Origin of the sequence: Candidatus Bandiella woodruffii, from assembly GCF_034359465.1 — a bacterium.
Lineage (GTDB): Bacteria > Pseudomonadota > Alphaproteobacteria > Rickettsiales > Midichloriaceae > NDG2.
On record NZ_CP110820.1, the window covers coordinates 339,514 to 395,088 of the forward strand.

The 55,575-nt window shown below is 36.4% G+C and carries 67 protein-coding genes, 4 tRNA genes, 1 other RNA gene and 4 pseudogenes (2 of these 76 cut by a window edge); 28 read left to right on the forward strand and 48 right to left on the reverse strand.

The genetic code is table 11. From position 1 onward, the window contains the following. The 4 genes in view from pdhA to Bandiella_RS02035 are tightly spaced (at most 7 nt apart) and all read left to right on the forward strand, a layout consistent with a single transcriptional unit that may run on beyond the window. Positions 1 to 73, forward strand: the final stretch of a protein-coding gene (pdhA, locus tag Bandiella_RS02020) for a pyruvate dehydrogenase (acetyl-transferring) E1 component subunit alpha (RefSeq protein ID WP_323733178.1). 908 nt of this gene lie to the left of the window's left edge; only the last 73 of its 981 coding nucleotides appear in the window; its start codon lies off the left edge, out of view; it ends in the stop codon at positions 71 to 73. Between the two features lie 7 nt (positions 74 to 80). Then, a complete protein-coding gene (locus Bandiella_RS02025) occupies positions 81 to 638 on the forward strand; it encodes a flavodoxin family protein (RefSeq protein ID WP_323733179.1) in 558 nt (185 codons plus the stop codon). Beyond that, on the forward strand, positions 631 to 1,608 hold the full coding sequence (locus Bandiella_RS02030) for a pyruvate dehydrogenase complex E1 component subunit beta (RefSeq protein WP_323733180.1): 978 nt from the start codon (positions 631 to 633) through the stop codon (positions 1,606 to 1,608). The genes Bandiella_RS02025 and Bandiella_RS02030 overlap by 8 nt, the downstream gene beginning before the upstream one ends. Beyond that, positions 1,605 to 1,760: a hypothetical protein gene (locus Bandiella_RS02035; protein ID WP_323733181.1), complete on the forward strand. Its 156-nt coding sequence runs from the start codon at positions 1,605 to 1,607 to the stop codon at positions 1,758 to 1,760. Before Bandiella_RS02030 ends, Bandiella_RS02035 begins: the two co-directional genes overlap by 4 nt. A 40-nt stretch (positions 1,761 to 1,800) precedes the next feature. On the opposite strand, the gene Bandiella_RS02040 is transcribed toward Bandiella_RS02035, so the two are convergent. From Bandiella_RS02040 to Bandiella_RS02060, 6 genes are all read right to left on the reverse strand, one after another. After that, entirely contained in the window at positions 1,801 to 2,250 is a 450-nt protein-coding gene (locus tag Bandiella_RS02040; RefSeq protein WP_407651269.1) for an IS6 family transposase, read from the reverse strand. Continuing rightward, a complete protein-coding gene (locus Bandiella_RS07460; RefSeq protein WP_407651267.1) occupies positions 2,243 to 2,623 on the reverse strand; it encodes an IS1 family transposase in 381 nt (126 codons plus the stop codon). Before Bandiella_RS07460 ends, Bandiella_RS02040 begins: the two co-directional genes overlap by 8 nt. Then, entirely contained in the window at positions 2,536 to 2,961 is a 426-nt protein-coding gene (locus tag Bandiella_RS02045; RefSeq protein WP_323732464.1) for an IS1/IS1595 family N-terminal zinc-binding domain-containing protein, read from the reverse strand. Before Bandiella_RS02045 ends, Bandiella_RS07460 begins: the two co-directional genes overlap by 88 nt. Positions 2,962 to 2,997: 36 nt before the next feature. Beyond that, on the reverse strand, positions 2,998 to 3,318 hold the full coding sequence (locus Bandiella_RS02050) for a hypothetical protein (protein ID WP_323733182.1): 321 nt from the start codon (positions 3,316 to 3,318) through the stop codon (positions 2,998 to 3,000). A 91-nt stretch (positions 3,319 to 3,409) separates the two neighbouring features. Beyond that, the gene (gene der, locus Bandiella_RS02055; protein ID WP_323733183.1) at positions 3,410 to 4,771 is read right to left on the reverse strand and encodes a ribosome biogenesis GTPase Der; all 1,362 of its coding nucleotides are present in this window, start codon (positions 4,769 to 4,771) and stop codon (positions 3,410 to 3,412) included. Positions 4,772 to 4,780: 9 nt separating this feature from the next. Further along, positions 4,781 to 5,347 carry a carboxymuconolactone decarboxylase family protein gene (locus Bandiella_RS02060; protein WP_323733184.1) on the reverse strand — a complete coding sequence of 189 codons (567 nt, stop codon included), beginning with the start codon at positions 5,345 to 5,347 and terminating at the stop codon, positions 4,781 to 4,783. Between the two features lie 202 nt (positions 5,348 to 5,549). On the opposite strand from Bandiella_RS02060, the gene Bandiella_RS02065 reads away from it, so the two are divergent. Both Bandiella_RS02065 and Bandiella_RS02070 read left to right on the forward strand, forming a co-directional pair. Then, entirely contained in the window at positions 5,550 to 6,254 is a 705-nt protein-coding gene (locus Bandiella_RS02065; RefSeq protein ID WP_323732571.1) for an IS6 family transposase, read from the forward strand. Positions 6,255 to 6,284: 30 nt separating this feature from the next. Beyond that, on the forward strand, positions 6,285 to 6,839 hold the full coding sequence (locus tag Bandiella_RS02070; protein ID WP_323733185.1) for a cupin domain-containing protein: 555 nt from the start codon (positions 6,285 to 6,287) through the stop codon (positions 6,837 to 6,839). Between the two features lie 27 nt (positions 6,840 to 6,866). Here Bandiella_RS02070 and Bandiella_RS02075 read toward each other — a convergent pair whose 3' ends face one another. Beyond that, entirely contained in the window at positions 6,867 to 7,214 is a 348-nt protein-coding gene (locus Bandiella_RS02075) for a phage tail protein (RefSeq protein ID WP_323733186.1), read from the reverse strand. Positions 7,215 to 7,223: 9 nt separating this feature from the next. Beyond that, a complete protein-coding gene (locus tag Bandiella_RS02080) occupies positions 7,224 to 7,439 on the reverse strand; it encodes a hypothetical protein (RefSeq protein ID WP_323733187.1) in 216 nt (71 codons plus the stop codon). A gap of 55 nt (positions 7,440 to 7,494) precedes the next feature. On the opposite strand from Bandiella_RS02080, the gene Bandiella_RS02085 reads away from it, so the two are divergent. Beyond that, entirely contained in the window at positions 7,495 to 8,199 is a 705-nt protein-coding gene (locus Bandiella_RS02085) for an IS6 family transposase (RefSeq protein WP_323732571.1), read from the forward strand. Between the two features lie 40 nt (positions 8,200 to 8,239). On the opposite strand, the gene trpS is transcribed toward Bandiella_RS02085, so the two are convergent. The 5 genes from trpS to Bandiella_RS02110 form a co-directional block, all read right to left on the reverse strand. Then, the gene (gene trpS, locus Bandiella_RS02090) at positions 8,240 to 9,241 is read right to left on the reverse strand and encodes a tryptophan--tRNA ligase (protein ID WP_323733188.1); all 1,002 of its coding nucleotides are present in this window, start codon (positions 9,239 to 9,241) and stop codon (positions 8,240 to 8,242) included. Then, complete coding sequence (gene glyA / locus Bandiella_RS02095) at positions 9,238 to 10,500, reverse strand: serine hydroxymethyltransferase (protein WP_323733380.1); 1,263 nt, start codon at positions 10,498 to 10,500, stop codon at positions 9,238 to 9,240. Before glyA ends, trpS begins: the two co-directional genes overlap by 4 nt. A 20-nt stretch (positions 10,501 to 10,520) precedes the next feature. Continuing rightward, a tRNA-Leu gene (locus Bandiella_RS02100) sits at positions 10,521 to 10,606 on the reverse strand. Positions 10,607 to 10,823: 217 nt separating this feature from the next. After that, positions 10,824 to 11,066 carry a hypothetical protein gene (locus Bandiella_RS02105; protein ID WP_323733189.1) on the reverse strand — a complete coding sequence of 81 codons (243 nt, stop codon included), beginning with the start codon at positions 11,064 to 11,066 and terminating at the stop codon, positions 10,824 to 10,826. A gap of 184 nt (positions 11,067 to 11,250) precedes the next feature. Further along, entirely contained in the window at positions 11,251 to 11,955 is a 705-nt protein-coding gene (locus Bandiella_RS02110; protein WP_323732571.1) for an IS6 family transposase, read from the reverse strand. A 295-nt stretch (positions 11,956 to 12,250) separates the two neighbouring features. On the opposite strand from Bandiella_RS02110, the pseudogene Bandiella_RS02115 reads away from it, so the two are divergent. The 3 genes and pseudogenes from Bandiella_RS02115 to Bandiella_RS02125 all read left to right on the forward strand — a co-directional run bounded on the left by Bandiella_RS02115 (position 12,251) and on the right by Bandiella_RS02125 (position 16,345). Continuing rightward, a pseudogene (locus tag Bandiella_RS02115) lies at positions 12,251 to 14,053 on the forward strand (type IV secretory system conjugative DNA transfer family protein). Further along, positions 14,040 to 15,491: a UDP-N-acetylmuramoyl-L-alanyl-D-glutamate--2,6-diaminopimelate ligase gene (locus Bandiella_RS02120; RefSeq protein WP_323733190.1), complete on the forward strand. Its 1,452-nt coding sequence runs from the start codon at positions 14,040 to 14,042 to the stop codon at positions 15,489 to 15,491. The pseudogene Bandiella_RS02115 and the gene Bandiella_RS02120 overlap by 14 nt, the downstream one beginning before the upstream one ends. 90 nt (positions 15,492 to 15,581) lie before the next feature. After that, a protein-coding gene (locus Bandiella_RS02125; protein ID WP_323732633.1) for an IS5 family transposase occupies positions 15,582 to 16,345 on the forward strand; the annotation gives its coding sequence in 2 pieces (ribosomal slippage) (positions 15,582 to 15,954 and positions 15,954 to 16,345; 765 coding nt in all). 27 nt (positions 16,346 to 16,372) lie between these two features. Here Bandiella_RS02125 and Bandiella_RS02130 read toward each other — a convergent pair. Then, on the reverse strand, positions 16,373 to 16,825 hold the full coding sequence (locus Bandiella_RS02130; protein ID WP_323733191.1) for an IS630 family transposase: 453 nt from the start codon (positions 16,823 to 16,825) through the stop codon (positions 16,373 to 16,375). A 586-nt stretch (positions 16,826 to 17,411) separates the two neighbouring features. Between Bandiella_RS02130 and Bandiella_RS02135 the strand changes: the two genes are divergently transcribed. The 3 genes from Bandiella_RS02135 (at position 17,412) to Bandiella_RS02145 (ending at position 21,666) form a co-directional block, all read left to right on the forward strand. Continuing rightward, on the forward strand, positions 17,412 to 20,207 hold the full coding sequence (locus tag Bandiella_RS02135) for an NACHT domain-containing protein (RefSeq protein WP_323733192.1): 2,796 nt from the start codon (positions 17,412 to 17,414) through the stop codon (positions 20,205 to 20,207). 30 nt (positions 20,208 to 20,237) lie between these two features. Next, positions 20,238 to 21,001 (forward strand): IS5 family transposase gene (locus Bandiella_RS02140; protein ID WP_323732990.1). Its coding sequence is split into 2 segments (ribosomal slippage): positions 20,238 to 20,610 and positions 20,610 to 21,001, totalling 765 coding nucleotides; the frame shifts between segments, so codons are not numbered across the junction. A 62-nt stretch (positions 21,002 to 21,063) separates the two neighbouring features. Beyond that, positions 21,064 to 21,666 (forward strand): hypothetical protein, encoded by a 603-nt coding sequence (locus tag Bandiella_RS02145; protein WP_323733193.1) that lies wholly within the window; start codon positions 21,064 to 21,066, stop codon positions 21,664 to 21,666. Positions 21,667 to 21,826: 160 nt separating this feature from the next. Here the strand turns inward: Bandiella_RS02145 and Bandiella_RS02150 are convergent, their stop codons facing one another. The 4 genes from Bandiella_RS02150 to Bandiella_RS02165 all read right to left on the reverse strand — a co-directional run bounded on the left by Bandiella_RS02150 (position 21,827) and on the right by Bandiella_RS02165 (position 25,740). Then, positions 21,827 to 22,177, reverse strand: coding sequence for a transposase (locus tag Bandiella_RS02150; RefSeq protein ID WP_323732514.1), 351 nt, complete (start codon positions 22,175 to 22,177; stop codon positions 21,827 to 21,829). Positions 22,178 to 22,197: 20 nt separating this feature from the next. Continuing rightward, positions 22,198 to 22,887 (reverse strand): transposase, encoded by a 690-nt coding sequence (locus Bandiella_RS02155; RefSeq protein ID WP_323733194.1) that lies wholly within the window; start codon positions 22,885 to 22,887, stop codon positions 22,198 to 22,200. A gap of 224 nt (positions 22,888 to 23,111) precedes the next feature. Beyond that, positions 23,112 to 24,257 carry an ATP-binding protein gene (locus Bandiella_RS02160; RefSeq protein WP_323733195.1) on the reverse strand — a complete coding sequence of 382 codons (1,146 nt, stop codon included), beginning with the start codon at positions 24,255 to 24,257 and terminating at the stop codon, positions 23,112 to 23,114. 169 nt (positions 24,258 to 24,426) lie between these two features. After that, positions 24,427 to 25,740 carry a hypothetical protein gene (locus Bandiella_RS02165; RefSeq protein WP_323733196.1) on the reverse strand — a complete coding sequence of 438 codons (1,314 nt, stop codon included), beginning with the start codon at positions 25,738 to 25,740 and terminating at the stop codon, positions 24,427 to 24,429. 20 nt (positions 25,741 to 25,760) lie between these two features. Here Bandiella_RS02165 and Bandiella_RS02170 point away from each other — a divergent pair, with 20 nt between their 5' ends. Then, positions 25,761 to 26,507, forward strand: a complete 747-nt coding sequence (locus Bandiella_RS02170) for an IS1 family transposase (protein WP_323733197.1) — start codon at positions 25,761 to 25,763, stop codon at positions 26,505 to 26,507. Between the two features lie 82 nt (positions 26,508 to 26,589). Next, positions 26,590 to 27,210 (forward strand): type-F conjugative transfer system protein TraW, encoded by a 621-nt coding sequence (traW, locus tag Bandiella_RS02175; protein WP_407651270.1) that lies wholly within the window; start codon positions 26,590 to 26,592, stop codon positions 27,208 to 27,210. Between the two features lie 8 nt (positions 27,211 to 27,218). On the opposite strand, the gene Bandiella_RS02180 is transcribed toward traW, so the two are convergent. Then, positions 27,219 to 27,608, reverse strand: coding sequence for a CCDC90 family protein (locus Bandiella_RS02180; RefSeq protein WP_323733199.1), 390 nt, complete (start codon positions 27,606 to 27,608; stop codon positions 27,219 to 27,221). Between Bandiella_RS02180 and Bandiella_RS02185 the strand changes: the two genes are divergently transcribed. Beyond that, complete coding sequence (locus Bandiella_RS02185; RefSeq protein ID WP_323733200.1) at positions 27,603 to 28,046, forward strand: TraU family protein; 444 nt, start codon at positions 27,603 to 27,605, stop codon at positions 28,044 to 28,046. The two genes, Bandiella_RS02180 and Bandiella_RS02185, sit on opposite strands and share 6 nt — an antisense overlap. Positions 28,047 to 28,231: 185 nt before the next feature. Here the strand turns inward: Bandiella_RS02185 and Bandiella_RS02190 are convergent, their stop codons facing one another. The 7 genes from Bandiella_RS02190 to ssrA form a co-directional block, all read right to left on the reverse strand. Continuing rightward, positions 28,232 to 28,936 carry an IS6 family transposase gene (locus Bandiella_RS02190; RefSeq protein ID WP_323732571.1) on the reverse strand — a complete coding sequence of 235 codons (705 nt, stop codon included), beginning with the start codon at positions 28,934 to 28,936 and terminating at the stop codon, positions 28,232 to 28,234. A gap of 48 nt (positions 28,937 to 28,984) precedes the next feature. Further along, complete coding sequence (locus Bandiella_RS02195) at positions 28,985 to 29,158, reverse strand: IS1 family transposase (protein WP_323733201.1); 174 nt, start codon at positions 29,156 to 29,158, stop codon at positions 28,985 to 28,987. Beyond that, the gene (locus tag Bandiella_RS02200) at positions 29,107 to 29,238 is read right to left on the reverse strand and encodes a hypothetical protein (RefSeq protein WP_323732528.1); all 132 of its coding nucleotides are present in this window, start codon (positions 29,236 to 29,238) and stop codon (positions 29,107 to 29,109) included. Before Bandiella_RS02200 ends, Bandiella_RS02195 begins: the two co-directional genes overlap by 52 nt. Continuing rightward, positions 29,187 to 29,546, reverse strand: coding sequence for a transposase-like zinc-binding domain-containing protein (locus tag Bandiella_RS02205; RefSeq protein WP_323733202.1), 360 nt, complete (start codon positions 29,544 to 29,546; stop codon positions 29,187 to 29,189). The genes Bandiella_RS02200 and Bandiella_RS02205 overlap by 52 nt, the downstream gene beginning before the upstream one ends. A gap of 112 nt (positions 29,547 to 29,658) precedes the next feature. Next, on the reverse strand, positions 29,659 to 30,516 hold the full coding sequence (locus Bandiella_RS02210) for a lysophospholipid acyltransferase family protein (protein ID WP_323733203.1): 858 nt from the start codon (positions 30,514 to 30,516) through the stop codon (positions 29,659 to 29,661). 3 nt (positions 30,517 to 30,519) lie between these two features. Beyond that, entirely contained in the window at positions 30,520 to 30,891 is a 372-nt protein-coding gene (locus Bandiella_RS02215; protein WP_323733204.1) for an HIT domain-containing protein, read from the reverse strand. Between the two features lie 26 nt (positions 30,892 to 30,917). Next, positions 30,918 to 31,242: a transfer-messenger RNA gene (ssrA, locus tag Bandiella_RS02220) on the reverse strand. Positions 31,243 to 31,434: 192 nt separating this feature from the next. On the opposite strand from ssrA, the gene radA reads away from it, so the two are divergent. From radA to Bandiella_RS02235, 3 genes and pseudogenes are all read left to right on the forward strand, one after another. Beyond that, entirely contained in the window at positions 31,435 to 32,793 is a 1,359-nt protein-coding gene (gene radA / locus Bandiella_RS02225) for a DNA repair protein RadA (protein ID WP_323733381.1), read from the forward strand. A gap of 32 nt (positions 32,794 to 32,825) precedes the next feature. Next, on the forward strand, positions 32,826 to 33,641 hold the full coding sequence (locus tag Bandiella_RS02230) for a CvpA family protein (protein WP_323733205.1): 816 nt from the start codon (positions 32,826 to 32,828) through the stop codon (positions 33,639 to 33,641). Between the two features lie 93 nt (positions 33,642 to 33,734). Beyond that, positions 33,735 to 34,076, forward strand: a pseudogene (locus Bandiella_RS02235) (IS5 family transposase); the annotation flags it as partial. A gap of 58 nt (positions 34,077 to 34,134) precedes the next feature. Here Bandiella_RS02235 and Bandiella_RS02240 read toward each other — a convergent pair. Further along, positions 34,135 to 34,839: an IS6 family transposase gene (locus Bandiella_RS02240; RefSeq protein WP_323732571.1), complete on the reverse strand. Its 705-nt coding sequence runs from the start codon at positions 34,837 to 34,839 to the stop codon at positions 34,135 to 34,137. A gap of 78 nt (positions 34,840 to 34,917) precedes the next feature. Here Bandiella_RS02240 and Bandiella_RS02245 point away from each other — a divergent pair. From Bandiella_RS02245 to Bandiella_RS02255, 3 genes and pseudogenes are all read left to right on the forward strand, one after another. Beyond that, positions 34,918 to 35,193 (forward strand): annotated as a pseudogene (locus Bandiella_RS02245) (transposase); the annotation flags it as partial. Further along, on the forward strand, positions 35,190 to 35,354 hold the full coding sequence (locus Bandiella_RS02250) for a hypothetical protein (RefSeq protein ID WP_323733206.1): 165 nt from the start codon (positions 35,190 to 35,192) through the stop codon (positions 35,352 to 35,354). The pseudogene Bandiella_RS02245 and the gene Bandiella_RS02250, both read left to right, overlap by 4 nt. Positions 35,355 to 35,426: 72 nt before the next feature. Then, positions 35,427 to 36,054, forward strand: a protein-coding gene (locus Bandiella_RS02255; RefSeq protein ID WP_407651271.1) for an IS6 family transposase whose coding sequence is annotated in 2 segments (ribosomal slippage) — positions 35,427 to 35,528 and positions 35,530 to 36,054 — 627 coding nt in all. Because the reading frame shifts where the segments join, the coding sequence is not laid out codon by codon here. 534 nt (positions 36,055 to 36,588) lie between these two features. Here the strand turns inward: Bandiella_RS02255 and Bandiella_RS02260 are convergent. Next, positions 36,589 to 36,867, reverse strand: coding sequence for a hypothetical protein (locus tag Bandiella_RS02260; RefSeq protein WP_323733207.1), 279 nt, complete (start codon positions 36,865 to 36,867; stop codon positions 36,589 to 36,591). Between the two features lie 30 nt (positions 36,868 to 36,897). Continuing rightward, positions 36,898 to 37,602, reverse strand: a complete 705-nt coding sequence (locus Bandiella_RS02265) for an IS6 family transposase (RefSeq protein ID WP_323733208.1) — start codon at positions 37,600 to 37,602, stop codon at positions 36,898 to 36,900. Positions 37,603 to 37,760: 158 nt separating this feature from the next. On the opposite strand from Bandiella_RS02265, the gene ffh reads away from it, so the two are divergent. The 3 genes from ffh to Bandiella_RS02280 are packed head-to-tail and all read left to right on the forward strand — an operon-like array spanning position 37,761 to position 40,277. After that, the gene (gene ffh / locus Bandiella_RS02270) at positions 37,761 to 39,104 is read left to right on the forward strand and encodes a signal recognition particle protein (protein WP_323733382.1); all 1,344 of its coding nucleotides are present in this window, start codon (positions 37,761 to 37,763) and stop codon (positions 39,102 to 39,104) included. A 24-nt stretch (positions 39,105 to 39,128) separates the two neighbouring features. Beyond that, positions 39,129 to 39,698: an outer membrane protein assembly factor BamE domain-containing protein gene (gene bamE, locus Bandiella_RS02275; RefSeq protein ID WP_323733209.1), complete on the forward strand. Its 570-nt coding sequence runs from the start codon at positions 39,129 to 39,131 to the stop codon at positions 39,696 to 39,698. A gap of 9 nt (positions 39,699 to 39,707) precedes the next feature. Beyond that, positions 39,708 to 40,277, forward strand: a complete 570-nt coding sequence (locus tag Bandiella_RS02280; RefSeq protein WP_323733210.1) for a helix-turn-helix domain-containing protein — start codon at positions 39,708 to 39,710, stop codon at positions 40,275 to 40,277. 42 nt (positions 40,278 to 40,319) lie between these two features. Here Bandiella_RS02280 and Bandiella_RS02285 read toward each other — a convergent pair. From Bandiella_RS02285 to Bandiella_RS02355, 15 genes and pseudogenes are all read right to left on the reverse strand, one after another. Continuing rightward, positions 40,320 to 40,409 (reverse strand) — tRNA-Ser (locus Bandiella_RS02285). 263 nt (positions 40,410 to 40,672) lie between these two features. Further along, positions 40,673 to 41,506: a bifunctional DNA-formamidopyrimidine glycosylase/DNA-(apurinic or apyrimidinic site) lyase gene (gene mutM, locus Bandiella_RS02290; protein WP_323733211.1), complete on the reverse strand. Its 834-nt coding sequence runs from the start codon at positions 41,504 to 41,506 to the stop codon at positions 40,673 to 40,675. Between the two features lie 44 nt (positions 41,507 to 41,550). After that, positions 41,551 to 42,489 carry a bifunctional riboflavin kinase/FAD synthetase gene (locus tag Bandiella_RS02295; RefSeq protein WP_323733212.1) on the reverse strand — a complete coding sequence of 313 codons (939 nt, stop codon included), beginning with the start codon at positions 42,487 to 42,489 and terminating at the stop codon, positions 41,551 to 41,553. Continuing rightward, positions 42,486 to 43,514: a Holliday junction branch migration DNA helicase RuvB gene (gene ruvB / locus Bandiella_RS02300; RefSeq protein WP_323733213.1), complete on the reverse strand. Its 1,029-nt coding sequence runs from the start codon at positions 43,512 to 43,514 to the stop codon at positions 42,486 to 42,488. The genes Bandiella_RS02295 and ruvB overlap by 4 nt, the downstream gene beginning before the upstream one ends. 4 nt (positions 43,515 to 43,518) lie before the next feature. After that, positions 43,519 to 44,196, reverse strand: a complete 678-nt coding sequence (locus Bandiella_RS02305) for an ABC transporter ATP-binding protein (RefSeq protein WP_323733214.1) — start codon at positions 44,194 to 44,196, stop codon at positions 43,519 to 43,521. Positions 44,197 to 44,213: 17 nt separating this feature from the next. Then, positions 44,214 to 44,384 carry a 50S ribosomal protein L33 gene (gene rpmG, locus Bandiella_RS02310; protein ID WP_323733215.1) on the reverse strand — a complete coding sequence of 57 codons (171 nt, stop codon included), beginning with the start codon at positions 44,382 to 44,384 and terminating at the stop codon, positions 44,214 to 44,216. A gap of 51 nt (positions 44,385 to 44,435) precedes the next feature. Further along, positions 44,436 to 45,473, reverse strand: coding sequence for an ABC transporter substrate-binding protein (locus tag Bandiella_RS02315; RefSeq protein WP_323733216.1), 1,038 nt, complete (start codon positions 45,471 to 45,473; stop codon positions 44,436 to 44,438). Then, positions 45,470 to 46,237 carry an ABC transporter permease subunit gene (locus Bandiella_RS02320; protein WP_323733217.1) on the reverse strand — a complete coding sequence of 256 codons (768 nt, stop codon included), beginning with the start codon at positions 46,235 to 46,237 and terminating at the stop codon, positions 45,470 to 45,472. Before Bandiella_RS02320 ends, Bandiella_RS02315 begins: the two co-directional genes overlap by 4 nt. After that, positions 46,234 to 47,091 carry an ABC transporter permease gene (locus Bandiella_RS02325; RefSeq protein ID WP_323733218.1) on the reverse strand — a complete coding sequence of 286 codons (858 nt, stop codon included), beginning with the start codon at positions 47,089 to 47,091 and terminating at the stop codon, positions 46,234 to 46,236. Before Bandiella_RS02325 ends, Bandiella_RS02320 begins: the two co-directional genes overlap by 4 nt. Then, positions 47,081 to 48,202 carry a spermidine/putrescine ABC transporter ATP-binding protein PotA gene (gene potA, locus Bandiella_RS02330; RefSeq protein ID WP_323733219.1) on the reverse strand — a complete coding sequence of 374 codons (1,122 nt, stop codon included), beginning with the start codon at positions 48,200 to 48,202 and terminating at the stop codon, positions 47,081 to 47,083. The genes Bandiella_RS02325 and potA overlap by 11 nt, the downstream gene beginning before the upstream one ends. A 142-nt stretch (positions 48,203 to 48,344) precedes the next feature. After that, positions 48,345 to 49,754 (reverse strand): dihydrolipoyl dehydrogenase, encoded by a 1,410-nt coding sequence (lpdA, locus tag Bandiella_RS02335; protein ID WP_323733220.1) that lies wholly within the window; start codon positions 49,752 to 49,754, stop codon positions 48,345 to 48,347. Between the two features lie 13 nt (positions 49,755 to 49,767). Continuing rightward, positions 49,768 to 50,994, reverse strand: coding sequence for a pyruvate dehydrogenase complex dihydrolipoamide acetyltransferase (locus tag Bandiella_RS02340; RefSeq protein ID WP_323733221.1), 1,227 nt, complete (start codon positions 50,992 to 50,994; stop codon positions 49,768 to 49,770). A gap of 112 nt (positions 50,995 to 51,106) precedes the next feature. Then, positions 51,107 to 51,256: a hypothetical protein gene (locus Bandiella_RS02345; protein ID WP_323733222.1), complete on the reverse strand. Its 150-nt coding sequence runs from the start codon at positions 51,254 to 51,256 to the stop codon at positions 51,107 to 51,109. Positions 51,257 to 51,270: 14 nt separating this feature from the next. Continuing rightward, a complete protein-coding gene (locus Bandiella_RS02350) occupies positions 51,271 to 51,480 on the reverse strand; it encodes a hypothetical protein (RefSeq protein ID WP_323733223.1) in 210 nt (69 codons plus the stop codon). 198 nt (positions 51,481 to 51,678) lie between these two features. Then, a pseudogene (locus Bandiella_RS02355) lies at positions 51,679 to 52,109 on the reverse strand (IS5 family transposase); the annotation flags it as partial. A gap of 68 nt (positions 52,110 to 52,177) precedes the next feature. Between Bandiella_RS02355 and Bandiella_RS02360 the strand changes: the two are divergent. Further along, positions 52,178 to 52,882 (forward strand): IS6 family transposase, encoded by a 705-nt coding sequence (locus tag Bandiella_RS02360; protein WP_323732571.1) that lies wholly within the window; start codon positions 52,178 to 52,180, stop codon positions 52,880 to 52,882. Positions 52,883 to 52,957: 75 nt separating this feature from the next. On the opposite strand, the gene Bandiella_RS02365 is transcribed toward Bandiella_RS02360, so the two are convergent. Further along, a tRNA-Arg gene (locus Bandiella_RS02365) sits at positions 52,958 to 53,034 on the reverse strand. A gap of 10 nt (positions 53,035 to 53,044) precedes the next feature. Continuing rightward, the gene (gene greA, locus Bandiella_RS02370) at positions 53,045 to 53,521 is read right to left on the reverse strand and encodes a transcription elongation factor GreA (protein ID WP_323733224.1); all 477 of its coding nucleotides are present in this window, start codon (positions 53,519 to 53,521) and stop codon (positions 53,045 to 53,047) included. A gap of 254 nt (positions 53,522 to 53,775) precedes the next feature. Between greA and Bandiella_RS02375 the strand changes: the two genes are divergently transcribed. Together Bandiella_RS02375 and Bandiella_RS02380 are read left to right on the forward strand one after the other, a co-directional pair. After that, a complete protein-coding gene (locus tag Bandiella_RS02375) occupies positions 53,776 to 54,192 on the forward strand; it encodes a helix-turn-helix domain-containing protein (RefSeq protein WP_323733225.1) in 417 nt (138 codons plus the stop codon). Between the two features lie 308 nt (positions 54,193 to 54,500). Next, positions 54,501 to 54,574, forward strand: a tRNA-Arg gene (locus Bandiella_RS02380). Positions 54,575 to 54,598: 24 nt separating this feature from the next. Here the strand turns inward: Bandiella_RS02380 and ubiG are convergent. Both ubiG and Bandiella_RS02390 read right to left on the reverse strand, forming a co-directional pair. Then, on the reverse strand, positions 54,599 to 55,357 hold the full coding sequence (gene ubiG / locus Bandiella_RS02385) for a bifunctional 2-polyprenyl-6-hydroxyphenol methylase/3-demethylubiquinol 3-O-methyltransferase UbiG (protein ID WP_323733226.1): 759 nt from the start codon (positions 55,355 to 55,357) through the stop codon (positions 54,599 to 54,601). Then, a protein-coding gene (locus Bandiella_RS02390; protein WP_323733227.1) for a YqgE/AlgH family protein crosses the window boundary here: on the reverse strand, positions 55,350 to 55,575 show its 3' portion. Its footprint extends 347 nt past the window's final position; 226 of the gene's 573 nt are visible here — the last part of the coding sequence; the start codon falls outside the window, past its right edge; the stop codon is at positions 55,350 to 55,352. Before Bandiella_RS02390 ends, ubiG begins: the two co-directional genes overlap by 8 nt.

Genomic DNA, 55,575 nt, shown 5'->3' on the forward strand with positions numbered 1-55,575 from the left:
AAGCGCGGAGTTTGCGCAAACTAGCCCTGAGCCTGATGAGGAAGAGTTGTACACAAATGTTTATAAGGACTAATTTGCGTATGACAAAGACTGTGGCTATCATATATTATAACCGCTATTGTTATAGTAGCATACTTGCTGAGCATATTGGAAAGGGTGTTGAAAAGCAAGGAGCTAACGCTGTTACATATGATATAGCACACGCCGGTAACAGTATGATTTCACTCAATGAGGCAGATGCAATAATTTTTGGGTCCCCAACATACTTTGGATCAGTCGCTGCTGAAGTGAAAGGGTTTATGGATGCAACCGTTGACATTTGGAACAACAAACAGTGGAATAATAAAGTCGCTGCTGGGTTTACACATTCTTCCGCCTTAAGTGGTGATAAACTTGCAACTCTGATGACCATGTTTGTTTTTGCTGCGCAACATGGAATGATTTGGGCCGGACTTGATTTAAGAAGTTGTGAAAAGGTTAAAGACTATGGTTTAGAGTTGAATCAACCCGGCAGTTGGATTGGTCTTATGGCACAATCGCCTAAAGATGGTGAAAAAAAACCCAGTGATCTTGAAACCGCTGAATATTTTGGAACAAGAATTGCTAAAGTAACACAAAAAGTAGGATATTATGAATAAAATTACTATCAGAGAAGCATTGCGAGATGCAATGGCTGAAGAAATGAGGAAAGACAAGGATGTATTTATCCTGGGTGAAGAAGTTGCAGAATATCAAGGTGCATACAAAGTAACGCAAGGTTTGTTGCAGGAATTTGGTCCAAAGAGGGTGATAGATACTCCAATAACAGAGCATGGGTTTGCTGGGATTGCTGTTGGTGCATCATTCACCGGGCTGAAGCCGATAGTTGAGTTTATGACTTTTAACTTTGCAATGCAGGCAATTGATCAAATCATTAACTCTGCTGCAAAGACACATTACATGTCCGGTGGTCTTATTGGCTGCCCAATTGTGTTTAGGGGGCCAAACGGAGCAGCTGCAAGAGTGGGAGCCCAGCACTCCCAGTGCTATGCAAGTTGGTATGGTCACATCCCTGGGCTTAAAGTGATTGCGCCATATTCTGCTGCTGATCATAAGGGGTTGTTAAAAGCAGCAATTAGAGACCCAAACCCAGTTGTGTTTCTTGAAAACGAGATGTTATATGGGCATACTCATGAGGTGCCAGAAGAAGAATTTGTGGAAGAGATAGGTAAAGCAAAGGTTTTAAAGACGGGCTCAGATGTGACCATAGTTGCGTTTTCTATACAGGTTGGGGTTGCGCTAAATGCTGCGACTGAGCTTGAGAAGCTTGGGATTAGTGCTGAAGTGATAGATTTAAGAACAATCCGCCCACTTGATATAGACACTATTATTGGCTCTGTTAAGAAAACCAACAGGTTGGTTAGCGTTGAAGAAGGATGGCATTTTGCAGGCATTGGTGCGGAGATTTCAGCGGTAGTTTCTGAGCGTGCTTTTGATTATTTAGATGCACCTGTGATGAGGATTGCTGCAAAGGATGTGCCTTTGCCATATGCAGCAAACTTAGAGAAGTTAGCGCTTCCTAATGTTGATGATGTTGTTGCGAAAGTAAAAACAATCTGCTACAGATGAATAGGATTTTGGAAAGAGAATTAGCTGTTACATTGAATAAAATGAAATATTCTGGACTTTTACAAAGAATAGTAGCTTGGATTATCGATGGCATTACTTGTATTGCAATTAGCTACCTTGCTTTTGTATTGATGGCTCTGTCGCATCTGTAATATGATGCAAAAACTTTCAAATTATTTGTATATTTTTCCATTAAGCAGTTAGTGAAAGAAATTTATCAAAGTCAGAATTATAATTGTCATTGTCAGCAAGTTGTCCTTTTTTAATCATGTGCAAGAGCTCTATTCCTGCAATAGTCCTGGCGGCACTTCTAAAGGATTTGAAACCAAGCATCGGTCTAGTTCGTTTCTTTACAAATCTGTGATCGCCTTCTATCCTATTGTTTAGATATTTGTTATGCCTAATTTCTATTTGGTCTTCTTTAGATAATGGCTTATTGATCGAATTCAAAGCAGAAGTATTAGAGCCACTTTTATCTATATTAACCTTTATAGGCTGGCCACTAGATTTAATTGCTTTCCTGAAAAACGCTTTAGCTGCCCTTTTATCTCTTTTTGCTCTTAGCATAAAATCTATGGTATCCCCGTATTTATCAACTGCTCTATACAAATAGACCCATTTACCTTGGGAGTGTTCATAAATAGATAGAAAGAGCTAAAGCTTTGTTAAAAAATAAAACAAGGGATAATCTTAGCATTTCAGAACACTTGCTAAAGCGTTTAGTCTTGCGATTTAATCTAGCAAGCATATCCCTTAAGGAGGAATTGAAGCTCTCAACCAAACAAGTTTCAGACTTTGTCTGCAGATGTATTTGAGCAATTTTATAATGACAATAGACCTCATACCCATCTGTACACATATAACGAATTTGGTATTTTTCTCCTAGCTCACGAGCTAAATCTACGTAATTTTCTTTATCACCTGAACCTACTTTAAACGCAACAGTTTTGAATCTGTCCCTATCGACAGCAGTCCATATTCTTGTTTTATTCTCTTTTTTTTGACGTATGTATATAGCTCATCCATCTCTAATATCTCTATACGCTTCTTATCTCCCTCTATCTTTTGATTCGTCACCATCTCATCTACTACTTTCCCTGCTTGTTTGATCCAATAAAATACTGTACTTAACGGGATATTTAATATGTGAGCTATCCTCCTAATTCCGCAGTTATTTAGATACATCTTTATCACCATGCTCCTCTCTTTATTACCATATTTCCAATTCTTCCTACCATCTCCTTCTGTAAAGTTTTTATTACAACTCTTACATTTGTATCTCTGCTTTTTCCTTGCATATCCATTTTTTGATACCCCTTTCCCTTTGCAATATTTACATTCTATTTTCTCCATTTTTCCCTTTCTTTTTTTTCCTTCCCTCTCCTTATATCACATTCTTTTCTTCTTTCCTATCCCTTTTAAAACACTCCCTTTACCTTTAACCTTGATATATGTCTCGTCCATTCTCCAGCTGCCGTTGACTGGCTTTTTTCTTTTTCTGAATCTTCCTTCAAGTATTGGCATAAACTTTACTACCCATCTTTGTAGAGTGGCGTGATCTATGTTGAGTCCTCTCAACCCGCCTATCTCTTCTATCTCTCTGTAACTTAAAGAATATCTTCCTTTCATATACAGCGATACCATAATGATTTCTGCGCCATATTCATGGTTCTTAAAATACTTCATTAATTTTGGGTCTACTTTAAACATTATTACCAGCAACTATTTCTTTCAGAATATCAAAAATTCTTATGTGTTTCAACAGATGCGACAGAACCAACAGAGTATATCAAATAATACTTTACGCAAATGGATTTTTATTCAATATAAAATTAATTTGTATTGGAATCCCATATAATCCAAATTCCTTGCGTAAGGAATTTGTTAAAAAAATTTCAAAATTTTTATTCACAGTTAATTGGGTGGCTATGTTTATAAAAAAAAGAAAAGTGGGTGGTGCTATACTACTTTGTTTTACATATTTTACTTTAAGCTTTGTATTGTTTTTCACAATTGGCATGCTATACGTTGCAAGTGTTTTGCTCAACCAATCATTTAATTTTGATGTTGGAATTTTTGTTTGATATAACTGCCATAGTTTAATAATCCACTCAAATAAAAGCTTTGGATTAAAGTTTTTTTGGGCACTAGTATAAAGTACTTTTACATCTTTTATCTGTGGCAGCTTTTTTTTGATTAAGTAACTTATTTCGTCTTTGAATTCGGCGAAGTTATTAATTAAGTCTTGTTTATTAATTATGGGAATTAGAAGCTTATTTTGTTTCAGCGCCAAATTGGCCAATATTAAATCTTGTTTTTCTAAAGCAGCTTGAGAATCCATGACCAACAAAACAACATCCGAGATTCTAATGGCCGACATAGCCTTTTTAACCGATAATTCTTCAATCTCTTCATAAACTTTCCCTTTTCTCCTCACACCTGCAGTATCGATTAAGTTAATCTTATTATCCAGCATTTCAATCTCATAAATTACATGGTCTCTTGTTGTGCCAGCCATGTCGGAAACCAAACTTCTTTCAAACCCCAATATCTCATTAAACAAAGTAGATTTACCAACATTCGGTCTGCCAATAATTGAAATAGATATTTGCCTTTCGTTTGGCCTATCTTCAAGATTATCATCGTCCTTCGCTTCTTGGATTTGAAGTTTTTGCTCCATCATCGGTGATATCACTTGGTATATGTCATTAAATCCCATCTTATGCTCAGCAGCAATGAAAATTGCTTCGCCAAACCCAAGTCGTAATAACTCATCTTGGGTCAGCACTCTTTTAGATTCAGCTTTGTTTGCCAGCAATATGGTTTTTTTATTCAACTTTCTGATTTTCTTTGCAAAGAAAACGTCTTCGTCAGATAAATATGTTCTAACATCAACAACAAAAAATATCAGGTCAACTTCATTAATAGCTGCCATGGTATTATTCTTGATCTGCACGTTCAGATTGTTTTTATCTTTACCCAAGTACCACCCGGCTGTGTCAACCAGTTCAAATTCCAAATCAAATAACTTTCCCACATGTGTGATGTAATCACGCGTTACCCCAGGGCTGTCGTTTACAATTGAAACATCTTTTTGGCATAATTTGTTGAAAATGGTAGATTTACCAACATTTTCTCTACCAATAATCGCTATCTTAAACACAATTCTTAATTATAAATTTTCCTCTCTCACCATAAACTCGTAACTTCTCATCCTTTCAATCTCAAGAACATCACCAGCTGCTTTAATCACAGAAACAATGCGTCCTATATCACGTATTGTCTCTGGTGAACAACCTTGTTCCCTCAATTTTTTGATGTGGATGTTTATGCAATACTCGCACCCATTTATAATGGAAGCTGCAAGACAATACATTGAAAAATCTTTTTCGTCTATGTTATGGCTATTTAAATTTTCCAACGAAAGCAACGATGACATTTTCCGTATTTCTTCATCATTTATTTTTTTGCTAAAGTTATAATAGGTGTTTGTCATAGACATCGTGCTGGCGGCGATTTTACAAGCATTTGCCTCGTTACTGTCTAGGTATCTTTTTGCTTCTGGGCGAATGTAATTTAACAACCATTCATGTTTTAAGGCATATCCCACCGTTAATGTTATGCCAAAAGTTTGATATTTTGCCAGTGTGTTTGAATCTTGAAGAAAAATTTCCTTAATGCTTTTGCTGATGTCAGATGCGTAGGGAGGAAGTTGTTCTAGTATGGTTTTTATACTCATATTCTTAATGTAATCCTCAAAGGAATATATAAATTTGGTTAATGCTCAGCATTGTATCACTTTTATTTAAATTTACAAAAAAAATACTTTACAAATTCAATTTATGTGTCAGATATATGTGCAGAAGAAAATTAGGTTCTGTCGCATCTGTTGAAACACATAAGAATTTTTGATATTCTGAAAGAAATAGTTGCTGGTAATAATGTTTAAAGTAGACCCAAAATTAATGAAGTATTTTAAGAACCATGAATATGGCGCAGAAATCATTATGGTATCGCTGTATATGAAAGGAAGATATTCTTTAAGTTACAGAGAGATAGAAGAGATAGGCGGGTTGAGAGGACTCAACATAGATCACGCCACTCTACAAAGATGGGTAGTAAAGTTTATGCCAATACTTGAAGGAAGATTCAGAAAAAGAAAAAAGCCAGTCAACGGCAGCTGGAGAATGGACGAGACATATATCAAGGTTAAAGGTAAATGGGTCTATTTGTATAGAGCAGTTGATAAATACGGGGATACCATAGATTTTATGCTAAGAGCAAAAAGAGATAAAAGGGCAGCTAAAGCGTTTTTCAGGAAAGCAATTAAATCTAGTGGCCAGCCTATAAAGGTTAATATAGATAAAAGTGGCTCTAATACTTCTGCTTTGAATTCGATCAATAAGCCATTATCTAAAGAAGACCAAATAGAAATTAGGCATAACAAATATCTAAACAATAGGATAGAAGGCGATCACAGATTTGTAAAGAAACGAACTAGACCGATGCTTGGTTTCAAATCCTTTAGAAGTGCCGCCAGGACTATTGCAGGAATAGAGCTCTTGCACATGATTAAAAAAGGACAACTTGCTGACAATGACAATTATAATTCTGACTTTGATAAATTTCTTTCACTAACTGCTTAATGGAAAAATATACAAATAATTTGAAAGTTTTTGCATCATATTACAGATGCGACAGAGCCGCTTTTAGAAAGCAAAGGTTGCTATATATACTCCAAAGACATGTTCACAGCTGCAATAGGATTAAAAGATGTTATAATAATATCAACAAAAAATGCGATACTAGCCGTTCATAAAGATAAAGTTGAGGAAGTGAAAAAAGTTGTTCAGCATCTGGAAAAAAACAATATGCTTAGTTTATTGAATAGTGAAGTTGAGTATCGTCCCTGGGGTTATTATGAGAATTTGACTGAAAATGTTGGATATAAAATCAAAAAAATCACCGTAAACCCAATGAGTAAATTATCCTTACAAAGCCACCAATACAGAGCAGAACAATGGACGGTAATAAATGGCATAGCACAAGTGACAATTGACGACAAAACATTTGAACTAACCTCAGGACAGTCAACCTATATCCCTATTGGAGCAAAGCACAGACTGGGAAATATGCAAGAGATTCCACTGGAAATCATCGAGATACAACTTGGAAACCACCTTAAAGAAAGTGATATAACAAGATTTGATGATATTTATGGCAGAGCCTGAGCTTGGTAACACCTAGCCCTTTTTAACTTATTTAGAGTCTGTGTTATCATGGCTTGCCATAACACCAAAAATCTCAATAGTATGTCGTATGGTTATTGCGATATTCAGAATTCTGATTAAATGCTTTTGATTATTGTGTTCGATTTCAACTATATCTCCAAGCTCTAACAACATGTATGATACGGGTAAAATAAAGTAATACATAACTCTCTCAAAAATTACATTTTCCATAATTTTATTAACCATATCTTTGGCTTGCGCCTCTTGAAGAACGATCGGGATGTTTAGATTTTTGTGATTCTTGTTATGTGTGTTGTTGTCTTGTGCATAAACATTGGTGATAACAAACGCATGTTCTTGCTTTATGTAATGCAAACAAGCTCTTTAAATCATTTGACTTTTGCTCACGGTTTGAAGATACATGCTACTTTTACCATTGTCCAATAGTACTACATCTTCACAGTTGATTTTATGGACACTTTTATTTTCTCTAGGAATGAATCTGATCACACCATCTGAATCTGCCACATCAAAAAATATAAACTCCTCAGGTCTTCGATTATACTTTTTGCGGTTGTATGTGCTAGGGTTCTGTCGCATCTGTTGAAACACATAAGAATTTTTGATATTCTGAAAGAAATAGTTGCTGGTAATAATGTTTAAAGTAGACCCAAAATTAATGAAGTATTTTAAGAACCATGAATATGGCGCAGAAATCATTATGGTATCGCTGTATATGAAAGGAAGATATTCTTTAAGTTACAGAGAGATAGAAGAGATAGGCGGGTTGAGAGGACTCAACATAGATCACGCCACTCTACAAAGATGGGTAGTAAAGTTTATGCCAATACTTGAAGGAAGATTCAGAAAAAGAAAAAAGCCAGTCAACGGCAGCTGGAGAATGGACGAGACATATATCAAGGTTAAAGGTAAATGGGTCTATTTGTATAGAGCAGTTGATAAATACGGGGATACCATAGATTTTATGCTAAGAGCAAAAAGAGATAAAAGGGCAGCTAAAGCGTTTTTCAGGAAAGCAATTAAATCTAGTGGCCAGCCTATAAAGGTTAATATAGATAAAAGTGGCTCTAATACTTCTGCTTTGAATTCGATCAATAAGCCATTATCTAAAGAAGACCAAATAGAAATTAGGCATAACAAATATCTAAACAATAGGATAGAAGGCGATCACAGATTTGTAAAGAAACGAACTAGACCGATGCTTGGTTTCAAATCCTTTAGAAGTGCCGCCAGGACTATTGCAGGAATAGAGCTCTTGCACATGATTAAAAAAGGACAACTTGCTGACAATGACAATTATAATTCTGACTTTGATAAATTTCTTTCACTAACTGCTTAATGGAAAAATATACAAATAATTTGAAAGTTTTTGCATCATATTACAGATGCGACAGAGCCCCTATAATTTGTTTCACTTTTATAATATTTTTTTCGGCGACGCTTTGAGCTTTTATCTTTCCCTCTTCTATTATTCTTTTTAGATACTCTTCGTCAGATAATATTGTTAGTGCAGTTCTGTTTATAGGGCATATTTTTTCCATTATAGCATGTGACAGTATATCCTTAAACTCTGCACTCTTCATATCCTTAAATTGCGCAGTTGCAGTTTTGGTTTCAATGTTTTTAATACCACAGTATATATCGATAAGATTAGATATCTCAGGCCTGTTAATAGGGTCATAAGTAATGCCCTCGATATCATCTGTTTTGGCTTTTCGAATTTTTTTTACAATTAAATTCTCATCATCAGACATATTAATTCTGGAAAAATCAGAGACATCTGATTTACTCATTTTTTTGCTTGCATCCCTTAAACTCATGATCCTTTTGACTTTATCATCAATCACAGGCGCTGGCATTGTAAAAAAATCTACACCCATTTTTCTGTTGAAGGAGATTGCAATATCCCTAGCAAGTTCTATATGCTGCTTTTGGTCTTCACCAACTGGCACTAAATCTGCATTGTAAAGCAAAATATCAGCGGCCATCAATACCGGGTATGCATACAAACCCAAATTTGCTGTTTCCTTATCTTTGCCAGCCTTATCCTTGAATTGAGTCATTCTGTTCAACCAACCCATTTGAGTAAAGCAACTCAATATCCACGCAAGCTCAGCATGTCCAGATACCATAGACTGTTGAAATATCGCAACTTTGGCTGGATCTAAACCAGCGGCTATGTAAAGAGCAATATTATATCTGATGCTTTTTCTTAACTGTATGGGGTCAAACTTTGTAGTAAGTGAGTGCAAATCCACGATGCAAAATAAGCAATCGTAAACATTCTGCATCTCAACCCAACTTTTAATCGCTCCAAGGTAGTTACCAATGGTAATATTACCAGTAGGTTGTATACCAGAAAACACCCTTTTTTTATTCATATGTATATCGGGAACTTATTGCATAATACATGCACTTTTTGTAACACCGCATTTTCTATGTAACTGTTATCATTAGGATTGGTAACAAGGTAGTCTAATACATCTGCGATTAAATTGCCAACCAACATAAACTCATTCTCCTTGAACCCTCTGGTGGTTGCGGATGGCGTTCCCAACCTAATGCCTGAAGTGACAAATGGTTTCTCGGTGTCAAATGGAATGGTATTTTTATTGCATGTAAGCCCAGCTTTTTCCAAACTTTCATCTGCTGCTTTTCCACTAAGCCCCTTATTTCTTAGATCAACAAGTAGTAAATGAGTATCTGTGCCCCCCGTCAGTATGTTATAGCCTCTTGACATCAGTGTGTCTGCCAAACACTTAGCGTTTAAAAGCACTTGTCTTATATACTCTTTATATGAAGGCTGGAGTGCTTCTTTGAAAGCAACTGCTTTAGCAGCAATAATATGCATAAGTGGGCCGCCTTGTAACCCGGGGAAAACCGCAGAATCTATCTTTTTTGCAATATCAGCATCATTGGTGAGTATAATCCCTCCCCTTGGGCCACGCAGTGTTTTATGAGTTGTTGAGGTGACAGCATGTGCATATTTTAGCGGATTTTGATGAAACCCAGCAGCTATAATTCCTGCGATGTGGGCCATATCCACAAGTAAATAAGCACCCACTTCATCAGCGATTTCTCTGAACTTTTGGAAGTCAATTTTTCTTGGATATGCTGAACCTCCAGCGATAATAAGTTTGGGTTTTACGTTCTTTACAATTTTGGCAACTTCTTCGTAATTTAGTTCATATGTATTGCGGTCTACGGAGTAATGGTTGATTTCGAACCATTTGCCAGCAATATTAACTTTTGAGCCATGAGTCAGGTGCCCACCACAATCTAAAGATAGACTGACAACTTTGTCACCAGGATTCAATAACGCCAAAAAAACAGCTTGATTCGCCTGAGAGCCAGAATGCGGCTGTACGTTAGCAAAATTCGCACTGAATAATTCCTTAAGCCTATCCCTTGCAACATCCTCAACTGCATCAACAAATTCACACCCACCATAATATCTTTTGCCTGGGTATCCTTCCGCATATTTATTAGTTAATATGGAACCTTGAGCCTCCAGCACTGCTTTGCTTACAATGTTTTCAGATGCAATCAGCTCTATAGTTTTTTGCTCTCTGTCTAACTCTGCATTGATGTAAGAATGAATGGCTTCGTCAGACGCTTTTAAATTTATATTAAAGAAAATATCCTCCGATTAAAACCCAATGGTACCCGCGGCCGGACTTGAACCGGCAAGGGATTGCTCCCCACGGATTTTAAGTCCGTTATGTCTACCATTCCATCACGCGGGCATGACCTAAAAGCATTATCCCTATTAAGAATATTTTTTCAACTACTTTTTTCATTCTGTACAAGTTCACAACATATTCGAGTATTAACGAGGGCATAAGGAGCGTATAAAAGTACGCAACTGAATACGAAGTCCGAAATATGACAACGCTAATTCTTAAAGTTAGCGGAGTATATATCTCGTACTTTTAAAAATTAGCGTAGCTTATATTCCAATTTTTATTTCCCCTTGTTGGGTCCATCTTGACCTTTTTGCGCATATTTCCCAACAAATGTATCGTTACTCTTTGTGTCAGATGGCTCGCTTAAGGTGTCATAAAACAAATCACCATCTTTGTCCAACACACCCTCTTCCATTACAGTGCCATCATTGTTTTTTTCATCCTCAAAATACATGTCATCCGTAGGATCATAACCTGTCGATTCACTGGATGTTACTACCTTTTGGTTTTTTGGAATCACTTTGCCATAGGTTGGACTTTTGGGATTATCGTCAATGTCTTGATAATCCTTATTATTTAGATAATGTCGTCATGAGATTTTAAGCCAAAGAGATAAACATCTAATCTGAATTGCGGCAAGGAAAGGGCTCTGTCGCATCTGTAATATGATGCAAAAACTTTCAAATTATTTGTATATTTTTCCATTAAGCAGTTAGTGAAAGAAATTTATCAAAGTCAGAATTATAATTGTCATTGTCAGCAAGTTGTCCTTTTTTAATCATGTGCAAGAGCTCTATTCCTGCAATAGTCCTGGCGGCACTTCTAAAGGATTTGAAACCAAGCATCGGTCTAGTTCGTTTCTTTACAAATCTGTGATCGCCTTCTATCCTATTGTTTAGATATTTGTTATGCCTAATTTCTATTTGGTCTTCTTTAGATAATGGCTTATTGATCGAATTCAAAGCAGAAGTATTAGAGCCACTTTTATCTATATTAACCTTTATAGGCTGGCCACTAGATTTAATTGCTTTCCTGAAAAACGCTTTAGCTGCCCTTTTATCTCTTTTTGCTCTTAGCATAAAATCTATGGTATCCCCGTATTTATCAACTGCTCTATACAAATAGACCCATTTACCTTTAACCTTGATATATGTCTCGTCCATTCTCCAGCTGCCGTTGACTGGCTTTTTTCTTTTTCTGAATCTTCCTTCAAGTATTGGCATAAACTTTACTACCCATCTTTGTAGAGTGGCGTGATCTATGTTGAGTCCTCTCAACCCGCCTATCTCTTCTATCTCTCTGTAACTTAAAGAATATCTTCCTTTCATATACAGCGATACCATAATGATTTCTGCGCCATATTCATGGTTCTTAAAATACTTCATTAATTTTGGGTCTACTTTAAACATTATTACCAGCAACTATTTCTTTCAGAATATCAAAAATTCTTATGTGTTTCAACAGATGCGACAGAACCATTATAGGGGCATTCACTCAATAAACACCGCATACTAATCAGTCATATCCCTGGCTTTTTTGAGGGTATCTGTCGTCCATATATTTTCCAATTCTCAATTTTACTTGAGGTACACTCCCCCTTTTTTTACTTAGTTGGCAATCTATAATTGAGGTTTTTAGCATTTGTGTTGCTGAAATTTTGTTATATACTGTCAATTAACAAATAATTATTATAACCTATATCCTATGGATGATTTTGGGAATAGCTTCAGAAATTTTGTTTTGGCAGTATTTCTAGGAGCTGTGCTGCTTTTGCTTAGTTTGTATATATCAGGGATTATTTTGACATTTTTGGAATACAAACAATTGACCGAAGATTTTGCTTTATCCATAAAACCAATTGAGACATTAATAGAATTGGTTGAATTTTGGATTATTAATTACAGTACGATTGATTTGCAGTATGATAACTATTTTGTAGCTAGAGTTATAGGTTCTATATTGGGACCGTTAGTTATTATAGGATGGTGCACTTTTCATTATAAATCAGCCATTTATGCACTTAGACCATATAAAAAGAAAGAAGCTGTGCATGGAGATGCAAGATGGGCAACAGAAGAAGACATAAAAAAAGCAAGATTAAGAGTGAAAAAAGGAATGCTATTGGGGCGGGATAGCAAAGGCTTTCTTGTGGCAGACGGATATCAACACACATTGCTTTTCGCTCCAACCGGTTCTGGTAAAGGGGTTGGGTTTGTAATTCCTAATCTACTTTATTGGGAAGATTCTGTGGTGGTGCATGACATCAAGTTAGAGAACTATGAATTAACTTCTGGTTGGCGTAAGAAAATGGGGTAGCAAGTGTTCGTATGGAGCCCTGCAAACCCAGATGGAAATACTCATTGTTATAACCCTATTGACTGGATAAGCAATAAACCTGGTCAAATGGTGGACGATGTTCAAAAAATAGCAAGTCTTATCATGCCAGAAAAGGAGTTTTGGAATAATGAAGCTCGATCACTCTTTGTGGGGGTGGTGCTGTATCTGCTAGCTGATAAAAACAAGGTTAAGTCATTTGGAGAAGTTGTAAGAACTATGCGTAGCGATGACGTTGTGTATAATTTAGCGGTTGTGCTTGACACCATGGGAAATGAAATACACCCTGTGGCGTATATGAATATAGCTGCGTTTTTGCAAAAAGCAGATAAAGAAAGGTCTGGCGTAATCTCAACGATGAACTCAAACTTAGAACTTTGGTCTAATCCGCTGATTGACACAGCAACCGCATCAAGCGACTTTAGTGTATTGGATTTTAAGAAAAAACTAACAACAGTGTACGTAGGGCTGACTCCAGATAACCTCAAGAGGTTACAGCCTTTAATGCAGGTGTTTTATCAGCAGGCAACGGAATTTTTCTCCAGAAAACTCCCAAGCGATGATGAACCATATGGTGTGATGTTTATGATGGATGAGTTTCCAACGCTTGGAAAAATGGAGCAGTTCATGACAGGTATCGCTTACTTTCGTGGGTACCATGTAAGGTTGTTTTTGATTATACAAGATACGCAGCAGCTAAAAGGAATATATGAAGAGCATGGAATGAACTCATTTTTATCAAACTCAACATATAGGATTACTTTCGCTGCTAATAACTATGAAACCGCGAATTTAATTTCACAACTATGTGGTAACAAAACAGTTGAGCAAATTTCACAAAACAAACCAAAGTTTTTGGATTTCAACCCAGCTTCCAGGTCTCTTAGTGTTTCAAATACACAAAGGGCTTTGCTTCTTCCGCAAGAAGTAATAAACTTGCCTAGAGATGAGCAGATACTTTTAATTGAATCCAGCCCTCCTATAAAATCGCAAAAAATCAAATACTACGAGGACTCCATGTTTAAGAAAAGGTTATTAAAACCAACTACAATTCCTCAACAAGAACCTTTTGATATAAATAAATTCAGGCAGAGTATGACGTCCAATAAAAACAAAGCGCAATCTACGGAAAAAGAGCAGGAGACTTTAAGTATTGAGAGTGAAAACAGCTAAGAGAGAAATGGAGATAGAACAACTTTTAAAAAGGGTTACTGGCATTGCGGATAACTCAGAAAACGTTAGAGAAGGGTTTGCTTTTTTTGCGCTTTCTGGTTCTCAGAATGATGGACTGGATTACATTGAGCATGCCATTAAAAATGGAGCTAAATTTGTGATTTTGGATCAAAACGCAACATTACCAAAAAAATATGATGGTGCTGTTGAGTTTATTAAAGTTGATAACCCAAGAAGCTATATTAGTTTGGCTTCCTCAATATTTTATAAGGAAAAACCTCAATATATTGTTGCTGTTACTGGGACAAATGGCAAAACCTCTGTAGCAAATTTTTTTCAGCAAATCTGCGATTTAACAGGATATAAAAGCGCATCTATTGGAACTCTTGGTGTCATCACTTCAGAACAACAATATGAGGCCAAAGATCAACCGTCATTAACGTCGCCCTGTGCCATAGAGTTGCATGAAATTTTGCATAACTTAAGCAACAGCTCATACACGCATGCATCGATAGAAGCATCCAGTCATGGCTTGCGCCAACACAGGCTTGATCATGTAAATTTTCAAGCCGCAGGGTTTACAAACTTAACCCAAGATCATTTAGATTACCATGGCACTATGGAAGAATATTTTGCTGCTAAGTTACGATTGTTTGACGAGGTTTTAAAACCCGGAAGCTATGCAGTTTTAAATGCTGACACCAATGAGTTCCAACGCATGAAAGACATCTGCAACAGTCGCTCAATCAAAGTACTGGATTATGGCAAAAAGGCAAAAGAGTTGCAAATTGTATCTTCTTCTGGTGTTTTGGAAGTTCAAGTTTTCGGCCAAAAGTATAAATTACAACCAACTGTTAAAGGGGAATTTCAGTTGTATAACATTTTGTGTTCTACAGGACTAGCAGCGGCTTGCGAACTGCCAGTCAATAAGATTTTAGATGCACTAAACGATCTAAAAGCAGCAAAAGGACGTTTAGAACTAGTTGCAAAACATAATGGTGCTGATGTTTATGTGGACTATGCACATACCCCAGATTCTCTCCAAACTATATTGACAACCTTGCGTCAGATATGTAAAGGAGAACTGCATGTGCTTTTTGGTTGTGGAGGTAATAGAGATGCTACGAAAAGACCTATTATGGGAGAAATTGCAAGTAGATGCGCAGATCATATCATCATAACAGACGATAACCCACGAAAAGAACATTCGGATGCCATCAGAAAGGAAATTATGGCTGCTTGTAATAATGGTGTTGAAATTGAGGGCAGAGCTAATGCCATAGAATACGCAATGAGCCATTTAAAAGAGAATGATATATTGGTGATTGCTGGAAAGGGACATGAAAATTATCAATTGATAGGAAACAGCCAAACATATTTCAGCGATTTTGATGAAGTTCTAAAAATCTCAACTAGAGGCTCTAGCAAATTAGCATAAAAGTCACACTATTTATTTGATAGAAACCTAGATAGTGTCGTCATGAGATTTGTGGTATAATATGAAAGAAAAGATAAATCAGGAGTAAAAATGGATTTAGGGCTACATAGGCATGATATAACAGATAATATGTGGGATTTGATAAAGGATCATTTGCCAGGAAGGGAGGGTACGTGGGGAGGTTTGGCACATAATAACAGAAGATTCATTAACGCAGTATTTTGGATATTAAGAACAGGTTCTCCCTGGAGAGATTTGCCTTCAGAATATGGAGGATGGAAAAATACACATAAAAGATTTTGCAGATGGAGAGACAAAAGGATATGGGAGGCTTTATTGGAGATATTTGTGAAAGAACCTGATATGGAATGGTTAATGATAGACGCAAGTCATAGTAAAGTGCATCCACATGCTTCAGGTGCAAAAGGCGGCAATCAAGATATGAGTCGTACAAAAGGGGGCTCAATACAAAGATTCACCTTGCCGTGGATTCACATGGTATGCCACTCAAAGTTATTATCACAAAAGGCTCAGAAGCTGATTGCAAGCAGGCTGTTAATCTTATTGAAGAGATGAAAGCTGAGTACTTACTAGCCGACAGAGGGTACGATGTTAATTACATAATTGACCATGCCCAAGAATTGGGCATGAGAGTTGTTATTCCTCCTAAAAAGAACAGAATCACCCAGAGAAAATACGATAAAGATTTATATAAAATAAGGCATATTGTAGAAAACACCTTTCTTCATCTTAAAAGATGGAGGGGAATTGCAACCAGATATGCTAAAAATTCAGCTTCTTTCCTTGCCGCAATTCAGATTAGATGCTTATCTCTTTGGCTTAAAATCTCATGACGACATTATCTAGTGATATATACCACATTAACTTGAAGAGTTGGCAAAATGGTTAGTAGTAATTGTCTGAAAATTATCTGTTATTAAAGTTCGCATCTTTTCCTTATACTTAGGAATTTTGTCAAAGAAATCATGTAATGAGTTGCTAAAAGCCTCAAAATCAGGATAAAATCTGTTATTGGTGACAATAGAGTGCATAAACTTCCATAATCGTTCTATAGGGTTGAGATTGGGGCTGTATGGTGGTAAAAATATCAACTCTATCTTGCTATTTTCTAGATACGCTTTAACTTTTCCAGACCTATGGTAACCAGCATTGTCACAGATTAGGTATATTTTGTTTTTATCTTGGTTTTCTTGTTCCAGTTTCTTCAGAAATTCAATTATGCAATCACCGTTAACCTTGAGATTATCTGTGGTTACTACCTTAAAACTTTTTTTGGTAAAAGTGATGGCTTCGAGGTGTGAAGTGACTGCCATGAACTAGACAGAAAGAAGACAAATCTAAGAGAATCTTTGGTTGAAGATGTTGTGGTATTGTTTCATTTTTCAACATTTTCACATCTTTAAATTGCTTTCCAAAACCCTGCTGAGGGCGATCATTTTAGGCAATAGCAATCGGCAGGACGCGCATATTTTAATGTTTGATGCAGCCTATGGTAATTAGCATAATGAATTTACCAATACCAATTCGCGCTTCCACTAAAGACTCTCTTAGATTTGTCTTCTTTCTGTCTAGTTCTTGGGGGTCACCTCAATTACTTACAGTTGCTAGATTATTCTCCGTAGATTCTATTGAAGACGAGATAGCATCCCTAACCTTTCTGAGCAAAAAGTCTTGTGAAAAATGTTTCCGCGTCTTTTCCATTTTTCTATTATCTTTCCTCCATGAAGCTTCTTATACTAACCAGCATTCTACGAAAAATATTTCTTATAAAACTTTTTCCCACTCTTTTACTCTCCTCCGGGATTTGCTTAAGAGATATCTGAATATTTGACAGATACTCCAAACGATGCAACAGTAAAGATGTGAAAGTGCTAACGTTAAACATAAAGGGGGGTTGCGATGCAAACAACAAAACACACGAGAGAATCAATAACCGAATCAAAGGCTATAGAAGCTGGTGCTAAGGGTGAGGTGACAGAACTGACCAGAAAACTGCAGGTGATCTATAAAGCGCAGGACGTGTTGCCGAAGTTGATTGAGGATGCATCGATCCCAGAGCAAAAGATGGACGAATACTACGTCAAGCTGCAGATTATCATGGAGGATAAAACCGCAGATGAGGCGAGGCTGCCGATTGAACTGCAAGATATGTTCAATCCTGCCGGCAAACAAGGAGCAGTGGGCAGAGTGTTGGTACATGGGGTTGCAGGGGTTGGTAAGACGACGTTCTTAAACCACATTGCCTATGAGTGGGGCAAGGGCAGAGTGTTTGGTGATAAGTTTGATTATGTGTTTAAGGTAAGGCTTAAGAGCCTGCTTGATGAGAGTCTGTGCGATGAGCTGGACACCCACGATACTAAAGATAAGCTGGCAGCATTCATCCAACGTTGCATAGAGCAGCAACAGGTGGAGCAGCAGTATAAGGAAGGAGCAACCAGTACCACAACTGATGCCCCAATGTTCACCGATATCAGTATCGCAGAAATAAAAGCAGCAGATAAAACCAGGACAGTGTTGTTACTTGATGGTTATGACGAGATTGAGCATCTGAATAGAGGGACACATGTTGTGCGTGAGCTCCTCAACAAGATTTTTGATTACCCGAATGTGGTGCTGACCTCAAGGCCCAATGCGGTGTCCTCCAGCTTGGAGAATAGGTTTGAGCGTAAGATTGAGAACATCGGGCTTGGATATGACGGGGTGGACCAGTATATAGACAAGTACTTCAGCAAACAGGCTGAGAGCCTGAACGGGGAGATTGATGGGTTTATGAGCACCCATCCAACTGCCACTAAAGTGATGTTGCTAAGGCATTACGAGAAACAGCGTGACGCAAGGAGTGCGGATATCAGAGCGCACCTGGAGAGCGTTGATGGTGGGAGAGATTTGGACGAAAGCCTGGCTGACTTCAAAGTTCACATCACCAAGTACCACCAAGAGCTTAAAGATTCGTTATTTGCGATATATAAGGCTAACCCAATACTGAGAGAAACCCTCACCACCCCAATTAACACTGCGATGATCTGCTTGGTGAGCTCAGACTTGGAGGTGATGGCGAAGTTTAAGGGATATTTCAATACCGGGGAGTTATATGAGGGAGTGGTGGTATGGCTTGGGAAGAGATATTTGCATAAGTTTCAGAAGGACGATTTAGAGGACTTGAACTTTGAGCGCATATTGAATTTGGATGAGCTGAAGGTATTAAAAACTGCAGCGCATGATAAGTTCATCATCAATAAGCTGATGATCCCTGGGAATGACATAGACAGGCTTGCTCACGAGGTGAACAACAAACTTGGAATCAGGCAGTTGAATAAGTTCGGTTTACTTAAAGCAGAGACTGGTAAGATTGGCTTGGCGGTTGAGATGATGCTCTATGGTACTCCTGAGGATGGAGAGATCAAGCCAGGAAAACTATACCTCTATCTGGAAGGCAAACAACTGTGGTATAGCATACTTGGCAGAGCCGGGGTTGAGAGGAACCTGCTTGATGGTGAAGAAAGCTTAAAATCCATACTTGATTCCATCAAAAATGCTATCACCAAGAAACAAAGGCAGCTGGCAGAGCCAGAGTTGCAGGCATTGTCTAAGTTTGGTGCAAGCAAGGGATATGCAGTGTATAGCGATGCGAAGGATGCCAAAAGCCCAAAATTAACCGAGACGGATGAGGTGAAAGAGGCCAAAGACTTAATCCACCGCAATCACTTCTTTATCCACTTAAGCTTCCAGGAGTACCTGACGGCCTATTTACTGAAAGAGAAGTTGATGGGGGATTTAAAACCAGGTGTAACCGAATCAGCCCACAGGGAGGCGATTATGGTAGCGGACTTCATTGCAGAGCATCGGAACGAGGCCAGGTATCTGATGACGCTGAAGTTTCTCTCAGGGTTGGTCACCAAAGAGGAGAGCGAGGTTTTGGTCACCAGGTTCTGGGAAGCGATGACCTGTAATGTGGATGGTGTATTAGAACTTGGGGCTGACAGGAAGGTGACGCTATTGATGCATTTGCTAGCCCAAGCACGGAGGGAGGGAGAGTTAGATGCCAGAATCCCAAACCTTAAGAAGATTGTTGGTTTTATTGACTCTGTCGTACTCAAAGACTTATTGAATTGGGAGGAGACAATTAAGTTGAGTGGCTACTTATCATCAAATATGAAAGACAGCCTGCTGCATATGCTGGAGGGGGATTTGGATTATCCAACTAGCTTACGGGATAAGATTGAGGAGGGGACGTTCTCACCAAAGGCAAAATCTCCACGTACTGCAAAAGAAACAACGGTACCAGAAGTGATTGTGGCAAAGACAAGTGCAGCAATATCGATGGTGGCAGCCCTGTCCAATAAATTTGATGCAAGAAAGATATTTGATTTGCTTAAGACTAAATATTTAGCCGAGGGATGTAACTGGCATATCACCAAAGCTGCCCTCAATGCCATGGCGGAATTTGCAAAGCCCCTCGCCCCACTGCCCAAGGAAGAAGTAATCAGCCTAAACCATCAATTGATTGATAAGTACTTAAACAATAATGATTTAAGAGATGTAGCAGTAAGTACTATGGGGGTTGTTGTTGGATTGAGTAATGATATATCGCAGGTATCAGACAAGATGCTAGACAGACTAATTGCGTTTCTGAGGGATAAGGAGAAGGCAGACTATAGAGTGCTAGATAGTGTCGTCATGAGATTTGTGGTATAATATGAAAGAAAAGATAAATCAGGAGTAAAAATGGATTTAGGGCTACATAGGCATGATATAACAGATAATATGTGGGATTTGATAAAGGATCATTTGCCAGGAAGGGAGGGTACGTGGGGAGGTTTGGCACATAATAACAGAAGATTCATTAACGCAGTATTTTGGATATTAAGAACAGGTTCTCCCTGGAGAGATTTGCCTTCAGAATATGGAGGATGGAAAAATACACATAAAAGATTTTGCAGATGGAGAGACAAAAGGATATGGGAGGCTTTATTGGAGATATTTGTGAAAGAACCTGATATGGAATGGTTAATGATAGACGCAAGTCATAGTAAAGTGCATCCACATGCTTCAGGTGCAAAAGGCGGCAATCAAGATATGAGTCGTACAAAAGGGGGCTCAATACAAAGATTCACCTTGCCGTGGATTCACATGGTATGCCACTCAAAGTTATTATCACAAAAGGCTCAGAAGCTGATTGCAAGCAGGCTGTTAATCTTATTGAAGAGATGAAAGCTGAGTACTTACTAGCCGACAGAGGGTACGATGCTAATTACATAATTGACCATGCCCAAGAATTGGGCATGAGAGTTGTTATTCCTCCTAAAAAGAACAGAATCACCCAGAGAAAATACAATAAAGATTTATATAAAATAAGGCATATTGTAGAAAACACCTTTCTTCATCTTAAAAGATGGAGGGGAATTGCAACCAGATATGCTAAAAATTCAGCTTCTTTCCTTGCCGCAATTCAGATTAGATGCTTATCTCTTTGGCTTAAAATCTCATGACGACATTATCTAGCGATTGACAATATTTTTTTAGAGGGATAATTAGCGAATCTCATGCTGCCATGATAGTAGATAAGTTAATTCCGCTTTTGTGGGATGAAAAGACCCAGTACTATGCAGCAAGAGCAATTGGCGAGATTTTTTTCAGAGAGAAAGGTAGTCAAGCTCAGGCTGTTAGTACGATAGATAAGCTAATCCCGCTTTTGGTGGATGCGGATGGACATGTCGAGTATCATGTAGCAGAAACGATTTGCAGGATTTTTAAAAGTGGAAAAGGTAGTGAAGCTCAAGCTGCCATGATACTAGAGAAGTTGATTCCGCCTTTGGTGGATGAAGATTCTAGTAGGCGCAGTATAGTACAAACAATCGGCGATACTTTTGTAAGAGGTAAAGGCAGTGAATCTCAGGCTGCCATGATACTACATAAGTTGATTCCGCTTTTGGCGGATGAAAAGCTCCAGTATTATGTAGCAGAAACGATTTGCAAGATTTTTTCAATTGGTAAAGGTAGTGAATCTCAGGCTGCCATGGTGCTAGATAAGTTAATTCAGCTTCTCAAGGTTAACTCTTTTGGCATTAAGTTAGTCAGCCAGAGTTTTATAAGTTGGAAAATGAACGATGCTGTTGCCATTAGTGCAATAGAAAAAGGGAGCGTTGAAAGATAAAATAAGGATAAATGTGATGGTTTGATTTAAGGAAGTTTGGACCATGGTCTAAAAAAATTAACAAAAAACTGGTTTCCCCAAGAATTCAAAAGATTTCTTTGAGGTGGGATATGGTAATTTTTAGCTTTTTATTGATTCTGCGAAGCGTGATTTTATGAGCTTAGGCAGTAAGAACCGTTAAACGTTTTAAATTAAAGCAGATAGCATTCATAAATTCAGCAAACTGATTTTTGGCAATTCCTATGTATCGCAATCGTTTATTATCTTGAGAAAACACCCTCTCAAACGGAGCCCTTATGGAAGTATAGTATCGATCAAGGTCAAAATTCTTTTGCTTCATATTGTTTTTCTTGATGGCGCAAAAATGAATACCTCTGCTTTTAGCTGCATTCTTTGCTGGTGCAACACAATACCCTTTGTCAGCATAAACTGCTCCACTATTTGGTAAAACATGCGCAACTCCCTTTGCATCGGTAACATTAGCAGGCGTTATAGCAACCTTGTTGATCATTCCGGATTGAATATCTACGCTTACATGTTTTTCTTATAGCCATACCAAAATTTACTACCACCCTTGCACCCTATTTTGGCTTGTTTATCATGTGCGACTTTAGGCAAGACTTCGTTGTTAAGTTTTTCATATTTTTGTTTTCTGGCTTCATCCCGCTCTTCCCATAAATTAGCTTTGGAGATCAAGTGACTTGCATCAACAAAAGTAAATACCTCGCTCATATATCCTTGAGATTTTAGTTGATCTCTAAAAATGGCAAAGATTTTTGATAACAAATTTGTTCCTATCTTTGAGCGGATTCTACTAAAAACGCTATAATCAGGTGTGGCTTCGGTTAAATCAAAATCACAAAACCACTTGGCTGCAACACTGTCACTCAAATATCTTTCTAGTTCACGATCTGACAAATCTTCCATAAACTGTAACAACAAGCATTTAAATAAACGTAAAACACCATATCCCTTATAATTAGCAGGAGATTCAATTCCCTTCAGCTCTTGCTCTGCTGCCCCAAAATTAAACAGCTCCTTAAATTTGCGATATTGATGCTCACTACCAACCAATTGATCCAAACATACCATTATTATTTGATGCGCTGATGACATTTTTCTCTTCTTTATTCTGTAATCCACTCCACTATACCTTTCTTTATTCCATCTTGCAACACTCCCAGTCAATATCAATTCCTTTCCCCTGTCAAACTTTTTCACCACTTGTTGACCAGAAGCATATCAAACCAAAAGCCATTTGCCACCAAAACAGTCCTTTTTAAAACCAAGCATCCAACTGTTAATCCATTTGAATTAAAATATACTTAAATATTTACAGAAATACGTTAAATACACAATTAATTAGCCATTTTATAGATTAACAAAAAAGTTCTTTTTAAAATCGAGATCATCAACTATATTGCATGAATACAGATCGGGCTGGTTTAATAAGATTCAAGATATTTTTCAAGTCCACAAAATATAATTTTATCTTCTATCTGATATTTTTTATTCCCTGGACATAGCACATAGAGCTCATCTAATTTAAGATCTTCTATCGCTATTCGCATTGATGGTGTAATTTTTGGAGAATCTGTGAATTTGAATTCATATGCTATTCTTTTCCCATGATTTATAGTGAACAAATCTATTTCTGCTTTATTCTGTGTCGACCAAAAGTAACAATCTTGAGACCTAAAGTTATGATGCTTGATAAGCTCTTCTAACGCAAATCCTTCCCAAGAAGCACCTAATTTTAAATGATTGAATAAATCACGATTAGTTCTAATTTGAAGCAGGTTATGTAGTATACCAGAATCTCTAACATAAATCTTAGGTGATTTAATCTGCCTTTTACTAATATTCTCAAACCATGGATAAAGCTGCCTAACCATAAAAGTTGCCACCAATATATCTAGATAATGTCGTACGGTAGTATGAGATATAGATAGTGATTTACCTATATCAGAGGCGTTTAAAATACCCCCATGGTTATTAGCAAGCATCATCCAGAATCTTCTTATGTTCTCCGCTGGTATTTTTATACCTAGATTAGGAATATCTCTTTCTAAAAAAGTTCTTATATAGCTTTCTCTCCAACGATAACTACTGCTATCATTTACGGATAAAAATGACCTCGGAAAACCACCACGAATCCATAACTTTTCTAAATTTTTAACCTCACAATACTGAAACGGTGGTAGTTCAATGTATTCAATTCGTCCTGCTAAGGTTTCAGATGATTGCTTAATTAATTCTTGAGACGCACTACCTAATATTAGATATTGCTGTTTTAAATTGACGACGTCTACAAGAACTCTAAGAACAGGAAACAATTCTTTTACTCTCTGTACTTCGTCAATCACTATTAATCCTTTTAGATTTTCTAATACAGCTTTAGGAGATTTTAATGCAGCCAAGTCATTTGGGTCTTCTAAATCAAAATAATGTATTGGCTTTTCTGTTTTAATTGTATTTATGTATTGCCGTGTTAGAGTGGTTTTTCCAGACTGCCTTGGGCCTAAAATAGCTACAATTGGATTGACCAAAAATCCATCCGAGATCATCTGTAGAAAGTTTTCACGCTTCATATTACATCATGTAAATTGCAAATTACTATTTAAATATACATGGTTATTAAAAGAATACAATAAAATTTATCCTTAGCAATCTACTTCTTCCCTACCCAGTCTGGCAAAGCTAATATACCTCACAAAACTCTGTAAAAAAGCTAGATTACAACTGTTCCTCCTTCAGCAATCATTCCATATCATACATGCTATCTAGTGTACTATTATTGGATTCATTCTCGACATAAAAGTAGCTAGATAAGTAATCCTTATAATCATCAAAATAGTCGCTGAAGTTGGTGGTGATGTAGTCACTTATGATATTGGTGGTCATTTTGGTTATGTAATCAGTGGTAACAATGGTGGAGATGGCGGTTAGCACTTGCTTTGTCAGGAGCATATATGATACTGCACCACCACTTGGCAGATGCATGTGCTTATACGCCACATAGCCAGCTATCATGTCAGCTACATATGGGATAACCATTTCTGCAACCGATTTTGGTTTGCTATTGTCATGATGATACATCTGATAATACTGCAATCCACCGATTGACCCAGCGACTACTGAATCATATATAGCAGACTGTAAACCCAATCCTGGAATCAGCAGCTTAGCCATTCCACCACCCACCAAGCTGAGTACAACTTGTCCACCGACCATTGCCATGATACCAGCATTATTTGTGTATTGATGGATGTTCTCGTATAACTGCAGCCTTGCACCGTAGTTGGCTGTGCCTATTGCAGCTGCTCCGAATGTTTGCACATGGGAAGCATCTGGCAGCAACATCATTCCACCAGCTGCACCTAAAGCAAAGTGTGCCCCAAGCCATGCAACAATGTTTACTTCAGGCATGGTTACGTTAATATGTAACACCTCATGAATAAAGTACTTGATGGTTGGTGTTGATTCCATCACATCGCGCATACTTAACGTCGCCACCGCTGAAGCTGGGATGGTTGATGTAGCTGTTGGATGGCTGGGGATTTCATTCTTAAGCAACAATGGGGCTTTAGATGCTTCTTGAGGGGTGAAAATGGTATCAATAACATACTTTGCACCATATTGATCTGCGGCCTCCATTATGCCCTGTGCCACATCAACATCTTTACCAAGATCAATCAATTGACTGACAGCCTTGTATTTTACCGCTTCTTGCAGCAGTTCTTGGCTGTTGAGCAGTTGATTATCAAACACCAGATCATCAACGCGCAGTACCGTACAGCAGCCCTTAGCGACCACCTTTTGTTGCTCTTCAATTGCATGCCTTATGCGGAACTCAAAGAAATCTTTCTCCTTAAACCTAGTTGCCAAATGCTCTACTGTGCTAAATTGGTGGAACAGGTTTTCGATGAACTCATCCTGAGCATCAACACTGTCGCTTAAATAACTTACAAGCTCCTTATTAAGACGTATCTTACGCGCTAGTAAAGAAGAAAATTCATCCTTTGCTACTCCAAGACCAATACCTTCCTTATGTAATTTTGGGAGTGTTGCCATAAGATAGATAAGATGCTAAAATGAATATAGCGAGCAACAAAGAAAATAGAGATATGAATACAGAGTGTAAAAAATGCAGTAGCAGTAAATACGTTAAGAATGGTAATATTAGGGGTATGCAAAGGTATAAATGCAAAGAGTGTGGATGTAATTTTACAAGCACTAAATTAAGAGGCTGTTCGCCAGAGATGAAGGCTCTGGCAGTGTTATTGTACAGCATGGGAAAAAGTAGCTTTAGATGGCTAGGGAAATTATTTAAAGTAGCTCATACTAGCGTATATAAGTGGATAATACTGTATGCTAAAAAGATACCAAGACCAACAGTGCCGGAAGAATTGAGAGAAGTTGAAATAGATGAGATGTGGCATTTTGTAGATTCAAAAAAAAACAAATTATGGATATGGAAAGCCTATAGTAGGGAGCTCAAGAGAGTTGTTGCCTGGGTGGTTGGTAAGCGTAACGTTACAACCTTTAGAAAATTGTGGAAAATCATAAGTAGAGATAATTGCACTTATTACACAGACGATTGGTCTGTTTATTCAGAGGTTATACCTCGCCATCAACATGTTGTTGGCAAACAACATACACTCTCAATTGAGTCCAATAACTCAAACACAAGGCACAGAATTGCAAGAATGACCAGAAAAACAAAGGTAGTTTCAAAATCTGAAGAAGTTGTCGATCTTACGATTAAGCTCTGGGTACATTTTGAGGATAACAATAATTTCCTAAGTGAGCAGGGCAATTTTATGTCTATCTTTGGCTAACACTCTGCGGGCGTGATACCTGAGGGACATTATTTTATGGCAGGAAGCCATAAGGACAGTTTTGATTCAAGATATGAAAGCATTGGATATGTTAAGGATAGCGATATTATTGGGACTATTTATACAATTTACTGAAAGTTTTGCGAAAGATTTTGGGGTTGTGGGTAAAGTTTATGAGGTAGCGGAGGAGAATATGCTAGAGGTTATTTTGAATAAGCTAATTACAATGAAGGAAAGTGGCGAGATAGAGAGGAGAAATCAGGATATGAGGGAGAAGCTGCTTAGTTATTTAAAGAGACCACATGAGGTGCAAGAGGTAATCGATGCGGTGGAAGAGAGGGAATATTATTATGATCCAAGTTATGTAGTGGAGGAAGATATGGCGGATCAGGAAGGTATGGTGTTTATAAGAAAGGGGAGGGTGGTTAATCCACTGGAGTATATGCCACTTGGACAAAAGCTCATTTTTATTAATGGAGATAATAAAAACCAAGTAGATTGGGCACTTGAAAAATCTAAAAAAGCAACGGCAAAAATAATTTTTACAAAGGGTAATTTACTTGATCTTATGAAAGAAAGCAAAAGAAGACTATATTTTGATCAAGGAGGTGTGCTGGTAAGGAGATTTGGCATCAAGCAAGTACCTGCGGTGGTTGAGCAAGACGAGCTAAGGTTATTGATTAAGGAGGTAGTGATAAAGTGATACAAAGATTAGAAAATCATCTTAATCATGATAGCAGCAACCATGGCAAAATTAGCAAGGAGAATAGGGATAATCCATTTAATCATGTCTACCTTTGCCTCTATTTTATCCATTCTGCCATTGAGTTTAGCTTCAAGATTATCCATTCTGCCATTAAGTTTAACTTCGAGGTTGCTAACCTCATTACGAACAGAAGAAATTTCAGCAGTAAGTTTGGTTTCAAGGTTCTCGACTTTGCTATCAAGTTCAGTGACTTGCTCACGAGTAGCAAGGACAGAGAGATCAAAGTCACGAGAAGCAAGAAGAGATCTAACAAGAGTTTCGGCTTGTTTTTCATCAAATCCAGTAGCTTGAAGTTCTTTAATATATTTATGAGTATCAAAAGTTTTGTAATGCATAACAAATCCGTAAATAGGATTAAATCTCTAAGTGTCAATAATACGATAAGAATACTGAAAATAACAATAATAGCAATATTAATCTTTACAAGTGAGGGAAAAGCAGGATGCACTGGAAGGTTTGTGGACCCGATAGGAGATATATGCTGGGAGTGTTTTTTCCCGGTAACGCTTGGTTCTATAGAGTTAATGGGGGGAGATATGGCAGATACACAGAACCCTAGTTTACCGATATGTTTGTGTCCGAAGCCACCGATTTCTATACCAATACCAGGGATAGCAGGAGGGTTTTGGGAGCCAGTGAGGCTTGTTGATGTAACAAAGCATCCGTTTTGTTTTGTTAACTTGGGGGGAATGGAGATAGATTGGCTCTGTCGCATCTGTAATATGATGCAAAAACTTTCAAATTATTTGTATATTTTTCCATTAAGCAGTTAGTGAAAGAAATTTATCAAAGTCAGAATTATAATTGTCGGTTCTGTCGCATCTGTTGAAACACATAAGAATTTTTGATATTCTGAAAGAAATAGTTGCTGGTAATAATGTTTAAAGTAGACCCAAAATGGCTCTGTCGCATCTGTAATATGATGCAAAAACTTTCAAATTATTTGTATATTTTTCCATTAAGCAGTTAGTGAAAGAAATTTATCAAAGTCAGAATTATAATTGTCATTGTCAGCAAGTTGTCCTTTTTTAATCATGTGCAAGAGCTCTATTCCTGCAATAGTCCTGGCGGCACTTCTAAAGGATTTGAAACCAAGCATCGGTCTAGTTCGTTTCTTTACAAATCTGTGATCGCCTTCTATCCTATTGTTTAGATATTTGTTATGCCTAATTTCTATTTGGTCTTCTTTAGATAATGGCTTATTGATCGAATTCAAAGCAGAAGTATTAGAGCCACTTTTATCTATATTAACCTTTATAGGCTGGCCACTAGATTTAATTGCTTTCCTGAAAAACGCTTTAGCTGCCCTTTTATCTCTTTTTGCTCTTAGCATAAAATCTATGGTATCCCCGTATTTATCAACTGCTCTATACAAATAGACCCATTTACCTTTAACCTTGATATATGTCTCGTCCATTCTCCAGCTGCCGTTGACTGGCTTTTTTCTTTTTCTGAATCTTCCTTCAAGTATTGGCATAAACTTTACTACCCATCTTTGTAGAGTGGCGTGATCTATGTTGAGTCCTCTCAACCCGCCTATCTCTTCTATCTCTCTGTAACTTAAAGAATATCTTCCTTTCATATACAGCGATACCATAATGATTTCTGCGCCATATTCATGGTTCTTAAAATACTTCATTAATTTTGGGTCTACTTTAAACATTATTACCAGCAACTATTTCTTTCAGAATATCAAAAATTCTTATGTGTTTCAACAGATGCGACAGAACCCAATTGAGAGTGTATGTTGTTTGCCAACAACATGTTGATGGCGAGGTATAACCTCTGAATAAACAGACCAATCGTCTGTGTAATAACTGCAATTATCTCTACTTATGATTTTCCACAATTTTCTAAAGGTTGTAACGTTACGCTTACCAACCACCCAGGCAACAACTCTCTTGAGCTCCCTACTATAGGCTTTCCATATCCATAATTTGTTTTTTTGAATCTACAAAATGCCACATCTCATCTATTTCAACTTCTCTCAATTCTTCCGGCACTGTTGGTCTTGGTATCTTTTTAGCATACAGTATTATCCACTTATATACGCTAGTATGAGCTACTTTAAATAATTTCCCTAGCCATCTAAAGCTACTTTTTCCCATGCTGTACAATAACACTGCCAGAGCCTTCATCTCTGGCGAACAGCCTCTTAATTTAGTGTTTGTAAAATTACATCCACACTCTTTGCATTTATACCTTTGCATACCCCTAATATTACCATTCTTAACGTATTTACTGCTACTGCATTTTTTACACTCTGTATTCATATCTCTATTTTCTTTGTTGCTCGCTATATTTATTTTAGCATCTTATCTATCTTATGGCAACACTCCCTGTAATTAGACACCCTCACTCTTTCATAGTTTTAAGACAAGGTAATCACTTCCATCTATTATGGAACCAAAACCATTGATTCGGCGATTCTTTGACCCAATTTTCTAAAACACCATTTATTTTAGTCATTATACTCAATTTTGTATCTTTAGGTGTAATTACTAAAGGTTTGTAGAACTTTGCATAGTATCTGGTATCTCCGGTTCTTATTATTTTAGCCATCACGATTGGTACCTGATATTTTAGAGCTAAAGTTGCAGGCAGTGCCGTTGTCATAGCTTTCTTTTTAAAAAACGGGACTGCGATACCGTCGCTTATTTTTTGGTCAACCATCAGCCCAACAGTTTTGTTTTTTTTAAGGTCCCTTACAATCTCTCTTACCCCTGGCACTCCGGTTGCTATAAGTGAAACATCGAATGAATCACGTAATTTATTGATCAATCTGTTAGCATAAGGGTTATTGGATGGTCTATATACCAAACTTAAGTCTAAATTATGTTCCTTTGCAAGCCTGCTTATCAGTTCCCAATTACCTATATGAGCTGAGATAAGCAAGGCTTTGGATGATGGGATATTTTCTGGGTTTATAATTTGGACTCGGTCGAAGAACTCTTCTTTCGGCATTTTATGCCAGTGGGGTAGCTCTCCAATTATTGACCCAAAATGTTGCCATGTGTCCAGAATTAATTTCTTTCTATGCTCGGTGTCTATGTTTGGAAAGCATAACTGTATGTTCTTCTCCATCACCATATTTTCTTTCAGAATAGTACCAATGAATCTTAATAAGCGTCCACCAAGTGCTGAAGATGTTTCTATTCTAAAGGACTTGAATAAGAAATAAAAAAAGTATATGAAAAAAGCTTCTACCAAATACCGGACTCTTTTTTGCCAAGATAACGACATGGTCTAAAGATGATATTTATCGTTTTGAACCAATTGACCCAATGGCTTGCCCGCAAGTATATGTACGTGAAAATGTTCCACAGTTTGCATGGCGTTTTTTCCATGGTTGGTTATTAGTCTGTACCCATCTTTTGCAATACCCAATTGCTGAGCGCTTTTTTGTATTGATAAGAAGAACCCCCTGATTTGTTCATCTGTTGCTTTTTGAGAAAAATCATCAAATGAAACAAATTCGCCCTTGGGAATCGCTACAAGATGAACAGGTGCGCAAGGATTAACGTCATGAAAAATTAACGAATAGTGGTCCTCATACACAGTCTTGCAAGGAAGCTCTTTCCTCAAAATTTTAGCAAAAATATTGTTTTTATCGTACATTTTTAATCCCAATGATGCCAAGAATAAGAGGGAGTATTCTGTTGCCCGGCACTCCCAAAACCGCGCTAAAATAACTTATGCCTTAAGCAGCTAGTGCGACAGGACGGAAGTTATCATTAGCAGGAACAAACTTTGTGTTTGCAACTATAATATGATCTTTTATAGGAATCACCCTAGGTAAAACTACTCCTTTGAATGACTGTCGATACTAATTTCGTCCCCGTAAATAATCATTTTGGTGGAGACGTCGGGCACTGCCCCCGAGTCCAAATCATCTATTACAAATAGACTTTATTACCATAGCTATGAAGCATCCTGATTGTAGCAAATTTTTGCATTTTGAGCAAATAATTTTATGATGCTAATCATTCATATTCTTAGCTCTTTTTAAACAAAGCTATCTGTCTTCTATAAAATTTCCAACTTTTATTTTACGAGAGGTATACAATATTTGGAAATTAGATTGACTATAATTGTTTCTCCAATAGACTCCTTTCTTTATGTTTTATATTATACAGAGCACATTTTGAAAAATACAGGTTAATCATGAGTAAAAATAAGATGTTTGTTTGCCAAAATTGCGGGACGGTTTTTCAGAAATGGCAGGGCAAATGCGATGAGTGTGGCACATGGAGCAGTATAACAGAAGAAATACTGGATTCTCAAATCTCCAAGAAAATCTCCAGAAAAGACATCATTAGTCTATCCGAATTGAGTAATTTAAGTGACATCAGTGTGGATTTCTCACGTATAGACACTAATATTACTGAGGTTAACAGGCTGTTAGGGGGCGGGTTGGTTAGTAGCTCTGCCATATTGATTGCTGGAGACCCGGGCATAGGTAAATCAACGTTAATATTAGAGTTATGTAACAAACTTGCCAATCAAGATTTTACAACTATCTATATCAGTGGTGAAGAAGCGTTATCACAGATAAAGCTACGTGCTGAAAGACTAGGGGTGCTAAATAAGCATATACACATCGCTAATACCACTTCTCTTGAACACTTGTTGGCTATGGTTGGTAAAATCAAACCCTTACTACTGGTGATTGATTCAGTACAGACACTTTATTTTGAAAAACTTGATTCCCCCCCTGGGACAATAAGCCAAATACGTATATGTACCCATGAGTTAATTCAGGTTTGTAAAAAAAATAACGTTACTCTCATCCTTATAGGACATATAACCAAAGAGGGGCAAATTGCTGGTCCTAAGGTTTTGGAGCATATGGTAGATGTTGTTCTTTCCTTTGAAGGCGAAAATACTCAGCAATTCAGGATCATTAGAGCAACAAAAAATCGTTATGGTTCAACCAATGAAATAGCTCTGTTTGAGATGAGCTCTAAAGGTTTACATGAAGTGACAAATCCGTCTGAAATATTTTTGCCACAGGAGAAAGATGGGGTTGATAAGCAAGGTTCTTGCATTTTTGCAAGCATAGAGGGGACAAGAACTATTTTGCTTGAGGTGCAAGCCCTGGTGGTGCCAAGTTTTCTTCCAACGCCAAGACGGGCAACAATTGGATGGGATTATAACAGACTTGCAATGCTTATTGCCGTGCTGAACGCCAAGATGAATATTAACTTAATGAATAAGGAGATTTACTTGAACATTGTTGGTGGTCTTAAAGTAAATGAAACTGCTGCAGATTTGGCTGTTGTTGCATCATTGATTTCTGCGAACAAGAATATATCGATCCCAAGGGATATGATATTTTTTGGAGAAGTTGGTTTGTCAGGCGAGGTAAGGCAGGTTAATAATACAGAAAACAGACTTATAGAAGCTAGTAAATTAGGATTTAAAAAAGCCATTATCCCATCTCAAAGAAAAAAGTTTTCTTGCAATATGGAAATAATTGAGTTAAAGCACATAAATGAACTCAAGAAAGTTTTGATCTAAAATTAGAAGCCAGAAATATGGATTTTAGTGCAATGAATTATGTTGACTATACGGTAGTTGTGGTCATTGCTATATCTGGGGTTTTTGGGTTATATCGTGGGTTTATCACTTCTGCTGTTAGTCTATTGGGGTGGGTATTGGCCATTGTTCTAACTTACCAACTTTACCCCCAGGCTGAAGTTTATTTGTCCGAACACATAAAGTCCAAAGCATTAGTCGTAATAGTTGCCTCTGGTGGGCTGCTGATTGCTTTGCTTATAATTTTTGGAATAATCAACTCCGTGCTTTACAAATTGATTGGTGATTTAAAGAAAAGTCTTATTGACAGAGCAGTTGGTCTGTTGTTTGGCTTGGCCAGGGGTTTTTTCATATTATCATTTTTATTCTTATGTTTTTCCATTAGTTTAAAATTACTTATTGGCAAAAAAGAAGAATTGGTTGAACAGGATTATCCTAAAGCGATTATTGGTGCAACTAGTTTTAAGTTGATGGAAAATGGGGCTTTAGCTCTAAAAACATTTTTGCCAGAATCCATAAATGAGAGATTTGCAAAATTGTATGATGGTGCCGACAAAAAAGAGGTAGATAAGAGGTTTATTGATAACGCGATAGATAAACTAACCGAGTTTACATCTGATGAAGAGATAAAAAACATCAACATCATGCGCCAAGATTTATCCTCAACTGAATCTGAAGAAATGATAGATATTAAAACACTCAGATATTTATTTGACAACTATAAGAAAAAGTTAAAAGACGGAAGTGTAAAGAGTGAGGTGTTCACTCCTAAGGAGATGCAGAAAATTGAATCAATTGTGAACGGCGTTTCAACTGGCTCATTAAAGTGAGGCTTAACAAAGTTTTTATTTTAACTTGTATTAGATAGTGTCGTCATGAGATTTGTGGTATAATATGAAAGAAAAGATAAATCAGGAGTAAAAATGGATTTAGGGCTACATAGGCATGATATAACAGATAATATGTGGGATTTGATAAAGGATCATTTGCCAGGAAGGGAGGGTACGTGGGGAGGTTTGGCACATAATAACAGAAGATTCATTAACGCAGTATTTTGGATATTAAGAACAGGTTCTCCCTGGAGAGATTTGCCTTCAGAATATGGAGGATGGAAAAATACACATAAAAGATTTTGCAGATGGAGAGACAAAAGGATATGGGAGGCTTTATTGGAGATATTTGTGAAAGAACCTGATATGGAATGGTTAATGATAGACGCAAGTCATAGTAAAGTGCATCCACATGCTTCAGGTGCAAAAGGCGGGGCTCTGTCGCATCTGTAATATGATGCAAAAACTTTCAAATTATTTGTATATTTTTCCATTAAGCAGTTAGTGAAAGAAATTTATCAAAGTCAGAATTATAATTGTCATTGTCAGCAAGTTGTCCTTTTTTAATCATGTGCAAGAGCTCTATTCCTGCAATAGTCCTGGCGGCACTTCTAAAGGATTTGAAACCAAGCATCGGTCTAGTTCGTTTCTTTACAAATCTGTGATCGCCTTCTATCCTATTGTTTAGATATTTGTTATGCCTAATTTCTATTTGGTCTTCTTTAGATAATGGCTTATTGATCGAATTCAAAGCAGAAGTATTAGAGCCACTTTTATCTATATTAACCTTTATAGGCTGGCCACTAGATTTAATTGCTTTCCTGAAAAACGCTTTAGCTGCCCTTTTATCTCTTTTTGCTCTTAGCATAAAATCTATGGTATCCCCGTATTTATCAACTGCTCTATACAAATAGACCCATTTACCTTTAACCTTGATATATGTCTCGTCCATTCTCCAGCTGCCGTTGACTGGCTTTTTTCTTTTTCTGAATCTTCCTTCAAGTATTGGCATAAACTTTACTACCCATCTTTGTAGAGTGGCGTGATCTATGTTGAGTCCTCTCAACCCGCCTATCTCTTCTATCTCTCTGTAACTTAAAGAATATCTTCCTTTCATATACAGCGATACCATAATGATTTCTGCGCCATATTCATGGTTCTTAAAATACTTCATTAATTTTGGGTCTACTTTAAACATTATTACCAGCAACTATTTCTTTCAGAATATCAAAAATTCTTATGTGTTTCAACAGATGCGACAGAACCAGAGATGAAAGCTGAGTACTTACTAGCCGACAGAGGGTACGATGTTAATTACATAATTGACCATGCCCAAGAATTGGGCATGAGAGTTGTTATTCCTCCTAAAAAGAACAGAATCACCCAGAGAAAATACAATAAAGATTTATATAAAATAAGGCATATTGTAGAAAACACCTTTCTTCATCTTAAAAGATGGAGGGGAATTGCAACCAGATATGCTAAAAATTCAGCTTCTTTCCTTGCCGCAATTCAGATTAGATGTTTATCTCTTTGGCTTAAAATCTCATGACGACATTATCTAGTAGAATAACGTTAAGCCAAACAAATGACCAAGGTTGGTTTAAGAAGTTTTTATGCTGGTGCTGCGCTTCGGATAATGAAGCTAATGAGGATAATCTTAAAGGTGTTTTATCAAGTGAGAAAAAATATTGGTTCTGTCGCATCTGTTGAAACACATAAGAATTTTTGATATTCTGAAAGAAATAGTTGCTGGTAATAATGTTTAAAGTAGACCCAAAATTAATGAAGTATTTTAAGAACCATGAATATGGCGCAGAAATCATTATGGTATCGCTGTATATGAAAGGAAGATATTCTTTAAGTTACAGAGAGAGAGAAGAGATAGGCGGGGTTGAGAGGACTCAACATAGATCACGCCACTCTACAAAGATGGGTAGTAAAGTTTATGCCAATACTTGAAGGAAGATTCAGAAAAAGAAAAAAGCCAGTCAACGGCAGCTGGAGAATGGACGAGACATATATCAAGGTTAAAGGTAAATGGGTCTATTTGTATAGAGCAGTTGATAAATACGGGGATACCATAGATTTTATGCTAAGAGCAAAAAGAGATAAAAGGGCAGCTAAAGCGTTTTTCAGGAAAGCAATTAAATCTAGTGGCCAGCCTATAAAGGTTAATATAGATAAAAGTGGCTCTAATACTTCTGCTTTGAATTCGATCAATAAGCCATTATCTAAAGAAGACCAAATAGAAATTAGGCATAACAAATATCTAAACAATAGGATAGAAGGCGATCACAGATTTGTAAAGAAACGAACTAGACCGATGCTTGGTTTCAAATCCTTTAGAAGTGCCGCCAGGACTATTGCAGGAATAGAGCTCTTGCACATGATTAAAAAAGGACAATGCTGACAATGACAATTATAATTCTGACTTTGATAAATTTCTTTCACTAACTGCTTAATGGAAAAATATACAAATAATTTGAAAGTTTTTGCATCATATTACAGATGCGACAGAGCCATATAATTAGGCTCAATTAGTTTATAGCAATCATCTTGTTTCTAAGTCCAATATGTTATGAACCTATACAAGGGGGGGTGGATTCCTAAATAAATATAGATGAAAGTATAGTTCTGCCTAAATTATTAAAAAGTAGTATAATCGATGCTTTAATCATATCTATGACCTTGGAATATCGCCTAGTTCTGCGATTGAATCTTGCAAGATAATGTCGCAATAAAAGACCACTGCGTAATATAAAATCGAAAAATTAGAGAGGAGAAAATGAAAAAAGTGGCCTGGATGAGTTTGCACAATAAAGTGGAAAATTTATAAGATGCAAAAAAGACGTGAAGACCAGCACCATTTTGACATGATAATCTATCTTATGGAAAATATGTTTCGTCACGCATTTGTACGTTCTTCATGCTCATCGAAAATTTATTAGAAGTCGTCATATTTATTGTGGCTATTATTATCATTCATACCATTTTCTTGATTTAAACAATATTCACCTGAGTATTTATCACCCGAATTATTGGCGGTGGATGTGTCATCATAAAAGTCTGATTTATCTGATAACTCATCTATCTCCTTTCCTATATTCAAAATCTTTTCTTCTATCAATTTAATTTCCCTTTGTTTCTCATCTACTATTTTTTGGAACAATCGCAACTCCTGTTTTAAATATTTTGGCTCTGTCGCATCTGTAATATGATGCAAAAACTTTCAAATTATTTGTATATTTTTCCATTAAGCAGTTAGTGAAAGAAATTTATCAAAGTCAGAATTATAATTGTCATTGTCAGCAAGTTGTCCTTTTTTAATCATGTGCAAGAGCTCTATTCCTGCAATAGTCCTGGCGGCACTTCTAAAGGATTTGAAACCAAGCATCGGTCTAGTTCGTTTCTTTACAAATCTGTGATCGCCTTCTATCCTATTGTTTAGATATTTGTTATGCCTAATTTCTATTTGGTCTTCTTTAGATAATGGCTTATTGATCGAATTCAAAGCAGAAGTATTAGAGCCACTTTTATCTATATTAACCTTTATAGGCTGGCCACTAGATTTAATTGCTTTCCTGAAAAACGCTTTAGCTGCCCTTTTATCTCTTTTTGCTCTTAGCATAAAATCTATGGTATCCCCGTATTTATCAACTGCTCTATACAAATAGACCCATTTACCTTTAACCTTGATATATGTCTCGTCCATTCTCCAGCTGCCGTTGACTGGCTTTTTTTTTTTTCTGAATCTTCCTTCAAGTATTGGCATAAACTTTACTACCCATCTTTGTAGAGTGGCGTGATCTATGTTGAGTCCTCTCAACCCGCCTATCTCTTCTATCTCTCTGTAACTTAAAGAATATCTTCCTTTCATATACAGCGATACCATAATGATTTCTGCGCCATATTCATGGTTCTTAAAATACTTCATTAATTTTGGGTCTACTTTAAACATTATTACCAGCAACTATTTCTTTCAGAATATCAAAAATTCTTATGTGTTTCAACAGATGCGACAGAACCATCTAGAGGCGTACGAAAACATTTTATTTTCATTTACTTAGTGTCTACATAATATTATGATTGCCTAATTATTATGTAATTTGCAAATCTATGTTTTCTTCACTGGGAGAGAATTTTACTAAAGTTTTAGAGAAAATTAAGCGTAAAGGAAGTGTTTCTGAGGCAGACATAACAGAAGCTCTTCGTGAAATTAGAATTGCAATGCTGGAGGCTGATGTTGCACTTGATGTTACAAGAGAATTCATCAGTCACATCAAACAAAAAGCATTGGGTGAAAAAGTTTTAAAAAGCATCACTCCTGGACAGATGATTGTAAAAATTGTTCACGACGAGCTGGTGTCAATGCTGAAGGCAGATGACCAAGATATCAACTTAAAAAGTACCCCGCCTGCTGTTATTATGTTAGTTGGCTTGCAGGGGGTTGGAAAAACCACAACATCTGCAAAACTTGCTGTACATCTTAGAAAAAAGTATAAAAAGAAAGTGTTGTTAGTATCGCTAGATACTCAAAGGCCGGCTGCACAGGAACAACTTGAGACGTTAGGAAAACAAGTTTCTATTGATACCTTACCTATTGTAAAGGGAGAAAGCCCTTTGGATATAGCCAAAAGAGCAATGGGTGAAGCTAAAACCAAATATTTCGACGTGGTTATTTTGGATACCGCTGGAAGGCTGCATACGGATCAAGAATTATTGGATGAAATCATCGCTATAAAAGCCTTTGCCAACCCAATTGAGACACTATTAACTGCAGATTCTATGGCAGGGCAAGATGCGGTTAACAGCGCAAAACAATTTAACAACGCGGTAAAATTATCCGGAATAATATTAACAAGAATAGATGCAGATGCAAGAGGTGGTGCTGCACTTAGCATAAAACATATCACCGGATGTCCAATTAAGTTTATTGGACACGGAGAGAAAATCTCAGATTTTGAGCAATTTCACCCAGAAAGAATTGCCTCAAGGATATTAGATATGGGTGATGTAGTAAGCCTGGTTGAAAGAGCTGCTGAAGTGGTGAACCAAGAAGACGCACAAGCACTTGCAAAAAAAATGTCAAAAGGGGATTTTGATATGGAAGATTTGCGCACTCAACTAAAAAATCTGAAGAAAATGGGAGGTATTGCTTCTGTGGTTGCAATGATGCCAGGTTTAAGGGGCATAAAAGACAAAATGGACATGGATAAGCTTGATTCTGCTATATTAGCGAAACAAGAGGCGATCATTAACTCCATGACTAAAAAAGAAAAAAGATTTCCTAAAATACTAGATGCATCAAGAAAAAATAGGATTGCAAAAGGCTCTGGCACCTCTGTACAAGACATAAATAAGCTCTGTAAACAATTCTTTGAAATGCAAACCATGATGAAAAGGATTGGTAAAATGGATGGAAAAAGTTTGAAAAAATTTGGTAATATGTTAAACAATTAATATTAAATTATTTTAAAAGTGGTTATGAATAATACGAGAGACAAAAACAAACTAGAAAAATTATCAGAAGCATTAAAAAATAATTTAAAAAGAAGGAAAGTAAATGCCCAAAAAACCAAGGATAACACGGTGAGCAAAAAAGCTACAAGGCAATTGAAGACCGCTCTGTGTTTTTTTATGGTTTTATTTTTGGTTTCTTGTGTGAAAAAATTGGAGAAAACTGGATATTTACTCCAAAAACACAAATTGGAGTTGGTAAAAATCAACAAAACATCAGAACAAGAACTTATACATATCCTGGGTGAGCCAACCACAAAGTCCAGTTTTGGTACAAAAACCTATTACTACATGGAGCGTCAGTCTGAACAGATGGCATTTTTTGCACCAAAATTAAAGGAGCAACAGGTTGTTGCGATAGAGTTTAATCCAAGAAACATTATTAGCAATATAACCATTTACACCAAGGATGACGCCAAAGTTTTAAGTTATGACGGAACGAAAGAAAATTTCGAAGGCAATAAAATTGGCGCATTAGAGCAAATGGTTGGCAATTTTGGAAAATTCAATTCACAGGCTCAAAAAGGTGCTAAATAATCATCCATTATGATTACTATATTAAGCGATAGTGATTATATTGAATATGCATTAAAAACAGTTGGTATTTATAAAACGCTTGAGATTTCAACAATAAACTGTTTGGATAATAGAGGTGATTTAGAGAGTAGTGTTGTTATAGTTGACGATAAACCTATTGATCTAGAAAGCCTGCCGACTTTCATATTAATTGCTCATCATAAGAATGCTAATTTGCAAAAACCTTTTCATATCTCAGCTCTTATGCAGATGTTAAATCAAAAGCTGGAATCATTAAGCAATTACATTTACCCTGATAACTTTTCGTTCTTTTTTTATAAACGCTTGCTACTCAATAAATATGGACAATCCTCTAACCTAACAGAAAAAGAAGCAAATTTGCTACGCTATTTACTAAAAAATAACAACAGCTTGGTAAGTAAAAGTGTTATTCTTCAAGAAATTTGGCAATATAAGTTTAATACAGAAACAACCACACTTCAAACCCATCTGTATTCCCTAAAATCAAAATTTAAGGACCTACAAATCTGTGATACGATCGAGATCCAGACGGATAAGGTGAAAATCAAAGCATTTTAAACAGTTCGCAACGGCCGTGGGTAAAGCCATTATAACTGAATATGGCGGATGGAGTGGGATTCGAACCCACGGTACGCGTTAACGCACGCCGGTTTTCAAGACCGGTACCTTAAACCGCTCGGTCATCCATCCACTTAGACTATTAACAGATTATTTTTATCTTATCAAGCAACTTTCAATAATCTGTCCCATATATTTAAAATATTTTTAAATGTATGCCTGTATACTCCGATAACTTGAAAAATTGGCGTCGTCATACTTCGGACTTCGCATAACGTTTAGGTACATATGTACGCGCCTCATGCTCATCGCTTGTATTCCTAGCTCTTTTCCAAGTTCTATGTCGTCTATAAATTTGCCAACCCTTGATTTACTAGAGGTATATAGGTTAAAAACTAAGTATCTGACTGACATTTAGAGCAATAAAATGTCGCCCGTTGTTGAAATAACTTGCGCACAATGTGGCCGCCACAAGAAAAACATGGTTTGTTTGCCCTATTATAAACCTGAAAATTATTTTGAAAGTTGCCAAATATACCATTGGGCGCAACATAATCTCTTAAGCTTGAACCTCCCATTTCTATGGCTTTTTCTAGAACTTTTTGAATACTTAATATGATGTTTTTTATCTCTAAATCATCTAAATCCCTAACCTTTTTAAAAGGCGATATTTTTGCTGAATGTAGCGTCTCGTTAGCATAAATATTCCCAACACCAGTTATAATTTTTGCGTTCATTAAAAAGCTTTTTGCCGCTGTGTTTTTATTCTCAGCTTTTGACTTGAGGTACTTCGGAGTAAACTCTTTGGAGAATGGATCGACACCTAAATCTTTAAACAGTGGGTGCATATTAATCTTATCTGATTGTATCAATGTGATTAATCCAAACCTACGTGGATCGTTATAGGTTAAGCTTTTACCGTTGGATAAAATAAAAACAACATGATCATGCTTGTTTTGTTGCATAGTTGGGGAAGAATCTGTCAACAATAATCTGCCAGACATACCCAAATGGATTACAATGTTGTTATGCGTATTTGTGGCAAAAACGATATATTTTGATATTCTATTTACCCCTGTTATCTCAACCCCTAACAAACTCTTCACAAAGTCCGATGGGTAATTTATCCGTAAAGTATAATCGCTTTTGATTATATCTTTGATCTTGCATGGGATAATGGTATTTTTCAATCCTCTGACGATTGTTTCAACCTCTGGAAGTTCTGGCATAACATATTATGTGTAGAGTAATGATTTTCAATTACAAAGACGCTTCACGATACGATATTTCTCAATGCGTACTGAGCCTCCCTCATGTCATTCTGCACCTGTTTTTGTAAACTTTCAATATTTTTTAGCTTTCTCTCAGGCCTGATAAAATGTAGGAATTCAACTTTTAGAATTTGGCCATATATATCTTTTGCAAAGTTGAATATGTGAACCTCTAATAATATCTTATTTTCGTCACTTACCGTTGGCTTTACACCAATGTTCGCCACACCATAAAAATGTATTTCATTTATTATAACTCGCACTAAGTACACACCTCTTAATGGGTATGCATAATTCTCTTTAAGTGGGATATTGGCAGTTTTAAAACCCAAAGTTGTTGCCATTTTTTTTCCACGAATTACTTCTCCGCAAATTGCGTAGTTCTCACCTAACAGTTGATTTGCTGTTTCAACCAAACCCATCGCAAGAAGTTCCCTGATTTTGGATGAAGACACTTCAATACCCATATATAAGAATTTCTCTACTATATGATATAAAAACCCGTATTTTTTAGAAGCGTCCATAAGTGTGTTGACATCGCCTAGCTTTTTATTACCAAAGGAAAAATTATAGCCAGTCACCACGCCTTTTATCTGAAACTTTTCGATAAGGATTTTTTTGATAAATTCATCATGATTCAACCTCATCAAATCCAGATCAAAATCCAAAATAAAAAGATGTGATAACGGTAACTTTTTCAATAAGTCTATTTTTTGTTGTGCGGGGTATATAGGCTGTTTAGCATTTTTTGGGTCAATTATATTGCTTGGATGCGGAGAAAATGTCAAAACCGCAGCCAACCAGCCATTACGTTTGGCAATCTCAATGCAGCTATTAATTACATCCCGATGACCAATATGTATCCCATCAAAATTACCAATAGCCAAAACCAAATTTTTTGGTATGTCAAAAGATTCTAACTTGCCCTCACAAATAATCATTCAAGCCCCAGTTCTAACTCTTTATCGGCAATGGATAGCCCCATGTGCTTTAAACATAAATTTGTAAGAATTCTTCCTCTTGGGGTTCTGTTGATAAACCCAATTTGCAACAGATATGGTTCAACTGTGTCTTCAATTGTATCTTTCTCCTCAGAAAGTGCAGCAGCCAGTGTGTCTATCCCAACAGGGCCGCCATTGTAACTGTTGGATATAAAGTTGATATATTTATAGTCCAAAGTGTCCAGTCCGATCGAATCAATGTGTAGATTACGCAATGAAGATTTTACCAGATCTATGTTAATACAATCTTTATTGGCAAAATTTGCATAATCTCTTATTCTGCGCAGCAATTTTACCGCAATTCTTGGTGTACCTCTCGAGCATTTAGCAATCTCTTTAGCAGCTTCTTCGGAGATGTTAATGTCAAAAATTTTAGCTGCCCTTTTGATTACATATTCCAGTTCATTTTGACTATAAAAATCAAGTTGGAATGTAATGCCAAATCTGTCACGAAGAGGGTTTGTGAGAAGACCAAGTCTTGTGGTTGCCCCAATTAGCGTGAATTTCGGAAGGTTAATTTTTACAGTGCGCGCCGCAGGTCCGTCGCCGATTATCAAATCAATATAAAAGTCTTCCATGGCTGGATATAACACCTCTTCCACTGAGGAAGCCATTCTATGGATTTCGTCAATAAATAACACATCATTTTCTTCAAGGTTGGTAAGTACCGCTGCCAACTCTCTCGTCTTGCTCAACATCGGACCAGAGGTGATTTTGATGTTCGCATTCACTTCTTTTGCAATAATTTGCGCAAGCGTTGTTTTACCAAGTCCTGGCGGCCCATGAAAAAGCACATGATCGAGCGTTTCTTCTCTGTATTTTGCCGCGCCTATAAAAACTGTCAGATTTTCAACGATTTTTTTCTGCCCAATAAACTCACCCAATTGGCTTGGGCGGATGTGAGTCTCGTTTCCATCATCTTTGATGAAATTCTTTCTGATAATATCATTACCGGGGATTTGCATATATTTAGCTCTGACGTTCCAACTTACCTTCGTTCAAAACATAAATCTTATCCGCCTTTTTCGCAACATTTACATCGTGTGTGACAGTAATTGTTGTTATGTTATGCTCTTTTGAGATGCTTTCCAATATTTTTGCAACATTAACGGTGTTTTCAGTATCAAGATTACCAGTTGGTTCGTCGGCTAAAATTAATTTTGGATTATTAATAAGGCTTCTTGCTATCGCAACCCTTTGTTGTTCACCACCAGATAATTGTGATGGATAATTATTATATCTATGGCTTATGTTAAGCTTAGTGAATAAAAGTTGAGCCTTTTCCATCGCCTCTTTCTTTTTTATTCCCAGTATCTCCTGGGCAAACAAAACATTTTCAAGCGCTGTAAAATCTGGTAACAAATTGTATGACTGAAACACAAAACCTAACAACTCCCTTCTAAGCGCAGTTTGTTTACTCTCGGATATTAAACCACATTCGGTACCATCAATAACTATTGACCCACTGCTTGGATTATCAAGCAACCCTATAATCTTTAGTAACGTACTTTTGCCAGAGCCAGAAGGCCCAACAATTGCAATACCCTCCCCTTTTGCGACTTCCAAATTAATATCACTTAGTATCTGTTGTTTTGTTTTATCAAAACAATAGTGCTTACTTATATTTTTTAAGGATATAAAGCTCACTACACAACCACTATGAACTAACTGCTCAACTTCTTTTCGTGGAATTCAACGTGTTTACGTACGACTGGATCATACTTCGTAAAAGCCAATTTTTCCTTTAATTTTTTAGGATTCCTTTTCTTTACAAGAAAATACCCTGTATCTGCGCTACTTACAAGTTTAACTAGAATAGTATTTTTCTTAGCCATTGTTTTCTTTTTCGTTAATTTGATTTACAAAAGGAGTATAGCTGATATTTTTTAATTCTCAACTTTTAACATCTCCCAATATTTATTATATATCGCGATGTTCTCCTCAAGGTCATCATGAATAATGCTATTCCTTATTGTCTTTTCATTTGGAAACATCACCTCATTGTTTTGAAGCATTGGATTAACCAGTTTTTTTGCCGCGCTATTAGGCATACTAAGCCCTAAATTTTCTATGATTTCTTTGGCAACATCAGGCCTTTGCACAAAATTAATAAATTTATATGCGTTCTCTTTATTTTTGGCATTTTTAAGTATAACCATCGTATCCATAGAAAAAATCGCTCCTTCCTTCGGATAAATAAATTGAAGATTATTATCTTCTATTATGGATTGATATGCATCGATGTTCCAACTCATACCTATTATCACCTCCTCACTCAGAAAACTTGATTTCATTGAATCAGATAAAAAAAGTTTAACATTTGGAAGCAATGTGCGCAATTTCTGGTATGCAGCCTTAATTTCGGTTTCGTTTATAGAATTAACATTGTATCCCAGCAAATTTAATCCTATGTGAAAAACTTCTCTAATATCATCTATAAGCAATATCTTACGTTTATATTGTGGCTCAAATAAATTATGCCAACTATCAATCTTTTCCTGAATGTATTTTTTATTATACAAAATCCCCGTCAAAGACATAGAGTAAGGTATGCTAAATTTATTGGCAGGATCAAAACTCAAATTCAAAACATCTTTGTTAATGAATTGAAAATTTGGGATTTTGGATTTGTCCAATTCCTCAAGCAGTCTGTATTTTGCCATTTTTTGTATAAAATATGAGGACGGAAAAACAATGTCGTAACTTGATTGATTGCCTAATAACTTGATTTTTGCGTACATAGTCTCGTTATTTTCATAAAACGACATTAGAACTTTTATACCAGTTTCTTTTGTGAATTTCTGGACTACTTCGTCAGGAATAATATTTGACCAAGTGTAGATATATAAATGGTTAGAAGATGAAGAATATGCTTTTACAGAAGTAAAGCTCAGTACTATTATCAAAAACAACATCCGTATCATAGTTTTTTCCTGATCAAAGTTTGTGATATTATTATGAAGATCACTGACAATACAAGCATCGATGCACAAACTGCGTTTACTTCTGGCTTTATGCCCAATTTTGCCAATGAATAAATGATAAGCGGCAAAATTTCGTAATCTGGAGCGCTTACAAAATAACTAACAACAACATCATCCAAAGATAAAGTAAAGGCAATTAAATATGCAGATACTAGATTAGGGAATATAATTGGGAGAATAATTTTTGAGAACACTTCGTAATCGCTTGCCCCTAAATCTTTTCCTGCTTCAATTATATTTCTATCAAGCCCTTGAAAGCCTATGAATATAGTTATGATGGCAAATGGTAAGGCTAAAGATATATGCGCAATTAATAAAGTAACATAACCAAGTTTTATGTGGAAAATAATAAATAAAAGTAGCAGGCTAATACCCAAAATGATGTCGGGAAACATCACCATTGTTTGCACAAAAAAATAAACAATCCTCCGCCCTGGATACTGATATCTGTAAAAACTGAAAGCAGATATCGTAGCAATAACTGTAACACAAAAGGCAGACGAAAATGCCAAAATTAAAGAGTTTTTTAAAGCACTCATCAAGGCAAAATTCTCTAGTGCCCTTTGATACCACATCAAAGTAAACCCCTCCCACTTAACACTGTAAACAGACAAGTTGAAGGAATTGGCGACAAGCATTGCAATTGGAAAATACAAAACCAAAAGAAAAATTGTAATATATGTTAGTTTTAGCGTTCTGTTCATCGATTCCCAGCGTAAGAACTAAGTTTATAATTTTCTTTTTGTAACATAATCCAAAAAATCACAATAAAATAAAGCAGCACACTTATGGCACCGCCCAAATTCCAATTATCAAGTAACAAGAACTGGTTTTTAATTATATTCCCTATAAGCACAGTTTTGGAACCACCAAGTAAATCCGATAAATAAAACATTCCTAATGATGACAACAACACCATTGAACATCCGGAAACAACACCTGTATAACTTAATGGCAAAAGAATTTTTGAAAATATCCTAAGCTTAGAAGCACCCAAGTCTTTCGCAGCTTCAATTAATGCCGGATCAATTTTTCGCAGTGATAGATAAATTGGGATTATCATAAATGGAATCAATGTATAAACAAAGCCAAATATAACAGCACCCCAATCATATAACATATTTAAAGGCGTATCTATTATACCTATATACAATAGGATATTATTCAAAAGCCCATGTAGCTTCAATATAAATATTATGGAATATGTCCTGATTAAGGAACTTGTCCAGAATGGGATTATTATTGCAATCAGTAGTATTGATTTTATTGCGTTGCTTTTCTCCATGTATATGAAATACGCAAATGGATAACCAAAAAGAAGACAAAAAAGAACTGTAACAACACCTATTGCCATGGAATTGATGTATACTCTCAGAAATATTGGAGAAAAAGCCTGAGCGAAATTTGCCAAAGTGAAATTAAAATTAAGTAGGTGCTCTGGGTCTCTTTGTGTAAAACTTATTAATACTATAAGCAAATTTGGCAGTATAGTTGTGATGCACAGAAAAAAAAGGGTATTAAAAACGATGATTTTTCTGAATATAAAATTACTTTTCATCCTTTAAAATCACCTCCCAGCCCTCTATCCAACTTATTGTTACATTTTCACCAATCTTATAGTCAAAATATGCATCATCTTCATCAAAAAATTCACTTACTTTTATGACCTTACCATTTTTTAAAATAACTGTGGAGTCAAGTGTTGCGCCCTTATATGTTGTGTCTTCAACTTTGCCGATCAACACGTTATTTAAGGTTTTTGAATCTTTTATTGTTTCTGTCCTTAAGTCTTCTGGTCTAAACAAAACTTTCAATTTTTCTTTTGCTTTATACCCCTTCTTGTTTTTAATTATATAGACAATTTCATCTTCTATTAATAGCTCTGCTTGATCCTTTTTCACAGCGAGCACTTCGGCGTCAAATACATTTATTTCCCCAACAAATTGCGCTACAAATAAATTGGTGGGGGATTCATACACATCTCTTGGCGTGCCAATTTGTTCAATCTGACCATCGCCCATTACTATAACTTTATCAGCGACTGAAAGGGCCTCTTCTTGATCATGCGTTACCAAAATAAAAGTTATACCCAAACTTTTTTGTAGCTGCTTCAATTCTATTTGCATTTTTTGACGAAGCTTTTTATCCAGTGCACTAAGTGGTTCATCAAGCAGTAGTATATGAGGTTTTTTGATAACAGCCCTAGCAATCGCAACTCTTTGCTTTTGTCCGCCTGAAAGCTGGTTTGGCATTCTAAGTAAAAGCTTATCTAAGCCTACCTTTTCAGCTATTTTCTTTACCTCTTTGTCGATGTATGCATCATCTTCACCTTCAACCCGTAGACCAAACGCTATATTTTCATATACGTTCATATGTGGAAACAATGCGTAATTTTGAAACACCGTATTTACTTTCCTGTTAGAAGGCGTAACATCATTTACTCTTGTTTTTTTTATATAAATATCCCCCAAATCTGGAGTTTCAAACCCACCGATTAGTCTTAAAAGTGTTGTTTTACCACATCCAGAAGGTCCAAGTATAGATATAAATTCTCCGTTATTGATAGAGAAAGTTATATCGGATATTATATCCTCTCCTTGGAACTTTTTACATACGTTCTTTAGTTCTAAAATCAGGAAGTTCTTTTTCAATTTTTTAATATCCTCCAACAATTAAAATTTTATGCTGTATTACTCTAAAAAAACCGGCTCAATTACCGTAAAATTTTAGTAAAAAAGCATTATAAACGTCTTGTGTTAATTATCAAAGAAAATATCATCACATCTTAAAATCTACGGAAAACTAAATACTCTAAATATGTATACTTTTACCAAAAGCATTTAAAGCAGACTCATGTATCCCTTCAGAGATAGTTGGATGTGGGAAGATTGCAGTCATTAGATCCAATTCAGTGCACTCAAGATGTTTTGCAAGCACGAGACCGAATATCATTTCTGTAACCTCAGGCCCAACCATATGCGCTCCTAACAGTTCTCCTGTTTTTTTATAAAATATTGTTTTTATAAATCCACCACTATCCCCAAGCGCCAACGCTTTGCCGTTTGCAAACAATGGGAAGTTTCCAACTTTGACCGCATCTTTGCCATATTTAAGCTCAGCTTTTTCTTGTGTCAACCCAACACTTGCAACTTGTGGATGGCAGTAAGTGCAGCTTGGGATGTTGAGTGGATTGATTGCTTTTGGTTTTTCCCCGACAATCGTTTTAGCACATATAACCCCTTCCATACTTGCCTTATGAGCAAGCCATGGGGGAGAAGTAACATCTCCTATAGCATATATCCCCTTTTGGTTGGTTTCTAAAAATTCGTTAGTCAGTATGTATTTTTGCTCAGAAATTTTAACGCCGACATTTTCAAGACCAATATCTTCAATATTGGCGCAAACTCCAACAGCTGAGATAACTGAATCGAACGATTCTTTTATGAGTTTATCTCCCTTTTTAATCTCAAATTCAATATCATTTTTGCGAATAGAAAACATCTTGATCTCCGAAGATGTCAGAACCTTAATTCCATGTTTCTCAAAAGCTTTTTGAACAAATTGGGAGACCTCTAAGTCTTCGTGCATCATAATTCTATCAGCAACTTCAAGGATGGTCACATCCGATCCAAGAGCATTGTAAAAGCTTGCAAATTCCACGCCTATTGCACCACTACCAATGACCAATAACTTTTTTGGCATTTTTTTAGGTAGCAAGGCCTGCTTATACCCCATTATCATATCACTATCTTCTGGAGACAGGCCTTTAATAAACTTAGGCCTTGCACCAGTTGCTATAACCACGTTTTTTGCTGTAACATTTAAGGCCTTGCCATCTTGCTGCGTTACTGTTAAGCAACTTTTATTAAGAAACTTTCCATGGCCATTAATCACCTCTATGTTATGCTTTTTTAATAGGTGGTTGATCCCTGAAGATAATTTGCTTGCTACTTCTCTTGACCTAGCGATCACTTTCTCAAAATCCACTTTATATTCTTTGCAAACAATGCCAAATTCTGACGCATTTTTGATATACTCAACAATTTCAGCGGTACGAAGCAGTGCCTTTGTTGGTATACACCCCCAATTCAGACATATCCCACCTAAATGAGCTTTTTCAACAACAGCCACCTTCAACCCCAGTTGAGAAGCTTTTATTGCTGAAACATAGCCACCTGGCCCTGAGCCTAGTATCACAACATCGTAATCAAATTTTTGCATAACCAACCATTCACTAATAACAAATCATTAACGAAGGAGTTTCTATTAATTCCTTCAGTGTGTTTAAAAACATCGCAGCTGTTGCACCATCCACAACCCTATGATCGCATGATAGAGATATATTCATAACATGCCTCATCTCCAATTGATCATTTTTATTATACATAGCGACTTTTCTTGTTGCACCTACTGCCATAATGCAAGATTGGGGTGGATTGATGATTGCGTAAAACGACTTGATTGAATACATACCAAGATTTGATATGGTGAAACCACCTCCTTGATATTCCTCTGGTTTAAGTCTTTGTGATTTAGCCTTTTTTGCTAGTTCCTTTACCTCTGCCGATATTTGCAAGATGTTTTTGCGATTGGCATTTTTTACAATTGGGGTCATCAAACCATCATCAATTGCAACCGCAACACAGATATCAACGTCATTGTATTGTATAATGACATCCTTCTGCCATGAAGAATTAACTTTTGGGTGTCTAGCAAGTGACAACGCCGCAGCTTTGACCAAAAAATCGTTAATAGAGATTTTATATTCGGGCTTTGAATCTTCACCTAACTTAGCACCAGCATTAATTTCTGTTCTAAATTCCAAAAGCTTGTCAACAACGCACTCAATCTCCAGATAAAAATGAGGAACTTGTTGCTTAGACTCAACAAGTCTGTCCGCAATCACTTGCCTGATCCCAGTGATTGGGATTGTTGTTACACCACCATTTTCGTTGAGCAGTGGTTGCCCTATACAACCTTCAACGTCTGACTTTACAATTCTTCCATTTGGTCCAGAACCGGTTATATTGTGTAAGTTGATATTTTCTTGAGAAGCAATTCTTCTTGCCAAAGGAGTTGCAAAAATTCTTTCAGCAACACTTTCTTTTTGATCAGGCCCAGAATATTTTTCCGTTTTTATATCCTCAACTACAATTTCTTTAACATGACTTTTAACAATTATTTCTTGCCCTTCTTTTATGGCAGTTTCGATGTCCTCACCCTCTTCTGCTAAAATTGCAATCACATCACCCACCTTCACATTTTTCGCACCTGCGGTGATCATGATCTTTGCGAGGGTACCCTCGTCCACCGCGTCAACTTCCATGATAGCTTTATCGGTTTCAATTTCGGCAATAACCTCCCCTGCCGCCACTTTATCTCCTTCTTTTTTAAGCCACTTTGCCAAATTCCCTTCTTTCATCGTGGGGGACAAAGCAGGCATCAGAATTTTTATTGCCATGTGCTTTTTGTAACGCTTTCTATGTTTTATTTCATAGCTATCATCATATGAATAAATCCCTTAATTACAATATATTTCTAATTTATAGCTTGAAGCGCATAAATTCTGCATTTTATAGTGAAACACCTTGGCGATTGGAGATTGTAACGCTTAATTTTTGGTGCTTTGAATATCTGATATCTGTGTTTAATGTACAAGAACGATAATCATTTTGCATGGTTTCTAAATTAAACTCCACACCAAGCTCAATTGCTAACTCCACTACCTCCATTGAATCTATGCAATATTGCAAAGGGCTTTTTTCAACGTTTTTATATATTGAGTCAATAACGCGGTATCTTTTTTTTCCCAACCAAACATCGTACGTATGGTGTTTTTAAAATTTTCCCAATCTGTATATTCCTCCATACTTTTTTCTCTTGACACTATCCATGCATCGTTGGATTCTAAGCTTGCTTTAAGCAAATCCGTTCTATCCTTATTCAATGCAAAAGCAATGGGAGATATATGTACATTATTATGAGTATAGCTTAGTTTAAATCGTTTGAGTTTCTCCCGTCTTTTAGTCTTTTCATATACTTCCCCATTTTCATTAGACCTGCATCTATTGAACATTCCGCCTCTCCATTAGTTTGCATTATTCTAGTTAAAATTGTATAGCTTTGCGTGAACTAGATAATGTCGTCATGAGATTTTAAGCCAAAGAGATAAGCATCTAATCTGAATTGCGGCAAGGAAAGAAGCTGAATTTTTAGCATATCTGGTTGCAATTCCCCTCCATCTTTTAAGATGAAGAAAGGTGTTTTCTACAATATGCCTTATTTTGTATAAATCTTTATCGTATTTTCTCTGGGTGATTCTGTTCTTTTTAGGAGGAATAACAACGCTCATGCCCAATTCTTGGGCATGGTCAATTATGTAATTAGCATCGTACCCTCTGTCGGCTAGTAAGTACTCAGCTTTCATCTCTTCAATAAGATTAACAGCCTGCTTGCAATCAGCTTCTGAGCCTTTTGTGATAATAACTTTGAGTGGCATACCATGTGAATCCACGGCAAGGTGAATCTTTGTATTGAGCCCCCTTTTGTACGACTCATATCTTGATTGCCGCCTTTGGTTCTGTCGCATCTGTTGAAACACATAAGAATTTTTGATATTCTGAAAGAAATAGTTGCTGGTAATAATGTTTAAAGTAGACCCAAAATTAATGAAGTATTTTAAGAACCATGAATATGGCGCAGAAATCATTATGGTATCGCTGTATATGAAAGGAAGATATTCTTTAAGTTACAGAGAGATAGAAGAGATAGGCGGGTTGAGAGGACTCAACATAGATCACGCCACTCTACAAAGATGGGTAGTAAAGTTTATGCCAATACTTGAAGGAAGATTCAGAAAAAGAAAAAAGCCAGTCAACGGCAGCTGGAGAATGGACGAGACATATATCAAGGTTAAAGGTAAATGGGTCTATTTGTATAGAGCAGTTGATAAATACGGGGATACCATAGATTTTATGCTAAGAGCAAAAAGAGATAAAAGGGCAGCTAAAGCGTTTTTCAGGAAAGCAATTAAATCTAGTGGCCAGCCTATAAAGGTTAATATAGATAAAAGTGGCTCTAATACTTCTGCTTTGAATTCGATCAATAAGCCATTATCTAAAGAAGACCAAATAGAAATTAGGCATAACAAATATCTAAACAATAGGATAGAAGGCGATCACAGATTTGTAAAGAAACGAACTAGACCGATGCTTGGTTTCAAATCCTTTAGAAGTGCCGCCAGGACTATTGCAGGAATAGAGCTCTTGCACATGATTAAAAAAGGACAACTTGCTGACAATGACAATTATAATTCTGACTTTGATAAATTTCTTTCACTAACTGCTTAATGGAAAAATATACAAATAATTTGAAAGTTTTTGCATCATATTACAGATGCGACAGAGCCAATTTAAGTCTTAATTTGGTGCATTTGGAGGGATTCGAACCCCCGACCTTTACCTTCGGAAGATATTGCTCTATCCAGCTGAGCTACAAATGCTAATCATTAATTAAACGTAAGATACCGACAATACTTCGTAATATTTAGTCCCTTTAGGCGTGCGAAACTCTAAAGACTCCCCCATCACTTTGCCTAATAAAGCCTTTGCCAAAGGAGATGATATCGATATAAGCCCAGCAGAAACATCCGCTTCATATTCACTTACTATGGTGTATTTAACCTCGTCTTCCGTTTCCTCATCAAGTAACTTAACTGTGGCGCCGTATTTTATCTCATTACCCTGAATTTTAGACACATCTATAACCTCAGCGCGTCCAATTTTATCCTCAAGCTCTGATATTTTAGCTTCTATGAAACTTTGCTTCTCTCTTGCAGCATGGTACTCTGCGTTTTCAGATAAGTCTCCATGCGCTCTTGCTTCCGCAATTGCCTTAATAATCTCTATCCTTTCAACATTTCTGAGGTTTTTCAACTCAAGTTCAAGCTTGTCCAAACCTTGCTGCGATATGGGAAATCTCTTAATCATTTTCTTGTCCCTTAGTTTGTTTCAACGTCATTCTATTCTTTATTACTAAATTTTTTTATTTAAAGCTACACCTTGATACAATTAATTATTTAATGTATAAAATCAATAGAAAGTGTTTTAATTCAATGTTTTTTAATATTGAATTGCATTTTTACGTACTTATGTCAATTGAGTAGTTGACATAAAAGCGCAGCGCTGTGTATGGGTTAGGTTTTTATACACAGGAGGTAAAATAATTGGGAGGTTTATAAATAATGAACGATAATACAGCTAATAGTAATAATATACACTATGTAGACATACATGTTGGTAGAAAGCTGAAGGAAAAAAGGTTGGAAAGAGGTATAACCCAAGATGACCTTGCAGGCTCTGTAAATCTTACTTTTCAGCAAGTCCAAAAATATGAAAAAGGAATTAATAGAATAAGTTCTAGCAAACTCTATGATTTCGCTAAATTCTTGGACATAGATGTGTCATATTTTTTTCAAGGCCTTGATGATTATAAAATACATAATCAAGAACAGTTATACGCTTCTGACAAAGTGGCCAATGATTTTGGCGCTACAGTCAAAAATAGAGAAATAGAGTCGTTGGTCCAAGCTTTTAAATGTGTTTCTAACGCAGAGGTAAGGAAAAACATCATATCTTTAGTGAAAACATTAACAACATAAAAAGTATACTCCCAATAGGTTAAGCTAATATATGGGAGATAGGCTTGGAAGCATATAAAAGTACATAACGAAATGTAAAATTCGTAATATGACGACGCAAATTTTGAGCTAACGGCGGAGTTATTAATTGTTTTTTGTGAAAAAATAGTTATCATCGCATAATGTGCTTCTACCATAATTAACACATGTGGTTGAAGATAAAATTATGGCATGGAATATCTTCTAACTAGCTTAGTCACTTGCATTCTGTTGTTAAGATGTTTAATTAAATTCCAATAGAGTGTTTTTTGTGGATTAGCCTTTTATGCGTTCCCGTAGCTCAGCAGGATAGAGCGTTGGATTCCTAATCCAAAGGTCACAGGTTCGAATCCTGTCGGGAACACTCTATAAATTTTAATCTCCTTGACTAAGTAGCTGAATAATCCATTTTAAAGCAACATATGTAATTGACATCCAACTTCTCTGAAATATACCATTCCTTTTGCAATAAGTTATAGCTCATTCCAACTATGTCTAGCAGCTCCATCTTGTTATCATCAAGTATCTTCATAATTTGCCCTGGTTTTAAAAATTTATCCCATTGGTGAGTACCAACTGGAATCCATCCTAGAATATATTCGGCTGCGATCTTGGCAAAAATCGCGGATTTCAAAGTCTTATTTATAGTAGAAATAATCATTAGCCCACCATGTTTAACCAATTTAGAGCTTTCCGTTAAAAATTGTTCAACATCAGCTACGTGCTCCACCACCTCCATATTTAGAACCACATCAAACCACCTTTGATAATTTTTTCCCATACTTGTTGTGTCTGTGCATTGAAAGTCAATTTCTAAGTTGAGGTCTTCAACATGCTTTTTTGCTATTTTAATGTTTTGTTCTGATGGGTCTATACCAGTTACAGATGCCCCTAATCTTCTCATTGGCACAGATAATATTCCGCCTCCACACCCTATATCTAATATTTTTAGATTCGTAAAGGGATGTGTGTTATTTTTTACGCCGAAATGATTTATTATTTTTTCTTTAATATATCCAATCCTTACAGGATTAATGTCATGTAATGGCTTGAATTTACCACTTTCATCCCACCACTCTTTTGCTAATGCTGAAAATTTTGCAACCTCTTCCTTGTCTATGGTTGTGTTGTTATGAGTTTTACGCATGTCCTGTATAAGGGACGATATAAACAGAATCATTGACCCCCAATTTTTTTACTATAGGAGACCATTTATCCTTGGTCTTTTGTGAAAAAATCAAGTCTACTTTTGGTTGAATTATAAACCAATTATTCTCAGCAATTTCTTCCTGCAATTGAGTGGAATCCCACGCACTTATACCCCTTATAAGCAGAAATTTGGATTGACTGTTTTTCAGCACGTGG

Excerpts from the sequence above, each read along its gene's own strand:
- Bandiella_RS02025 (WP_323733179.1), top strand. The coding sequence starts at position 81 with ATGACAAAGACTGTGGCTATCATATATTATAACCGCTATTGTTATAGT.
- Bandiella_RS02210 (WP_323733203.1), bottom strand. The coding sequence starts at position 30,516 with ATGTCGTTATCTTGGCAAAAAAGAGTCCGGTATTTGGTAGAAGCTTTT.
- Bandiella_RS02265 (WP_323733208.1), bottom strand. The coding sequence starts at position 37,602 with ATGTTTAAAGTAGACCCAAAATTAATGAAGTATTTTAAGAACCATGAA.
- trpS (WP_323733188.1), bottom strand. The coding sequence starts at position 9,241 with ATGAATAAAAAAAGGGTGTTTTCTGGTATACAACCTACTGGTAATATT.
- Bandiella_RS02295 (WP_323733212.1), bottom strand. The coding sequence starts at position 42,489 with ATGATTATTTGTGAGGGCAAGTTAGAATCTTTTGACATACCAAAAAAT.
- Bandiella_RS02135 (WP_323733192.1), top strand. The coding sequence starts at position 17,412 with ATGCAAACAACAAAACACACGAGAGAATCAATAACCGAATCAAAGGCT.
- ruvB (WP_323733213.1), bottom strand. The coding sequence starts at position 43,514 with ATGCAAATCCCCGGTAATGATATTATCAGAAAGAATTTCATCAAAGAT.
- Bandiella_RS02230 (WP_323733205.1), top strand. The coding sequence starts at position 32,826 with ATGAATTATGTTGACTATACGGTAGTTGTGGTCATTGCTATATCTGGG.
- Bandiella_RS02150 (WP_323732514.1), bottom strand. The coding sequence starts at position 22,177 with ATGATCAACAAGGTTGCTATAACGCCTGCTAATGTTACCGATGCAAAG.
- Bandiella_RS02065 (WP_323732571.1), top strand. The coding sequence starts at position 5,550 with ATGTTTAAAGTAGACCCAAAATTAATGAAGTATTTTAAGAACCATGAA.
- greA (WP_323733224.1), bottom strand. The coding sequence starts at position 53,521 with ATGATTAAGAGATTTCCCATATCGCAGCAAGGTTTGGACAAGCTTGAA.
- Bandiella_RS02110 (WP_323732571.1), bottom strand. The coding sequence starts at position 11,955 with ATGTTTAAAGTAGACCCAAAATTAATGAAGTATTTTAAGAACCATGAA.
- Bandiella_RS02180 (WP_323733199.1), bottom strand. The coding sequence starts at position 27,608 with ATGCATTACAAAACTTTTGATACTCATAAATATATTAAAGAACTTCAA.
- Bandiella_RS02045 (WP_323732464.1), bottom strand. The coding sequence starts at position 2,961 with ATGGAGAAAATAGAATGTAAATATTGCAAAGGGAAAGGGGTATCAAAA.
- mutM (WP_323733211.1), bottom strand. The coding sequence starts at position 41,506 with ATGCCAGAACTTCCAGAGGTTGAAACAATCGTCAGAGGATTGAAAAAT.
- Bandiella_RS02205 (WP_323733202.1), bottom strand. The coding sequence starts at position 29,546 with ATGAATACAGAGTGTAAAAAATGCAGTAGCAGTAAATACGTTAAGAAT.
- Bandiella_RS02085 (WP_323732571.1), top strand. The coding sequence starts at position 7,495 with ATGTTTAAAGTAGACCCAAAATTAATGAAGTATTTTAAGAACCATGAA.
- Bandiella_RS02165 (WP_323733196.1), bottom strand. The coding sequence starts at position 25,740 with ATGGCAACACTCCCAAAATTACATAAGGAAGGTATTGGTCTTGGAGTA.
- Bandiella_RS02280 (WP_323733210.1), top strand. The coding sequence starts at position 39,708 with ATGATTACTATATTAAGCGATAGTGATTATATTGAATATGCATTAAAA.
- Bandiella_RS02170 (WP_323733197.1), top strand. The coding sequence starts at position 25,761 with ATGAATATAGCGAGCAACAAAGAAAATAGAGATATGAATACAGAGTGT.
- Bandiella_RS02315 (WP_323733216.1), bottom strand. The coding sequence starts at position 45,473 with ATGATACGGATGTTGTTTTTGATAATAGTACTGAGCTTTACTTCTGTA.
- Bandiella_RS02030 (WP_323733180.1), top strand. The coding sequence starts at position 631 with ATGAATAAAATTACTATCAGAGAAGCATTGCGAGATGCAATGGCTGAA.
- Bandiella_RS02190 (WP_323732571.1), bottom strand. The coding sequence starts at position 28,936 with ATGTTTAAAGTAGACCCAAAATTAATGAAGTATTTTAAGAACCATGAA.
- Bandiella_RS02130 (WP_323733191.1), bottom strand. The coding sequence starts at position 16,825 with ATGGCAGTCACTTCACACCTCGAAGCCATCACTTTTACCAAAAAAAGT.
- lpdA (WP_323733220.1), bottom strand. The coding sequence starts at position 49,754 with ATGCAAAAATTTGATTACGATGTTGTGATACTAGGCTCAGGGCCAGGT.
- ubiG (WP_323733226.1), bottom strand. The coding sequence starts at position 55,357 with ATGCGTAAAACTCATAACAACACAACCATAGACAAGGAAGAGGTTGCA.
- Bandiella_RS02185 (WP_323733200.1), top strand. The coding sequence starts at position 27,603 with ATGCATAACAAATCCGTAAATAGGATTAAATCTCTAAGTGTCAATAAT.
- Bandiella_RS02060 (WP_323733184.1), bottom strand. The coding sequence starts at position 5,347 with ATGAGTATAAAAACCATACTAGAACAACTTCCTCCCTACGCATCTGAC.
- Bandiella_RS02035 (WP_323733181.1), top strand. The coding sequence starts at position 1,605 with ATGAATAGGATTTTGGAAAGAGAATTAGCTGTTACATTGAATAAAATG.
- Bandiella_RS02375 (WP_323733225.1), top strand. The coding sequence starts at position 53,776 with ATGAACGATAATACAGCTAATAGTAATAATATACACTATGTAGACATA.
- Bandiella_RS02240 (WP_323732571.1), bottom strand. The coding sequence starts at position 34,839 with ATGTTTAAAGTAGACCCAAAATTAATGAAGTATTTTAAGAACCATGAA.
- Bandiella_RS02215 (WP_323733204.1), bottom strand. The coding sequence starts at position 30,891 with ATGTACGATAAAAACAATATTTTTGCTAAAATTTTGAGGAAAGAGCTT.
- Bandiella_RS02080 (WP_323733187.1), bottom strand. The coding sequence starts at position 7,439 with ATGCGACAGAACCCTAGCACATACAACCGCAAAAAGTATAATCGAAGA.
- rpmG (WP_323733215.1), bottom strand. The coding sequence starts at position 44,384 with ATGGCTAAGAAAAATACTATTCTAGTTAAACTTGTAAGTAGCGCAGAT.
- Bandiella_RS02325 (WP_323733218.1), bottom strand. The coding sequence starts at position 47,091 with ATGAAAAGTAATTTTATATTCAGAAAAATCATCGTTTTTAATACCCTT.
- Bandiella_RS02050 (WP_323733182.1), bottom strand. The coding sequence starts at position 3,318 with ATGTTTAAAGTAGACCCAAAATTAATGAAGTATTTTAAGAACCATGAA.
- Bandiella_RS02340 (WP_323733221.1), bottom strand. The coding sequence starts at position 50,994 with ATGGCAATAAAAATTCTGATGCCTGCTTTGTCCCCCACGATGAAAGAA.
- Bandiella_RS02360 (WP_323732571.1), top strand. The coding sequence starts at position 52,178 with ATGTTTAAAGTAGACCCAAAATTAATGAAGTATTTTAAGAACCATGAA.
- Bandiella_RS02160 (WP_323733195.1), bottom strand. The coding sequence starts at position 24,257 with ATGAAGCGTGAAAACTTTCTACAGATGATCTCGGATGGATTTTTGGTC.
- Bandiella_RS02320 (WP_323733217.1), bottom strand. The coding sequence starts at position 46,237 with ATGAACAGAACGCTAAAACTAACATATATTACAATTTTTCTTTTGGTT.
- bamE (WP_323733209.1), top strand. The coding sequence starts at position 39,129 with ATGAATAATACGAGAGACAAAAACAAACTAGAAAAATTATCAGAAGCA.
- Bandiella_RS02145 (WP_323733193.1), top strand. The coding sequence starts at position 21,064 with ATGATAGTAGATAAGTTAATTCCGCTTTTGTGGGATGAAAAGACCCAG.
- ffh (WP_323733382.1), top strand. The coding sequence starts at position 37,761 with ATGTTTTCTTCACTGGGAGAGAATTTTACTAAAGTTTTAGAGAAAATT.
- Bandiella_RS02250 (WP_323733206.1), top strand. The coding sequence starts at position 35,190 with ATGACGACATTATCTAGTAGAATAACGTTAAGCCAAACAAATGACCAA.